The following is a 48,896-nucleotide window of genomic DNA, read 5'->3' on the forward strand; positions in this document are numbered from 1 at the left end:
TGGGGGCCTGGGGGTCCCTACAATGGGACACTTTGTCCGGGCACAAATGCTCTGACCCCACTGGCCCCGCTCTCCGACCAAATAGGTACAGACAGATTGGCAAAAGTACGTTAAAATAGAGGAAAGCGTTACATGAAAAGGATGTGGCAAAAATGAATCAAAAAATATTAGTTGTAGATGATGAACAACCAATTGCAGATATATTAAAGTTTAATTTAGAAAAGGAAGGCTACCAAGTGATTGTCGCCAATGACGGTGACGAGGCAATACGTATGGCGGAAGAGGAAGACCCCGAACTCATCCTCCTCGATATTATGCTGCCAAATAAAGATGGAAATGAAGTACTGCGTGAAGTAAGGAAAACAAAGAGTATGCCGATTATCATGCTGACCGCAAAGGACTCGGAAATCGATAAAGTACTCGGCCTGGAACTTGGTGCGGATGACTATGTGACGAAACCATTCAGTAACCGCGAGCTCATTGCCCGGGTGAAGGCGAACTTGCGTAGACAGCAGTTACCGGAAGAAACCGAGAAACCGACGAAAAACATCGTTATCGGAAGTCTTACCGTTTACCCGGATGCTTACGTTGTTTCCCGTGATGGAGAACAAATCGAACTGACCCACCGGGAGTTCGAATTATTACACTACCTTGCACGTCACATTGGACAAGTTATGACCCGAGAACATTTACTTGAAACCGTATGGGGTTATGACTATTTCGGAGATGTGCGTACGGTTGACGTTACGGTGAGAAGACTGCGTGAGAAAATTGAGGAGAACCCAAGTAACCCGGCCTGGATTGTGACACGGCGCGGAGTTGGTTATTATTTACGTAATCCTGATCAGGAGTAGTTGTGATGCATAAAGTCGGATTTTTTCGTTCGATACAATTAAAATTCATTATTATTTATATTCTCTTGCTGATACTTGCTGTCCAGCTCATCGGAACATTTTTTACCGGGCAGCTTTCCAAAAACCTGGAAGAAAGCTTTAAGGACAATGTCTCCAGCCGAATGGAACTTCTTAGCTATAATCTCGAACGTGTTTACAACCGTGAACAGACGGAAACGGAAGAGGGAATGAGTCCGGAGGCAGAAGTTCAAGATATTGTTAATGAGCTCAGCACCGATGACCTTACGAACGTAATTGTCGTAAACAGCCAAAGTAGAATCATCGGTACGAACAATAATCTCGTGGAAATCAATCAGCGGATTACGAGAGATATCATCCAACAGGTGCTTTTCTTTGATATGACAAAGGAAGATGATTTCATCAATGAAAACGGAGAATATGTTTATGTTCGCGTCGACCCGATTCTTGATAATGAGAACAACGTAGTCGGTGCGATTTACTTGGAATCGTCCTTAGAGGGCGTTTATAAGCAGCTGGATGAAATTAATAAAATCTTTTTACAAGGGGCATTACTTGCGGTTGCAATCTCTGCCATTATTGGGGTGCTTGTTGCCCGCTCGATCACGAAGCCGATTAAGGAAATGCGCAGACAAGCCCAAGCAATGGCGAAAGGTGACTTCACCCAGAAAGTAAATGTATATGGAAAAGACGAAATCGGTCAGCTTTCAGAAGCATTCAATGACTTGAACAGCCGACTGAGACATTCCTATGCAACAATTGAAGAAGAACGCTTTAAGCTCAGTTCAGTGCTATCCAATATGTCAGACGGTGTTATTGCAACCGATCAAGAAGGATCAATCACGTTAATCAATGAAGCTGCGGGAATTCTCCTCGGGAAAAATCCGGACGATTTGATTGGTGATGATTTACTTGATGTTTTACAGCTTGATGAAAAGCTTGTCGATATATCTGAACTCCGGGAGAATAGCTCGATGATTATTGATTTCAGCGATGATCACCAGCCGTTTCTCATCCGAACTAACTTTTCCACAGTAAAAGATGACCAAGATGCAATAAATGGTTTTATTACTGTGTTGAATGATGTAACGGAAGATGAAAAGGTTGAACAAGAGCGCAGGGATTTTGTTTCCAATGTTTCTCATGAATTGCGGACACCGCTTACGACGATGAAAAGTTATCTCGAAGCATTGGCGGACGGAGCTTGGGAAGATAAGGAAATCGCACCGAAATTCCTTGAAGTTACCCAAAATGAAACCGACCGGATGATCCGGATGGTGAATGATCTTCTCCAGCTTTCCAGAATGGATGCAGAGGAATACCAGCTCCACAAGGAAGAAACAGATTTTATCGATTACTTCCACCAGATCATCGACCGTTTTGAAATGAATTTGCCGGAGACGACGACAATCAAACGGGAATTGCCGAATAAGAATTATCAAGTATGGATTGATAAAGATAAGATGACTCAAGTACTTGATAACATTATTTCAAATGCGATTAAGTATTCTCCAGAAGGCGGCAAAATTGTTCTCCGGGTAGAAAATAAACGCCATTACTTGCTCATCTCGGTGCAAGACGAAGGGATGGGAATTCCTTACGACCGATTGGAAAAAATATTCGACCGCTTTTACCGGGCGGACCGGGCGAGAACGAGGAAGCTTGGTGGTACAGGCCTTGGACTTGCCATTACAAAAGAACTCGTCGAAGCTCACCATGGACGAATATGGGCGAAAAGCAGAGAAGGTCATGGGACAACGATTTACTTTACACTCCCACTCATTAAGAGGAAGCGGAGGGACGTCAGATGAAATTCGAAACCGTAAAAACATTCATCCTCATTGTCTTAATTGGAATCAGTATTCTCTTATCTTACACGCTATGGAGTTATCAACCGAACTCCAACCAAACGATTAGCAGTGAGTTTGTAAATAGTGAGATTGATGCAGGGGGATCAAATGACGAAACGAAGCGGAGTCTGATTAAACCTGTAGATATTATTTTCCACACTGACGCAGGTTATTTTGGATTTCAAGATTCGAAATCCCAAGATCAAATGTTTCATCAGATGCAAGATTGGGTTATTTCCAATTATGAGGTTCTTGATAGTGAAGAAGCGACTGAGCGCTCCCCGGAAAAAATAGAACTCATATTTGCCGATGAAATTCCTATGAAAGTGCTCGGCACACTGTTTAATTTTGGGTCAGATGATATTATTTTTCCGAATTGGTCGATGAAGCGGATATACATTAGTTTTATTCATGACAGTAAGTCCTTACAGCTGGAGTTTAGTTCGGATACTTCCGACCAGCGTGCCGTCGCTTTGATTAATGATGCAGAGATCTATGATCAATTATGGCGCAACACGGAGACCTTGGATAAAGAAACATATCAGGAATACCTTGTTATAAATGAACAGACAAACCCGGTATATATTCCAGCCGGCAAGATAAAAATGGATTCCTATTCTATTACACCAACTCAAATTCAACCAGCTTTGTTCGTTAATATCCTATTCACGAATCCTGCTGTTGTACGGGAAACCAACTCACAGACGATTGGAGAAGCTTATTTTACGGATAACCGGCAGATGAGTGTCTATCAGAATGGCAAACGGATGGAATATATTAGTCATATTTCACCGTCAACTGACGAACCGGATCGTGTTATTAGTGAACTGGATTTGCTTGATCGCAGTATCAACAATATTAATAATCATAGCGGTTGGACGTATGCATCTCGCTTGAACCAAGATTATCGCTTGGATGATGTTAATTTGAATAACAATCAAGTAACATACCAAATGTATTATAAAAGTTATCCCGTATTTAATATTCATAAGCTCGCCACCATCCAGCAAAGATGGGGAAATTATCAAAATGGTATGCAGCTGATTGAATATGACCGGCCGCTTTATTTATTCGATAGTGAATTCAAACTGCGAGAAAATGAACTGCCATCGGGAGAAAACATCATTGACCTTTTAGAATCCGATGTGGATGTTACGATGGAGAATATAGAAGATGTTAAAATAGGCTATGAACTGAAATATCAGCAGGATGAACAGGATAGTGAATACTTTGAGATGGTTCCAGCTTGGTACAAAAAGGAAAATAATTCATGGCAAAAAATTATATTTGATGAAGAAAAGCAACCAATGGGAGGGAACTAAGGATGCAGTGGGGAAATATTAAGACATTATTCATCCTTAGCTTCCTCATCCTCAATATATATTTGATCTTTGCCTTTATCGACCGACAGCAAGATGTCGGATATCTCGACAATCAGGAATTACCGATTGAAGACCAGCTCGCTTCAGAACAAATAACCGATGATTCAAAAGCGGTTGATGTAACCGAACTTGCCTATATATCGGTCGTCCAACGGGAATTATCAGATAAGGATCTTGAGGAATTGGATGAATTAGAAGGTCAGACGATAGAAGTTTTTAATAATAATTTAATTATAAGTCAATTGGATAGTCCGGTTAAGCTTTCACCGAATAAGTCCAAAGATGCGCTGGAAGCGGCGGTTCTCCCTCACGTGCTTTACGGGGACGAATATGTTTTTGCCGAGTGGAATGAGGAATTGAATATATTGATGTTTTTCCAAGAGAAGGAAAACCGGCCCATTTACTATAATGAAAATGGCTTGCTACTCGTCTTTCTGAACGATGATAATGAAGTAACCCACTATAGCCAGACGATTCTTGGAAAGGCAGAAGTGCAAGGTGAGCCAGTGCAGTTGAACCAGCCGACGCAGGTGATCGGTCAGCTTTTCAAAGCAAATTATTTACATCGTGGAGATAATGTGTCGGATATAGAAATCGGCTATTATTCTCGGATTACCGCAGAAGGTATTCAAGTATTTGCCCCGACATGGAAAGTGTCAGTGAATGAGGAGCGCGATCATTTTGTCAATGCGATAGAAGGCCTCATTTATGAAAGCAATCAGACGGAATTTTTACTGAACGTCATTGGTGAACATATGATGCGGGTGAATATATTGGATGAGGAAAATGATTTAAGGGAAAATTTCTTACCTATTCTAGAAGAAAGATTAGAGTTAGATAATCGGAGTGAAACAGAATGAGTTTACGCTTTAGTGTACTCGCATCAGGGAGTACAGGGAATGCTTTTTATATTGAATCGAAAAAGGAAAAAATCCTTGTCGATGCGGGTTTGAGTGGGAAGCAGATTGATTTGTTATTTGAAAAAGCTCATCTTGACCCGAGCGAGCTTTCCCGCATTTTAGTAACCCATGAACATAGTGATCATATAAAAGGGCTTGGGGTAATTGCGCGGAAATATAATTTGCCGATCTATGCAAATGAAAAGACGTGGAAGGCGATGGAGCATTCGATCGGAAAGCTTACTGTTGACCAAAAGTTTGTTTTTAACCGGGAAGAAGTTCAAACCTTTGGTGATATGGACATTGAATCTTTCGGTGTCTCCCACGACGCTGCGGAACCACAATTTTACACGTTTCATAGTGGCGGAAAAAAAGTAGCGCTTGTTACGGATTTAGGTTATGTGTCGGAACGGATTAAGAAAATAGTGGAAGATGCAGATGCTTATATTTTTGAAGCGAATCATGACGTGGACATGCTGCGGATGGGAAGATATCCATGGAGTGTAAAACAACGCATCCTAGGCGATTCTGGTCATGTGTCCAATGAAGATTCAGGGCTCGCTCTAGCTGACGTCATTAACAATAATACGAAGCGAATCTATCTTGCTCACTTGAGCTTGGACAATAATATGAAAGACCTTGCCCGCATGTCCGTTTCCCGTATATTGGAAGAACGTGGCATCCATATCGAACTATGTGACACCGATCCAAAAGAACCAACCCAATTATATGATGTAGTGTAATATGAACAGGCTAAGCAGGAATCCCCTGCTTGGCCTGTTTTTTTGGCAGGGACATTGGGGTCAGAGCACTTGTCCCACTGGGACAAATGCTCTGACCCCAATGTCCCAATCTAAAAAGCGTTATGAAGAAGCGATTTTTGGTAATACTACATGTAAGTAAAGAGAGATATAGAGGAGGTTAGGGCATGGGTTATTATAAATCGAGGGAGCGCAGGAAATTATACTGGCTCACTCCCCTGCTTTTAGGTGTCATTATCGGTATTTTAATTGTCTCAGTCGCGCTTCCCGAACTAATGAAAGCAAATCTGATTCCCCAAACAACAACAGACCGAATGACAGAAACAATTCATGACGGGCTAGATGGACAGCCGCAAAATACATCTGTAAGCGTCGACGTCTCCACCCAAATAACGGAGGTCGTGGATCGGGTTACCCCAGCTGTTGTCGGTGTAACAAATATTCAAAAGGAGAATCATTATTGGCTGGAGGAAGGTTCCGTTGAAGCTGGAACTGGTTCAGGAGTTATTTATAAAATAGAAGATGGAAATGCGTATATTGTAACGAATCACCATGTCGTGGAAGGAGCCGATCAGATTGAGATCGTCCTCTATGATGATACCCATCTCGATGCGGAAGTTGTTGGCAGTGATTTATTCAGTGATCTAGCAGTAATTCGAATGCCAAGTGATAACGTTCAGGAGGCAATTGAAATTGGCGTATCCGGCAATGTAAAGGTTGGTGAGCCGGCAATCGCCATTGGCAACCCTCTTGGGCTTATGTTTTCCAGCACGGTTACGCAAGGTGTAATTAGCGGTACAGAGCGAACAATCCCCCAAGACTTTGACATGGACGGGCGCCCTGACTGGCAAGCAGAGGTTATCCAAACAGATGCCGCGATTAACCCGGGAAATAGTGGAGGCGCACTTATCAACATTTACGGCCAGCTCATTGGCATTAATTCGATGAAGATAAATGAAGCAGCTGTAGAAGGACTTGGATTTGCAATTCCGATTGACCATGCCTTGCCAATCATGCAAGAGCTTGAAACAACGGGAGTAGTCGAGCGCCCCTTCCTTGGAGTTGAAGTTTATTCGTTAGATGAAATCCCCCATCAAGAATGGGAAAACACATTATCATTGCCAAGTGATGTAACCGGGGGTGTATATATTTGGAGTGTCCAGCCACTGTCCCCTGCCGATCAAAGCGGACTCGAGCGGCTCGATGTTATCGTTGAACTAAACGGCGAACCAATTACGAATGTCATTGATCTAAGAAAAATCCTCTTCCAAGAAAAAGAAATCGGCGACACCCTAACCATCACCTACTACCGCGGCGGCCAGCTACACGAAACCGAAGCAACCCTCACCGCTCAGTAGTGGGACATGGGGTCAGAGCATTTGTCCCAGAAAAAAGAGGTGCAGTAATCCAAATTACTGCACCTTATCCACTGAACTTTCTGTCAAACACACCCTATTATCCACAGAAAAAGCGAACTTATTAACATTCCGTGGATAAAATTCCACGCAGAATCTATATATAGTAGTAAAAACTTGTTGCGTAACAAAATAAGTAGGAACACTTGTGCATATGTGGATAACTTTGGGGATAATCACATGGTTTCAACAGGAAAAACTGCTTATCCACGATTTATCCACGGGAAAACTTTCCCCAACGTGAATAACATGTAACAACTTTTCACTTACTCACAACCAATAACCTTCTTTCTTGAATCTCCCCCTAACAAAGCATATAATTTCAAGTAGACTTTTAAAAAGGAAAAGGAAGTGCATCACGTTGATACGACGTTTTTTCTCTTATTATAAGCCACATAAACGGCTATTTATTGTCGACTTCTCGGCAGCGATGATTGTGGCTATTCTCGAGCTTGCTTTTCCACTCGCCGTCCAGTGGTTTATCGATGACCTCTTGATGGGTGACGACTGGAATATCATACTAACAGTTGGTGCGTTGCTTTTGGTTGTGTACATCATCAGCACCCTGCTTCAATATGTTGTAACTTACTTCGGCCATAAGCTAGGAGTAAATATCGAAACGGATATGCGGAATGAATTATTCCATCATGTACAGAAGCAGTCTTTCCGCTTTTTCGATAATACGAAGACCGGCCATATGATTAGCCGGATTACGACAGATCTCTTTGATCTCGGGGAACTTGCCCACCATGGTCCAGAGGACTTTTTCATTTCGATTATGACATTTCTCGGTGCTTTCTTTATTATGTTCACGATTAACCCAATGCTCGCACTTATTGTATTAATTACCATTCCAATCCTCATATTCCTCATTTCATACGGGAATATTCGTATGAATCGTTCGTGGAAAAAGATGTATGAGGATATTGCGGATGTAAACGCCCGTGTGGAAGATGCTGTTTCCGGTGTGCGTGTCGTTCAAGCATTCACGAATGAACAGTTTGAAATGAACCGGTTCAATGAAAATAATAAAAAATTCCGCCGTGCTAAACTTGGAGCGTACCGCGTGATGGCGACGGTTCACTCGAACATCTATCTGCTCATGCGGCTTATGACGCTGCTTGTACTCGTATTTGGCGCCTGGCTCACCTTCAATAACCTCTTAACGTACGGGGAACTAGTCAGTTTTATTCTTTTAACGAACGTACTCACAACCCCGATCAATAAAATTACTGCCCTTCTTGAGCTGTATCCGAAAGGCATGGCTGGTTTTAAACGATTCACTGAAATGCTTGATGTTGACCCGGATGTGAAGAACAGACCAGACGCAGTGGAAGTCGATAAACTTCAAGGTAACATTGAATTTAAAAATGTGACATTTGGTTATGAGGAAAATAAGCCAGCTGTACTCGATAATTTAAATTTAAACGTACACGCAGGGGAAACTGTGGCTTTCGTAGGTCCGTCCGGTGCCGGTAAAACGACGATATCTTCCTTGATTCCGCGTTTTTACGATGTGGATGACGGCAGTATTTTTATAGATGGTATTGATATCCGCGATATGACGAAAGAGTCTCTTCGTAAAAATATCGGTGTCGTTCAGCAAGATGTTTTCCTATTTACAGGGACACTAAAGGAAAATATCGCCTATGGTAATCTTGATGCGAGCGATGAGGAAATTTATGAAGCAGCCCGCCGTGCTCATATGGAAGAATTCATTGCAGAACTCCCTAACGGTTATGAAACACAAATCGGTGAGCGTGGACTCAAGCTTTCTGGCGGACAGAAGCAGCGGATCGCGATTGCTCGTATGTTCCTCAAAAATCCGCCTATCCTTATACTCGATGAAGCGACCTCTGCACTCGATACAGAGACCGAGCGGATTATTCAAGAATCTCTGAATGAGTTAGCGGAAAATCGGACAACACTTGTTATCGCCCACCGTCTTGCAACGATTAAAAATGCAGACCGTATCATGGTTGTTACGAAAAATGGAATTGAAGAACAAGGAACCCATGACGAATTAATTGCACAAAATGGCATTTTTGCAAGGCTCCATAACGTCCAAATGAATTAAGAAAAAGCATATCCACCCCTCTTTAAATAGAGATGGATATGCTTTTTCTATTTCTTCCTCATAAATTGTCTCTAAAAAACACAACCTATATAAAAAGGAGCTGATGATATGTGGAAATTACTACTCACTATTCACCTCATGCTTTTCTCAATTGGTATCGTGACAAATCCAGCACCAAGCGAATTTGCTACGGCAGAAGAAGCCCCTTCTTATGCCAAATGGGGCCAAGTTGCCATGAAGAAAACGAAGGAAAAATATCCGGATGCTAAAATCATCGATTACTTGCATATCGGTGCGATTACAAGAAACGGCGAGACGACGGAAAAATTTAAACTTTGGCTTCGCGGGAAAGATCGGGAATTCGGTGTCTATATCGACATCCGCTATACGAAAAAAACAGAGGAAGTCATCGACATCAAATTTCAAGAAACGGACCGATAATTCGTTCGACAACAATCGTCAAAACTCTGGGACGGATCAGACTTTCTATTCCCATTCCGATCGCAGCATGCCGTAGACAACATGATGGACAAAATGATCATATAGCCACTCGGCCTCACGAATTGTTCCTTCTTCCTTAAATCCGAGCCGTTCTGGAATCGCCCGGCTTCTCCGATTCTCGACAGCTGCACGAATCTCCATCCGATTCAAATCAAGCTCATAAAAACCGTAGTGCATCAACCCGCTCACCGCCCGGCTCATAATTCCGCGCCCTACCATATCTGTAGCGAGCCAGTAGCCAATATGACCGACACGGTTTGACCAGTCAACCAAATTAAATCCAATCATCCCGCAAAGCCTTCCCTTATAAATAATTCCACAGTTCAATGCCCTTTTTGCATTGTATGCGTCAAGCGTATGCTGAATAAATTTTAAACTATCTCGCCTTGTCCGTGTCCCGTCGACCCATGGTAACCACTCCCGAAGCTCCGTACGTGATTTTTCCGTCAGATTAAACAATTCAGTCGCATCTGATTCCTGAATATGCCTTAATGTAATTTCTTCATCCAACGCTAATTCAAGCATCTTACTCCCCCTCTTTATGCCGATACCCTTTACCAAGCTATCTGTTTAATTTCAATCATACAAATTTCCTTCTTAAAAAGAAAGACCTAATTTAAAAAAGAACCGTCTAAAAAAGCACATTTTATTTCAATTTCAAGCAACGCTAGTTTATTATAGAAGTAATAAACATTTTTTCACGGTGCCATTGTCCGTAAATCTTTCGTTATGATATAAGGAAAGAAATCAAATCTATTTTAGCGAAAGAAACGGCCACTAACACCCTGATTTACTCCATTAACATTCAGGGGAAAAAGCAAAGACTTCCACTGAATGAGTTTCGTTTTATAATCATGCCTAGGATTAATTAAAGGAAGGAATCTATACTTGTGGATAATATAACGCGATTAGAAATAAACGGAAAAGAAATCATCCTAATCGGAACGGCCCATGTTTCCAAACAGAGTGCCGAACAGGTAAAAGATGTTATTGAACAAGAAAAACCCGACGCCGTCTGTATTGAATTGGACGAACAGCGCTATCAATCGATATCCGATGGGAACAAATGGCAGGATACGGATATTTTTAAAGTCATTAAGCAAAAGAAGGCATCCTTACTGCTTATGAACCTAGCCATTTCCTCTTTCCAAAAACGGATGGCAAAACAGTTTGGCATCAATGCAGGTCAGGAAATGATTCAAGGAATTGAATCAGCTAAAGATGTCGGAGCGGAATTGGTCCTCGCCGACCGGAATATTCAAGTCACCTTTTCACGAATCTGGGGAAATATCGGCTTCAAAGGAAAAGCAACTCTGCTTAGCCAAATCATTTTTAGCATCTTCAGTAATGAAACAATTACCGAAGAAGAACTGGAGAAGATGAAGCAGCAGGATACAATCAATGCGATGCTCCAAGAGATTACCGAGAGCTTCCCGAAACTTAAAAAACCATTGATCGATGAACGCGACCAATACTTGGCACAGAAGATTAAAGAAGCACCAGGTGACAAGGTCGTTGCTGTGCTAGGAGCGGCACATGTCCCTGGAATTACAAAAGAAATACATAAAGATCAAGATCTGAAGGCGTTGACGAAGCGGCCGCCGAAATCAAAGGCCCCAAAAATCATCGGCTGGACAATCCCAATTGTTATTATCGCCCTCGTTGTGTTGACCTTTTTCCAAAACCCAGATGCTGGTATGCAGCAAGTCTGGAGCTGGCTGCTCTGGAATGGGTCGCTTGCAGGTATTGGGACGATTATTGCGCTTGGACATCCACTTGCCGTAATCACGGCCATCGTTGCAGCACCATTTACATCATTAAATCCGTTTCTTGCAGCTGGTTGGTTTGCCGGATTAGTCCAAGCATGGATGAAAAAGCCGATCGTCCGAGATTTTGAAACGTTAGCGGATGACGTGACAAGTGTTAAAGGATTTTGGGATAATAAAGTAACTCGCGTCTTGCTTGTCATCGTATTGGCGAACCTTGGCAGTGCCTTAGGTACATTTGTTGCCGGAGCAGATGTCATTCGCTTATTCATTCAAAATTTATTCTAATAGAGGATGTTCAAAAAGTCCGGTAAAAATGACACTTCGAATTTCTTCGTTGGCTTGCTTTTCGTATGCTCACGTATCAACTGCATACGTTCCGCCACTCAAAGCTGCGCCGCCTCGAACTTCTCGGTCCTTTTTATCCTCCTTTTTGAACACAAGAAAGCACATTCCTTCGGGACCGGGTTTTCTTTTCTTTACCTAGACGTGATTTAAGTATCTTGAAGGAGGAAAAATAAGTGATCATTGCGATCATCGTTCTACTATTCGTTCTGTCGATTTTCTTCTCTGTGAGTGAGACAGCGCTTGCCTCGTTAAATCAGGTAAAATTACAGACCCAGGCAAAAAATGAGGACCGAAAAGCACAGAAGCTCCTGCGAATTATTGAAAATCCGGGTGAATTGTATATCGTGAACGTGATCGGCAATAATATTGTCGATCTTTCCATCATTGCCCTTGTCGTTTACTGGACATTGGATACGAATATGAACACCATTCTTGCTGTTACTTTTGTTATTTTGGCGATTATTATTTTTGCTGAAATCATTCCAAAAACAATAGCACGAGCGATCCCGCAGGAAATTGCATCAGCTGTATCCCCGATTATTCAAGGCATTATCAAAATACTAAAACCGATTATCTGGTTACTTGAGAAAATATCGCAACTTATTGCAAACCGTTTTCATAAAGAAGGAGTAGAGGAAGCCTCTATGTCAAAAGATGAGCTCCGGACACTAGTGGATCTTGCCGGACTGGAAGGGACATTCCGGGCGGATGAATCATACCGGATTAAGGGTGTACTTGACTTCTACAATTTAAATGTCCGTGACGTCATGAAAACCCCCCGCGTGGATATTGTTGCCTTGCCGATCTCATCCACCTATGAAGAAGTGCGCGATTTTGCAATTGATAACCGATTTACCCGTTTTCCCGTATATGATGAAGATATCGATAATATTGTCGGAATCATGCATACGAAATACTTACTCTCTTGGTCTGTGAACCCGAGCCGAAAATTGGAGGAATTTATTGATTCCGAACCACTAATCGTCTATGAATTTCAGCCGATTGAGGAGATTTTCCGAATGATGACGAAAGAGCGCAGACATTTAGCCATCGTGCTGGACGAATATGGCGGAACAGAGGGTATCATCACCCACGAGGATATTATTGAGGGAATGATTGGACTTGAGATTCATGATGAGATGGATGAGGAAAGTGAAGCATTGATTGAAAAGCTCACACCGACGAAAGTAGTCTGTGACGGGAAAGTCACGTTGCACCGCTTAAATACGATATTCCAGACCGAAATCCCAGAGGAAGAAGATGTCCTTGCCGCCTACTTACTAAGTGAGTTCAAAGACTTTCCAAAGGCCGGCGACACACTCGAACGCGACAATCTTACCTTTAAAATCCTCAACGTAGAAGATCGTACCATTCGGAAAGTGCAGATTGTAAAATAGTAATACATACCTGTCAGTTTTCCAAGTTTGTCATGGAGTTGAAAAATAGGCAGGAAAAAAACCGAACAAATCAAGATGTTTGTTCGGTTTATTTTCTATGTAGGCCGATTCTCTAGTCTGTTACATGATTCCTACAACGAAGTTATTTTTCTTATTTTCTCTTTTGATTGAGTGTCGCTAATTGATTAAGCAATTGGTCAAGTTCCTGTGATATATTTATTAGTTTTTCATAAGTGGCATCATTCGTATAGGCCTCGTACATTTTCAATCGCTTATTCTCAATCTGGACCACCAATCTATCTTTCAGGTCCGCGATAAACGCATCACTCCTTTAAAGTGATACTATGTATATTAACCGTTTTTAATAAAAGTAAACAAAATACTTCTTTAACTAAAGGGAAAATAGCTTTACAGCAGGAATCTGGAGGGGAAACAGTATGAGAATCATTCAAATTACCGGATACAAAAATAGCGGTAAAACAAACCTTTCGACCAAAATAATTGAAATGTTCACAGAAATAGGTCTAAAAGTAGGTTCCCTTAAGCACCATGGGCATGGTGGCATCCCCCTTGGATTTAGTAATACCGATAGTGAAAAACATCGCAAGGCCGGAGCGGCTATCGCAGGAGTCGAAGGAGAAGGAGTTTTTCAATTTTCAGCTCCTGATTTATCGTTGGAGCAGCTGATTGATTTCTATGCTTTTATGAAAATAGATGTACTCATCGTGGAAGGATTTAAGGATCAACCATTTCCTAAGCTAGTACTTTTGTCAGAGAAAGAGGACCGGCATCTCCTTGATAGAGTGAAGAATGTAAAAGCAGTTGTGTCTTCTTTTACTTTAGAGGATGCGGCTGCGTATCCTACCTTTAAACGTGATGAAACGGATGCGTTCCTATCTTGGCTGAAACAGGATATGATAGATAATAAGAGCGACTACGCGTGGAAATAGAGAGGAAGAATAAAGATGAAAATAACAATCATTTCTGTCGGTAAATTAAAGGAAAAATACCTCAAGCAAGGCATTCAGGAATATCTAAAACGGCTTTCAAGTTATGCTGACGTTTCCATTGTCGAACTGGCTGATGAGAAAGCACCGGAAACGATGAGTGAAGCGGAGATGGAAACGGTGAAACGTAAGGAAGGCGAACGAATCCTTGGTACAATTAAACCCGATACGTATGTCATCACGCTTGAGATTGAAGGAAAGATGCTGACATCGGAAGGTCTTGCCGCGAAAATGGATGAGCTTGCGACGTATGGTAAGAGTAAGGTTGCTTTTGTGATTGGCGGGTCGCTTGGGATTAGTGATGAAGTACGAAAGCGGAGTGATTTTGCGCTGTCCTTTTCGAAGCTGACGTTTCCTCATCAGTTGATGCGGTTGGTGTTGTTGGAGCAGGTGTATCGGGGGTTTAGGATTGTTAGGGGGGAACCGTACCATAAGTAAATGAGGTTTTTAGTATTAGCCGATGTAATGGATAACTTTTAAGGTTTACTATGTGAAAGGAAGTAGCTTGTAAAATGAAAAATATCAAGTTGAAACAAATCTCTTACCAAGAATTATTGATTGAAGTACAAGAAGTATATGAATTGATGCATAAACTAACGAATTCAGATGTTGAGATTATTTCCTACATTTCAACATCTCTTATTCCTTATTTAAGCTTTGTGTGTGATGGTTTGGATTATTTTCATGCAGGAACAAAAGAAGTTCATTCAAGTTGGTACAACGACATAAAAGGGAATTCTGTACAACAATTAATTAAAGAAAACCGTAGTGCTTTAAAGTTATACTCAGAGTATAAAGGAAATAAAGTTATTCCTAAATTAGAAGACGACACAGCCCTTTTTAATGAATTTTTAATTGGTAATTATAATTTAAGCCAAAAAGCATTTATAAAATTATTTGGTCAACGTGATTTAGGAATATATTACTTTAAAAATATTGATTATGCAAATACTTATCAGTTGTTTAAAAACATTAAAACTCTCTATATTGGTAATAAGGGAATTATCGGTCCTTTGATGAAGGAGTTTGGAATAGTTCTTGCCAATTACATTTCCAAAGCAAGTATTTATCCAGTGAGTAAGACTCCCAATAAGATTTTTTCTCTTACTGATAATTTTACTCACCAAGACGTTTATTTTAAGGACTCTAAACGTTTTGATGCTTTTAATAATACAGAAGATAGATATTGGCGACTATTTTTGTATAATTATTATTGTCAAAATAATTTTATTAGAATCATTTTTCCGGTTATATTAGGAGTCCGTAGAAATTTTTATTATCGAATGAAGTTTTGTACCTATCTATTATCAATAAAAGGTTTATATTTATTGTCAAAGAAAGTACCAAAAATAACGAAAGAATACTCTAATATTAATGAATTAATTAATGCTAGGGAGACTATTGTGCCATTAAAATCTGATTTAAGGAACAACCTTTTCCATTATAATATTGTAAACATTCCATGTGAAGTATTTGATGAAAAAGGAAACTTTTTCAAAAAAATGGTAGAGTATTCAGTAATGAGGTCTTTTGAAGAGTTCGATAATCAGGTAGATCAAGAATTAGATAAATATCAAGAATTAATAAAACAAATTTTATTTTCCTGAAGTTAACCTAAAGTTAATAAAAAAATTTACTAACCTTTATTTACTTAAGGAGTTGAGTATGCATTGTAATATGAAAGAACTAAAACCTCATTTAGACATACTATAGAGAACCTTACCATAAATAGGTAGCGGTTTTCTTTAAAATATAATCCCTTAGGATGGCTGGGGAGTTGTTTGTAATCATATTATGTCTGCAGGAATCGCTAGGACTTCTGAATTCTAGGATATGTGCAATAAAAGAAAGTTGAATATAAATAGAAACTGATACCTAGTAGGGTCAGAAAAACTTTACATTTTCTCTCTCCCTATAAGAGAAACCGATTAAAAGAAGTGAGGGGTCTACCTTTTAATCTATGTATAGTGGCATAGCTATTGTGGACTGTATAATAAAAACTGGTAAAATAGACTTAGTGAACTCCTTTCATGACATGTTTATATTGGGGGCTAGTCATATGGACTTTAAAATGGTAGATAATAAGGGAGAAAACACACTTATAAATATACTAATGGCTGAAATAAAAGCTGGATCTAAAATTGCGATTGCATCTGCGTATTTTAGTTTGTTTGCATACAATGAATTAAAAGAGGAATTGGAGAAGAGCGAGGAATTTCGATTCTTATATACAAAGCCGACATTTTATAAGAAGGAAGCTGATTTAAAAAGACAATACAAGATTAGTCAGAATCGTGATGTAGCTGCAGAGCAGCCTAGGTTCGATGGTAACTCATTTGAAATCCAGCTTCGAAATAAAATGATATCCAATCATATTGCAGCTGAAGCAACAAAGTGGATAAAAGACAAAGCACAATTTAAAACAATTATCGGAGATACCCAATTCCCAAAAGAACTACTCATTGAACAGGCAAATGGGAGGGAAAGTTTATATTTACAATCCGAAATTGAATTCACAGCGGATGGACTTGGTATTACAGAGTCAAATCGTTTCGCGAGTTTTCCTGTTGTATTAAACCATAAGGAATTGATCAAACAATCCATGAAAGAGTTTGAACAAATATGGAATGACGAAGAAAACGTTAGGGATGTAACGAATGAGGTTCTTAATCAGCTTAAACTTATCTATAAAGAAAACTCTCCTGAGTGGTTGTATTTTGTAACACTGTACAACATATTTTCAAATGAATTGGAAAGCCTTGACGGAGAAAAAATCATCAAGGAAGGAACTAATTTTAAAAATACAGTCATATGGAATAAGCTATATCCCTTTCAACGTGACGGGGTTGTCGGTATTATCGATAAAATTGAGAAGCATAATGGTTGTATCCTTGCTGACAGTGTTGGTCTTGGAAAGACATTCTCTGCACTTGCAGTCATAAAGTATTATGAGCTTAGAAATGATCGTGTTCTTGTTCTAAGCCCGAAAAAACTACGTGATAACTGGACCGTGTACACGCAAAACGATAAAAGAAATGTGCTGCTTGATGACCGCTTTAATTATGACGTGTTGAATCATACTGACCTTAGTCGTGATGGTGGATACTCTGGTGAAATCAATCTGGATACAGTCAACTTGTCTAATTATGACCTTGTTGTCATTGATGAATCCCATAATTTCCGTAACAACAATCCTCGAAAAGATCGGTTGACGAGATATCAAAAACTGATGCAAGAGATCATTAAAAAGGGAGTAAAGACAAAGGTACTTCTTCTCTCTGCTACTCCAGTTAATAATAAAATGAGTGATATTAAAAATCAAATCGCTTTTATTACTGAAGATCGAGATAATGCATTAGCAGATGATGGTATTGAATCAATTGAATATACATTAAGAATGGCGCAGACTGTTTTCAATCGTTGGTCAGAATTACCGAATGAAAAACGCACAACAGAGAATTTCCTTGATATGGTTGACCCAGATTACTTCCAACTGCTTGATTTACTTACTATCGCTAGGAGTAGGAAGCACATCGAAAAGTATTATGGCGTAGAGGAAATTGGTGAATTCCCTGAACGTTTAAAACCTGATAATAAAAAGGCAGATATTGATAACCGTAAGGAATTCATGGAAATGGATGAGGTAAATGAGCTAATTGAAGCATTGACATTTGGCATCTATAAACCAATGAATTATATTCTACCCGCAAAAAGAAGGCATTATGAGGAGCTTTACGATACAAAAATTGGACGTGGTTCTGGAGTATTCAGGCAGACTGACCGTGAATCTGCTGTCGCTGCATTAATGAAAGTTAACATATTTAAGCGTTTGGAAAGCTCTATACATTCCTTCAACCAGACACTCGAAAGACTAGTTAGCAGATTAGAAGAAACAATTAATTTACTCAAAAGTAATAGTCAACACACTATGAATTCTTTTGTTGCGGAAGATATAGAAGATATGGATGACGATATGCTAGAAGCAATTACTGTGGGTAGTGACAAGATTAAAATCAAATTATTTGATATCGATCACGTGAAGTGGCTTGATGACTTGGAACATGATTTAAGTGTTCTAACCGAGTTACTCTCGCGTTCGTCTCAAATCGACGCAAAAAGAGATGCAAAATTAGATATGCTAAAAGGGTTGATTCAGAAAAAAATAGAGAATCCAATTAACCTTGATAACAAAAAAATTATCATCTTTTCTGCATTCGCTGATACAGCGATATACTTATATGAACAATTAGCGGACGAACTGCAGCGAATGGGTTTACATACAGCACTTGTAGTAGGTTCAGGAAACAATAAGACAACATTGAAAGGTATAAAAACAAAAGATATTAATGATATTTTGATAAACTTTTCCCCCGTTTCAAAAGAACGCGAGAAGATAACGGACAATATTCACGAAGAAATTGATATATTGATTGCAACAGATTGCATTTCTGAAGGACAAAACTTACAGGATTGTGATTATTTAATCAATTATGATATTCATTGGAACCCGGTCCGAGTAATTCAGCGCTTTGGAAGAATTGATCGAATCGGTTCACGCAATACATATATTAAACTCGTAAACTTTTGGCCAAAAATGGATATTGATGAATATATTAATCTAGAAAATCGAGTAAAAGGTCGAATGAAGATATTGAGCACTTCCGCAACGGGTGAAGAGGATATACTCGACATATCGAGTAAGGAAATGAACGATATAGAATATCGCCGGAATCAGCTAAAACAACTTCAAGATGAGGTCGTTAATCTTGAAGATGTTTCAGGCGCAATATCCATTACCGATTTGACTTATGCGGAATTCAAAAGTGATTTAAGTGCTGTATTGAAAGAACATGGGCGTGACTTGGAAAAGGCTCCAAAGGGAATGTATGCACTGACAACAAATCAAGGGTTTACAGATGCAAAGCCAGGGGTTATTTTCTGCTTCCGTCAAACAGCTGATTTTGATATGACGAATAACAGTCTCGCGCCTTATATTTTATTGTACTTAACAGAAGAAGGAGAAGTCCATCTACATTATACCAATGCGAAAAAGATACTTGACTATTATCGAAAACTATCACTTGGTCTAAAAGAACCGTTCACTAACTTAGTCAAACAATTTAATGAAGAGACTAATGATGGTGAAAATATGCAGCAATATACTAATTTGCTACGGCAATCCATTGATATTGTGAAGGACAAGACTGAAAGTGATGCGTTTGATAGTTTCTTTACTCCCGGTGGAACCTCTGTGCAGGCGGAAATGGACCTAGACTTCGATGAGTTAGAACTAATCTCCTTTTTCATCATAAAGGGGGAGGCATGATGGAAGAAAAAGAAATACTAAAGGCACTTGAACTGCCCAAAGAAACACATGTCCTGCGTACTTTTCCATTTAATAGATTGGCACCTAGGTTCACCGTGAATGATAAGAAGTTTTTTCAGGAAGTAGTGGAAACCCACGGTGTACGTCTTCTGGCAACGATTAACACTAAAACAACGAACATTCCTGTATATGAGGATGACGTAACTGTTTATCAAGAAATACACTTTTTTCAAATTAAGGTGAAAGACTTGAAATGGACAAAGCGGATTTACAAAATACTAGCAGATGCTATGCCTTATCCTCTATTCATACGATTTATCGCAGCTTATAAAACGAAATGGATAGGGGCTATCCATCAAAAGGTTGAAAAGACTGGCTTACTTAAAATGCAAAAGGTATATAGCACAAATCCTGAGATAGATGAAGGAGAATATTTGAAGAGTTGGGCATTTAGCCAGAATGAAAAGTATCATTTAAAGGTATTTTATGAAAACCTGCTACAGCAGATAGTACGCATTGAACTAAAGGAAACATACGGGTATGATGCTGAATTGGGGTTAGCGAAAGGTACAGCTCACCTTGAAGCAATCGAAGCACTAGATAAAGAAATTGAATCATACATCACAAAGGCGAAAAAGGAACCTCAAATGAATAAGCGGATTGAATGGCAAATGGAAGCAAATAAGTTAAAAATGAAAAGAGAAAAAATGATCGAGGGGAAATATAATGAACAATAATCGAATTCCATCAAGCTCACCAGATTTAACCCAAGAAAATATTGAAAAATTAAAAGAGCTATTTCCGGAAGTTGTTACTGAAGGTAGGATCGACTTTGATATGTTAAAAACGGTACTAGGGAAAGAAGTTGATGACCGGAATGAACGATATAGATTTGAATGGCACGGAAAAAGAGAGGCACTTTTAGGAGCGCAACAGCCCTCCAAAGGAACGCTTCGGCCTGATAAAGAGACCAGTAAAAACTTTGATACGACAGAAAACTTGTATATCGAAGGAGACAATCTTGAAGTATTGAAGTTACTACAAAAATCATATAACGGTAAAGTTAAGATGATATTTATTGACCCGCCATATAACACGGGTAATGATTTTGTTTATGAAGATGATTTTAAGGATAATATTCAAAATTACCTCGAGCAAACGGGGCAAGTAGATGAGAATGGAAATAAGTTAAAAACCAATACAGAAACTAATGGAAGAAAACACACCAATTGGCTTAATATGATGTATCCTAGGTTGAAATTAGCGAGAAACCTTCTTAAGTATGATGGAGTTATTTTTATAAGTATTGATGACCATGAAGTTTATAATTTGAAGAAGTTATGTGATGAGATTTTTGGTGAAGTAAATTTCCTAGCCAATATTGTATGGCAACACAGTATTCAACCGAAAGGTTATTTGGGAAAGTTTTCAGTTCATCATAACCATATCTTAGTATATTCAAAATCTCCTGAATTGAAATTGGGAGCTTTAGAAAGAACAGAGGAACATAATAAAGCGTATTCTAATCCTGATAACGATCCAAATGGACCGTGGCGCTTGGGAGACGTTAGAAATGCATTATATAGACCTAATTTAATATATAACATTATAAGTCCATCAGGTAAAGTAATAGAACCTCCTGAAAAGGGCTGGCGTTGGAGCAGAGAAACGATTGAAGAGAAAATTAGAACTGGCGAAATTTCTTTTAATAAAGATGAGACAGGTATAATAAGAAAGATTTACTTGAAAAATTTGGAGGGAAGGGCACCTGAAACTATATGGTTCGGAAAAGACGTAGGTACTACAAGAGAGGGAAATAAAGTTATTAAGGACCTTTTCGATAACACTCTTCCATTTGATACACCTAAGCCGGTTGAATTAATTAAAAGAGCAATACATTTATCAGATGACAGAGAAGGTATCATACTAGACTTTTTTGCTGGTTCATCTACTACAGCTCATGCGGTAATGGATTTAAATGCACAGGATAAAGGAACAAGAAAGTTTATTATGGTTCAGCTCCCAGAGCAAACCGATAAAAACTCCGTAGCATATAATACAGGTTATAAAGACATTTCAGCAATTGGCCAGGAACGTATCCGACGAGCAGGTGAACAAATCATTGAAGAACATCCTGGGGCAGCTGAACATCTCGATATTGGATTTAAGGTACTGAAATTAGATAAGTCGAACATCCGTGAATGGAACGTTGATTTTGATAAATTAGAAGAACAGATGAGATACTATGACAATATGTTTGTACCAGACCGTTCTGAGCTGGATGTTGTTTATGAAATCATGCTTAAGTATGGTCTCGAGTTAACTTATCCTGTAAACACCTTTCAGGTAGACGGGAAAAATATATATGATATTGCATTCGGTAACCTATTCATTTGTTTGGATGACAATATTGATATGACAATTGCTCAAGCAATTATTGACAAGCGAAACGATTATGGTATTGAGACAAGCTCAGTTGTCTTTGCTGATTACGGTTTCCGTGGCAATGACTCGGAAAAGCTGAATTGCTTTAAACTATTAGAAGATGCGGGCTATCAGGACGAACAGCTTATGACTATCTAGGAAAGAGGTGAGTACATTGCAAATTCAATTTAAAGAATTGCAGTATCAAGAAGATGCAATTGAATCAGTTGTGAGAGTATTTGAAGGACACCAGATTCGTCAATCACGCTTTACGATTACAAATAATGACCCTTATGGAAACTTGATTACCGAATATGGTGTTGCAAATAATATCATTTATCAACCAGCTAAGATGCTACAAAATGTCCAGCAAATCCAAATTGATAATGCGATTCCAACGTCTGACAAACTTTCAGACCCCTTTCCACAGTTTAATATTGAAATGGAAACAGGTACGGGGAAGACGTTCGTTTATTTGAAATCTATTCTTAAGTTAAATGAGTTATATGGTTTTAAGAAGTTTGTAATTGTTGTACCCTCTGTAGCTATTCGCGAAGGCGTTATGAAGACATATCAAATTACAAAGGACGTTTTTAGGCCAATGCTGAAAGACAAAGCTTACAATGCATTTGCTTATAACAGTTCAAGATTAGGGGAAGTAAAAGGTTTTGCTGAAAATGACAATATCGAAGTAATGGTTATCAATATACAAGCTTTCTCAAATCGTCAAGAAAGAGGAACAAAGAATATCATTTATCGTGATGATATTGAAGATATGGGTGGTGTAGCTCCAATTGACCTAATTGCAGAAACTAACCCAGTTGTTATTATTGATGAACCACAAAGTGTTGATAATACAAAAAATGCCCAAGCAGCCATTAAAGCTTTAAAACCAGCCACAGTATTTCGATATTCAGCAACACATCGGAATAAGAACTATCCACTGCTTTACAAGCTTGGACCTGTAGAATCCTATCAGCAAAAGCTCGTCAAACAGATTGAAGTTGCAGGTATTCGCAATGATTCATATGGAAACGATGCCCATATTCGTTTGATTAATGTTAAATCTTTAAAGACGGGTATTACGGCGACAGTCGAAATGTATGTGAAGTCTAATAATGATGTCGTTAAAAAAGAAGTGAAATTAAAACAAGGAGACGAACTTTACGTAAAATCGAAGCGGATTGCTGCTTATGAAAAAATAGGGTTTGTACAGAACTTATCTGCCGAACCAGGTAATGAATATGTCGAGTTTTCTGGTGAACCTTCTTTCGTTCGACTGAGTGATATGTATGCAATAGACAAACAAATTAAGCGTGGGCAAATTCGCAAAACGATTGATGAACATTTAGACCGTGAACTACGGCTAAATAAGTTGGGGATTAAAGTTTTAAGTCTTTTCTTTATCGATAATGTTGCAAATTATCGTCAATATGATAAAGACAATAATCCGTTGCCGGGAGAGTATGCTAAAATATTTGAAGAGGAATATACAGATGCATTAAAAAATCCACGTTATAAAGGATTACGAGACTATCATGTGCCAGCAAATGAAGTACATGATGGCTACTTCGCTGCTGATAAGAGTGGCAAGAAGTTCAAGAATACAGGTGGATCTAGTGCTGATGATGAAACAGCATATGAAATCATCATGAAAGACAAAGAAGAACTTCTTACATTTTATGATGAGAAAAAGGGAAAAACGAAACGTGCAAACAAGCTTCGATTTATTTTTTCCCATTCAGCATTAAAAGAAGGCTGGGATAACCCTAACGTTTTCCAAATTTGTACTTTGATCGAATCACAAGATACGATTACAAAGCGGCAGAAAATTGGGCGTGGACTTCGAATCGCTGTTAATCAAAAAGGTGATCGTGTTCCAGGGTTCGATGTGAACACTTTGACAGTGATGGCAAATGAAAGCTACGAGGAATTTGCCCGTGGGTTGCAGAAAGAATACGAAGAAGACGGCATGACTTTCGGTGTTTTTGAAGACGATATATTTAGTACAATTATCATTCGACATGATGAAGATACAGGATTGAAAGAGGTACTTGGTAAAGATCATTCAAAAAGACTTGTTCGTTTTTTCAAAGAAAAGGAGTATCTCAATTCACAAAATAAAGGTACGGAAATATTGGCGCGTGCTATGAAAGAAGGAACGCTAGAGGTACCGGATGATATTGCTGCTATTAGTGATACTATCATTGAACAAATCAGTGACCGGATCCAAACGCAGTTCGACAGCAGTAAAGTTAATATTAAAGACCGTGGAGAACGGGTGACGGTTAAAGTGCAGAAAGAGGCATTGGCAGAACCGTTCTTAGAACTATGGGATAAAATCAAATACCGGACAACCTATTCTTTAAATTTTGATACAGAGAAATTTATTAAGGAAGCAGCTAAGACATTATCGGAAGACTTAGAAGTACGTATTGCGAAGCTACAATATTTCAAAGCAGAACTAGAAAGCAAGGCATCCGGTATTGAGGTGGCAAAAGAAGGCTTCGCCAGTTTTGCGGTATCCGATGCCAGATATAAAGAGGCTCCCGATATTCTATCTTATTTACAAAATGAAACGAACTTAACACGCCAGACAATCATCGAAACGTTAAAAAGAAGTAATACATTACGAGATTTCCAGCGCAACCCGCAAATGTACATGATGGAGACTGCTCGTATCTTAAACGCAGCAAAGAGAGAGATGATGGTGGACGGCATTAAATATGAGCGGATGAAAGAGGAAGTTGTGTACGATCAGAGTCTTTTCCTGAAAGATGAACTGATAAAAAGTTATGAGAGTGACGTGGTCAAATCTGAAGATGCAAGGACGCTATATAACTATACCATTTGCGACTCGGGAGTAGAGAGAGAATTCGCGGAACAATTTGAAAAGGACCAAGACGTTAAATTCTATATCAAACTACCATCATGGTTCAAAGTAGCTACACCTCTTGGTGATTACAATCCAGACTGGGCACTGTTGAAAGAAGAGTTTGGTAAAGAGAAGCTCTACTTTATTGTAGAAACAAAAGGCGACACAACAAAACAGGAATTACGTCCGAACGAAAGAGCTAAAATCCGTTGTGGTGAAAAACATTTTGAAGCACTCGATACAGGTGTTGAATTTAGGAAGGCCTCAGAATATGCGGAGGTTTAGTTAACAAGGGGAGATAGAAAACTTGTCGTTTTCTACTCCTCAACACTTTTTCATTGGGGGTATAACGTAAATTACAGAGTAAGTAACTATCATAGTAGCATTAACGTCAAAGTAAAGGATTTTAAAAATTATTAATATCTTCAATCCTCAGACTGAAATGCTGAATACGTGATCCATAGTTTTAGTGGTGTAAGAGAAATGAGATAACATCTTCCCTACTTAATTCATTATGATTCACCAGTCAACAACTCTATTTCATGCCTTGTTCTATTCATTTCCCTTGGCAGGATATAAATATATTCTAATATTTTATTCGTAAATCTAAACACCCCTTCAACCAAGTACCTATCAAAGATTACAGGGTCTCCATGAGCTGCCATATTTCCGAAATCCTTTATTACCTTTGAAAATATCACCCATTAATGGTGGCAGAATTTCCCTTTGTTGTAATTCATTAAGTTTTTGATGTAGCTTACCTTTTATAGCTCCATTATCTTACATACCATCTCAAGTGTTCTTCTAAGGGCAATTATACGAATTGTATTATCAATATTTTGTACTTTTAAAGCCGATTCATATGCACTTCTAATGACTTGTGGTAAGCTACTTAAATTTAACCTCTCATTTGTAGGGTATAATACTTCTCCATCTTCATATGTATTATAATATTGTGAGTATGATTCCTCAGAGTTCATATGAATGTGGAATAATTAAATCCCCCGCAAACCGGACACTCAAATACCTCAAATGTATCACTTGCCTGAAAAAGTTCATCATGCTTAATAGGTATTGATGTTTCCTTTTCATACTTATGTAACAATTTCATAAGAGTTTTGTTCCCACAATGTGGACAAGTAAGTATAATATCTTTTGACATTTAAATTAACCTACCTATTTTAAATGATCTCGTATATTTGAAAAATATCAGATTCCTTTGTAGTTGCTATTTGACCTAATCTTGTTACATTGTATAATTAATTATAAGTAGGTTCTAGTTTTAATGATATTTTCTGCTTCTTTTACAAAAAGAACAGTCAAATTACACAATTATGAAATATAACATTCCCTATTATACTAAATGCTTGTTTAATAATAATTATTATTTTAAATTTAAGGAATTACATAATATAGCTATATAACAATTGATCTAAAAGTGAATTTGATAAAGGTTTTCCTAATTATATTACTAACAGTAACCCCAAATGAGGAGGTGAGAAAATGGCAAATAGGGCTCCTGTAAAAGCTGAGCTAATAGAGTGGGCATATAATAGATCAATGAGACAAGAGTACTTACATAATAAATTTACTAAATTATCTGATTGGCTTGGAGGAGAACTACAACCAACATTGAGACAATTAGAGGAATTTGCAAAGGCAACGTCTACTCCTTTGGGATACTTTTTTCTTGAACACCCACCAGTTGAGGAATTACCGATACCTCACTATAGGACGATAGAAGATGGTGGAAGAGAACAGCCTAGCCCAGACTTGATAGAAACATTACATATGATGCAACGTAGACAGGATTTCATAAGAGATTACTTTGAAAGATATGTTGGAGATACTTTATCTTTTGTCGGTTCATATAAGGGTACGTCAGTAAGGGAGTTAACAGAAAAAATTAACCAAATTCTTGAAATAGATTCTGAGTGGGCTAAAAGTCAAAAAACTTATCAAGACGCACTAAATTATTTAACAGATCGTTGTGAAAGAAAGCGGATCATGGTTATGATAAATGGAATAGTAGGTTATAACACTCAAAGACCGTTGGATGTTGAAGAGTTTAGAGGATTTGTTTTAGTTGATAATATGGCCCCTCTAATCTTTATAAATGGAAAAGACGCAAAATCTGCTCAAATATTCACACTAATCCATGAGATTGCACATATTGCCATTGGTTCAAGTGCTGTAGTTGAGGCGCATCCTTTAAATAGGGTTAATGAAGACGCAGAAGTACTGTGTAATAATGCAGCTGCAGAGTTTTTATGTCCAATGGATGCTTTTCAAAGTGCATGGCATTCTCATTACGGAGATGGAGAGGTCTATAAAACATTAGCAAATATATTTAAAGTTAGCCCAATAGTGATTGGCAGGAGAGCGTTAGATTTAAATATTATAACTAGAGCAGAGTTTTTTAGGTTCTACCATAGTTACATAGAAGAGATTCAAAGGGATTTAGGCCCTGCAAATCCTAGCGGAGGAAACTTCTATAACAATACACGAATTAGGTTAGGAAGTTTATTTTCTAGAGTTATAAATTACGAAACAAAATCAGGTGCATTACAGTATACAGATGCATACAATCTTACAGGATTAAAAAGGACTACCTTTGAAAGGTATATGAACTTTATGGAAGAAAGGGGTGTATAGCATTGTACGTTCTCGACGCTAACGTATTTATAGGTGCTTACCAAGGATACTACTCATTCGATATCGCACCGAGCTTTTGGAATACTCTATTAAATTTAGCAGATGAATCTAAGGTATGTAGTATAGACAAAATACAACATGAAATTATTAATCCGAATGATGAAGAGCCAGATCAACTACACGAGTGGACTGTGGAAAACTTTAGAGACTTTTTTGAAAGAACAGATGCTCAAGATGTATTACTAAATTATGCTAAGATTCAGCAATGGGCTTTTAGTAATGGTCATTTTAAAGATGCCGCCAAAGAGGAATTTGCTAGAAATGCTGATGCGTGGTTAATAGCATACTCGATGGCAAAAGGGTATACTTTAGTAACACATGAGACTTATAATCCCCATACTAAAAGTAGAATACTAATCCCCGTTGTTTGTAGGGAATTTGGGGTTAATTACGTAAATACTTTTGAGATGTTAAAGAGATTAGAAGTACAATTCTAAATATCTCAGTTACATAGCTTATGTGTTTAATATCCATCTTGGGTTTATTAACGTAACATACAATAATTTTGAAGAGTGGCTAGTATTGCTGGTAAAAGTAGACATCTACCATGGGCATGCGATAGCTAAGAATGATTATTTTTTTGCGGTATAAAGATATGTCTAGCCGGGATTTTATACTTTTAAGTGATTATAAATCTAATTTAGCACCTATCCCTTAACTCTAAAATTTATAACTGTCTTTCAGGAATTGTCCCACTTTTGTTAAGATAAAATTAGAAGGGAGTGGAAAATTGGATAACTTCGCTTACCATAAAGAAAATATTAGTGAATTTGCTGTTATATCCATGATTAATTATCAAAGAGTATATCGTTTATTATTAGATGAATTGGACGGAGGGCAAATAAATGAACAGGCATTGTATGGTTATCATTCAATGGCGTATTCGACTATCATGACTATGAAATCTTATTATCTACAAAATGACATTTTATCCCATAATGAATACGATATTTTTTTTGAAAAAGCAAGTCAGTTTAGTAGAGAATTTACTAGTAGTAGAGAAATAAATCGCAGTATGCAATGGACATTTGGTTATTACAATGAATTAGTTGAATCTTTTAACGAGTTAGCATCTTTGTTGGAACTTAAACCATTTAACGTTCCAAAGTAAATAGAGGCTGGGACATAACTTCTTAGTATGGTTATAAATCCGAACAAATGATAAGAAAGAGCATCAACAACCGCTCCGGGAATATACTACGCTTTCCGCAGGCGGCTGGTGAGCCTCCTCGGGCTGCCGCCCTGCGGGGTCTCACCGATGCCGGCCGACGAACAGGAGGTTCTAGTGCCGGCGTTGGTCACAGGACGTGACCGTACTTAGCCGGCCTCCTGCTGGAGTCTCCGTATATTCCCGGAGCTAGTTAGCAGTTTTGTTCGGATTTAATTCATATTAGAATAGTTATGTCCCAGCCTCTTTATCTATTAATTTCATCTGAATAATTATCAAACTCCCCCAAATCCACATACTTATCCATTATCATCAATGTTTTTTCCTGGAAATTAAACAAGTGAAAAATCCTTCAATGTGTTCGACACCACTATGTTTTGATATATCTATTTTATTAGCTACCTTTAGATCGTTACGGTGAACCGTATCATAAATAGGTAGCGGTTTAGTTTAAAATATAAGCCTTTTATGATTAAAGGGATACGTTTTATTATATAAATTATTCTGGCTCTTCACCAAAATCTATTAACAAATTAGGTTAAATATGGTAATAAGTCCAACACCCGTAACCCTGCTATATTGAAAGTACCAACAACCAAAATAGCGAGGTGTTACCGGTGCAATTTCACTATATCAATAAATTGATTCAACTTCCAGAAGTAAACGTAAAAAATATATTATTTGATGACAAAACAGGTGTTGTGTATCTGTCTGTTGAGTCGATACAGCGTTCAATAGTGCCCGTATTGTGGCAGTCATGATATCCATCGGGATGGTGTATTATATCACCGCCATGTCTGCCATTTACTATTGGGAAACTGGCGAACCATTCTTTGGGTTCCAGCAGTGAATATGGAATGCCAGCAATGTAGGGCTCATTTCCTTTGGCAATATGCATTCGTTCAGCTGAAAAACGGTATACAAAAGCTTTTCAGCATCAGTTGATGAAACAAGGACAAGGCGTGACGGTTACAACAATCCATGTCTGCCTTTCAATGCGTCCCTTATTCCACAGCGGAAAGGTGTTTTAAAAACGGACTTCAAGCAGAACGGAAGCATACACAAATGACTTGCATTCAAGATGCTATCCAGCGTGAACAGCTGGTACTTGGCATCTATGATTTTGCCGTACGAAAAGGGCATACCTACAATACAGGTGTTCATGATTTAAAAGGCGGCAACATGCTGGATATTATTCCTGGGCGGAAACAGGAAGACTTACAAGCGTTTCAACAAACATCTTCCTATGTGCATCTATTAAACCCTGTCGCTGTGTTGATGGACTTAAGTTATACCTATGACAAGTTTGTCAAAGAAACCTTCCCTTAAGCGATTCGGATTGCCGATCGATTCCATGTCAATCGTTATGTGACTGATGCGATGCATGCCGTCCGAAAAGAGGTGCAAAGAAAACTTTCTACACAGGCAAGAAAACAATTGAAGCGCCATCATCAGCTGCTGGAAACACGTTATGATGCTTTGTCCAAAGAAGACCAGACAATGGTTCGTACCCTTTTAAACTATGATAGCCAATTAAAAGCCGTCTATGAATGGAAAGAAGCTTTTATTGACTGGTACGATTTAGCTTAAACGCAGAGCAAGCCAAACAAACCCTAGAACAATGGTATCGACAAAGGCATCGTATCCAGCATAAAGCAGTTGAATTCTGTCTCCGAACGATTAAAAACTGGGAAACTGAAATGATCAACTATCACCCGCTTTACAAACGCTGTTGTGGAAGGACGTCACAATAAGATAAAAGCGATACAGCGCCGGCATTTTTTCACACGTAATCGAGATGTATACGAGAACCGTATTTTAGTTGAATGTAATTGGGCTTACATGCAAGGTGTTATTTAATCGTCAACCATAGATTTTGGTGATGAGCCATTTTTTCAGATTGTATCTTTACGTAATAGTTGAAATTATAAAGGGAAATTGTGGTAAATACAGTATAATGTTAGTATAAAAGTATGATAAACAAACCTATCTATAAGTAGTTGGATGTTATTTTATAATCGGATTGCAAGTTATCGGAGGAATGAAATTGAATGAAGGATTGAATAATATGCTTATGAATGTTTAACTTCTTTTTGATACAGAAGAAATAACCAAAAAGCTAGAACGAATTCGAAAAGAATATAAACGTAATATCGAACCTGACATGGAAATCCAAGCAAGATTTGGACATACGTTTTCAAGAATGAGTCTTACGAGATTTGAAAAGGTGGTTAATAGAAATACAAAAGATGAAGAGAAAGACTTTCGTCAGTATTTGAATAGATTAATGTATGAAAAGGATGTAACGCAAGCCACTATATCAAGACGTAGCTTAATAAAGGGGCCTATTCTTAGTAGGTATACAAATGGGTCGGGGGAGATTCCTACAAAAATGGTCTTTCGTATTGCATTGTACTTGAAATTGAACTTGATTGAAACTGAAACTTTATTAAGAAAAGTTGGTAAAGGAATTATGGAAACTAAGTTGGATGCTGTTGTTATAGAAGCTATTGATCGGAGAATATATGATGTGATAAAAGTTGAAGCAGTCCTACGTAAATATACTAATGGTGAAAAGTCGATATTTCAGAGAAAGAGCAAGAAGAGCTTGGTATAAGAGAGGAAAATTTGGAAATAGATGTGTTTTTCTAAACGTCGTAGGAGGACATCTAAATTAGTGGAATTCAACTATGTGGATTAATCAGCAAAACGATGGAAGCCGAGGTGCAATTTATGAGTCAAAAGGAAAAAAAGTACTGGAATGTTTAATATTTACTATATTAATTTTGCTAAAGTTTACGAAATAGCAATGATGATCAATAACGTTATTGTATCATCTATACAAAGGGAAAATAGTTTCCTGCGGGAAAATTCGAATTCAATAAATACCTCCATTTCAACAGCATTAAAAAATTTGGCTAACATTAAGGCTGTTGTGGGTGCTCAGGCAAGTGAACGGGAAGTAAGTGATGGTAAACAAGAAAAGAGAGTTTACGATACATATAGATCAGTTAAAACAAATAAGGTCTGAGAAAGAGAAATAGGGAATAGTGTGTTAGCTGGTAGACAAACCTATTTAATTAAGATATAGGATCTAATGAATTGTAACTATAACTCATTACATCCTGTTTTTTCGTGACGGGATATTTTATATTAAATTAGTAAAACAGGAATATTCAAATACATTAATAAACAAAGGTGCGTTATAATCGAGCATATTTTGAGATTCATATGTTTTGTTGGTCAAAAAAGGAGTTAGTGAAAGAGTGGTTGCATCTAGCAATCAGTCGTTTTATGATGTAGTTACAGTCTAAAGTTAGAACGATGGGGGATAAAAATGCGTAAAAAGTATAAGATAGGAATATTCATTTTGGTGATTGTTGTTATAATTTCAGCATTGTTTTGGAATGGACAAAGTGAGCCGTACAGTACGAAGACAGTTGTTGATTCTGTATGGGATAAATATGAGGTTCAGAGTTCTGAAATCGGTAAATATCAGGATCCCAGCGATGGAGCCCCTGTAATTGCCATAGATGTTTATGATAAAACTGATATATCGAACGTGGAAAAATATTTACAAGATAACCTGTCTAAGGATGATTTAGCAAAATATGAAATAGATGTATTTTCTAATAAAGGGATAACCTATTAAATAAATTTTAAACAATTGTGTGAATAATTTTACTTATGATTGGGTGAGTTAATACAATATACAGGAACGCCATTTTACTAATGAGAAGTGATATTAAAAATAACGTACGTATTAAACTAGAAATAATAAAAGTGGGAGGGTTAAGTGTGAAATATATAATACAATACTCATTAGCATCGATACTATTGTTTTTTTCAACATTTGCTGCTTGGTATGAAGGAAGTGCGATAAGGGAGAACCCGTGGGAATGGAAATACACTGCATTTTTCTCGAAAAAATTCAATGGATGGATTGCAAATAGTTCAGATATATCACAATTAGACCATTTTATATACGCTGCTAAATTTAATCCTATATATCCTATATTGATGATATTAAGCCTATCTTATATTTTGATTTTAAGTGGGTACTTACTATTAAAAAATGACACAAATAAAATGAGCATTTTCCTCCTTTCTTTTGGTGTGATTCACGTTTTGCTCGGAATAATGGTCTCTGACTCACCGACAATAGGGGGGAAATATTTTACTTTTACCTTTCTTACTATTGGTATAATTAGTTTAGTTCTATCCTTTTTAAAAGTGATGAAAAGAAATGGGAAATATGGAAATCTAAATCTGTTGCACTAAAGGGTGCGTTAATCCAGTAGGGTTAACGTTCTTTTTGTTGAATATAATGTTGTAATGGGCAGAATAGCTCAAAAAACGACGATAACAAACCTAATGATTTTTTCAGTTAAGGGGGTGGGGATTCAATGAAAAACAATGATAATATTTATGAAATTGTTGAGCATGTTGTCAATTGGCTCTTATTCGGATTTATTAGTTTTATTGCATTTTTCTCTGTGGTAAATATCAGCCCAGGCCCCCAACCCTACGGTCTCATATTTGGTTATATTATTACAATGCTGCTCATCTGGGGGGTTAATTACTGGTACCAATCCTACAAGAAAAGAAAATGGATTGTGCTAATAGCTGGAACCATCCTTTACGTTGTCATTGCTTTGTTTCTCTTGGGCGTAGTCATGCCAGTTCTGGCTAAAATAATCTATTCAAATGAAAATACTGGCCAAGTTGAAGATACGATTGGTGAAGATTATGATGGAGGAGTTCCAATTGCCCTATTGTATATTGATGATTCCCATGTTCGGCTTACTGAGGCAAATATCAGTTGGAATACAGCTAGTATGGGTGTACAACGGACAATAGAAGATATTGAAGAATATGCATCATCATTAAATACAATAGATTTCCCTTCAGGTAGAAAGGTATTATTGGATCTCACTGAGAACGTAGAGAATGGTGGTGGAGGAGATATTTGGGCTGATTCAAAGATAACAGTTTCCTTGTTAAAAGATAACGAACGAATCGAGCTTGAATTGGATGAATCAAGAGAATTTCGTTTTCCACAAAACACAGGGAATTATGTTTTAGTAGTTGAATATGTCAATTCGGCTGGAAAAGCTCAATATGTAGGCAATGTCATTATTCATTAATCTGATTTAGTGAACACTTAATTCCCTTTATTGTGCTAATGGGTGCGATAGTTGAACAAGGTTATCTAACCAGGTCGGCTTCGTATAGTTCGTAGATATCAAATTCCCATGCGCCCGAGTGATTTACCTTTAATCAAGATTGAAAGAAGTGCCTCAATATAATAAATAACACAAATAGTAAAAGCCCCTTAGCAGTAAGCGTCAAATAAAGCCCACCTAAAAAATAGATGGACTTTATTTGACGCTTACATATGGTGATGGTCTTACAAAGAAAACTATAGAAACTCAGCCGGGATATATTCAGTATATGAAGGAGCTGGCAATCAGAAACCTAAGAAGTTACAAGCAAGGATGAAGATACAAAGTAGATATTTATAAACTCATAAATACTATAATGCAAGAAAGGCCTTTGACAAAAAGCGGATATACCATCTTGCAAGTCTAATGATGTTAACGTTCATCCTTGCATGTGCAAGTGCTGTTTTAAACTTTAATCCAATGTTCGAAAGTACTTTAATGGGTGTCTTATTATTGCTGGAAGTTTTCTTTTAATTAGCTGCTATAACCCTATAACGCTTTCTTTACAAAAGGTGTAAAACTAACCTAAACTTATTTTTTCATTGAGTGGTGATTCCGTTATCTTACTAATGGATGATGGGGAGATAAGTAAAAAAACATTCCATACAGATTTTGTCCAACCTGTATGGAAGCTGTTTTTCTATATTAAATCATGACCGACAGTTGTTAAAGTACGCCGTCTAGTTTCCGATTAATGCCTTCAGTTCATTTAAATTATGGTAGCCCATTTCGCGTTTTCCACTTTCCAATTCTTTTATCATTTTAAGCAGCTTGCGATTTAGGGGCAATTCTAGCTTAAATTGCTTCCCCTTTTCAATTACTGGCTCCAATTGCTCGGATACCTCTGTTTTTCTTTTGTGAACGGCCAGATCTCTCCAAATACCACTTTTCTTTTTCTTATACGTTTGGAGCCGTTTTACTAATTCATCAAATTGAGCGTGAATCACATACCAATTTCTTTCCTTATTAGGGCTATAAACAATCGCAGGGTCCCAATCATCAAATGCTTCTGCCTGGATATTAAGTTGCTCCGCTACTTGTAAAACCTCCGTGCCAATTTCCACAAATAACTCTCGGTTCTGATGATCCGCAATTAAATGTTCCATCGTTTCATCTACTGTGGCTGTAGCTGTAAGAATCGCACCGTACGCTAACTTGCTCCATAAGTAGCCAAAAATATTTGAGGTAACCTGGACATTTCCCCACGCTTTTAACCTATTTTGAATTTCTAATATGCGAACAGTGCTTGCTCCATCTAATTCTCCGATGTATAAGCTTCCCACTCCACCGTATTGAATGAGTCCAGGCTCTATATAATCAGCAAATAAGTTAACAAACGAGCCAATCGTTCGTTTGTTTCCAATAATGCTTGCAATGATCTGTTCATTTAGCCCATTCTGCATGGAGATGACAACTGTATTTTCTCCGACTAAGTGTTTGATTTGGTTCATAACGTTTTCCGTATGCTGTGACTTCACAGCTAAGATAACAACATCCTGCTTATCCGCCATTTTTGTTAACTGATCGAATGTAATTGCATCCATACGAACAACGATTGGCTCCTGAGCAGTTTCAATTGTAAGTCCCTTTTTATTAATTGCATCTATATGCTCCTGATTGATATCGACCACTGTTACATTGTTCCCCTGATAGGCTAAATAGCCTGCAATCACTCCACCTATTGCTCCCGCTCCTATTATCGTGAATCTCATATTAGTACCCCTGATCATATACACCAGGCAATTGTATCTTTTCGCCTAGCTGGATTGCAGCATCCTTTGCCCAGTGCGGATTTTTTAACATAGCCTTGCCAATACAAATTAAGTCTGCACGCTCCTCTTGTAAAACCATTTCTGCAACCTGGGGAGATTCTAAACTCCCTACAGACATTGTAGGTACTTGTAATTTTTCTTTTATTTGATTTGCATATTCAACCTGATAACCAGGATAAACAGCTGGTCTATTTGGAGAGTTCCCTCCAGTCGATACATCAAATAGATCGACACCAAGCTTTTTAAACTCAGAACAGTAACGGAGCATATCTGCAAATGTATAGCCTGCTGGTTGATTGTACTCAATCGCTGAGACTCTCATGATCAGTGGCATGCTTGCTGGCATGACAGCTTTCACAGCTTGAATAACTTCATTGCAAAATTTCGTAGGGTCCCCGTATTCATCTGTTCTTTTATTTGAGCTTTTCGACATAAATTGATGCAATAAATAACCGTGTGCTCCATGAAGCTCGATGGTATCGAAGCCAGCCCTGACAGCTCTTTTAGCTGCATTTGCAAAGCGCTCGACGATTTCTTTTATTTCATCCTTCTCTAAAGCACGTGGGACAGGAGATTCATCTGAAAATGGAATAGCTGAGGGGGCGACAATGTCTCCATTTTTAATCGTTGATTTCCTTCCTGCATGAGCAATTTGGATACCAATCTTCGCATCGTATTTATGCACCTCTTGGATAATTTCCTTAAATGCCGCTTCCTGGGCATCGTTGTATAGGCCAAGGCAATGTTCTGTGATTCTGCCTCTCGCTTCTACATTCGTCATTTCAGTAAGGATTAAGCCTGTACCGCCAATAGCACGTGAAGCAAGATGGATTAAATGCCAATTTTCCGGTATTCCTTCTCTATTTACAGCTTGATACTGACACATTGGTGATAAAACAATCCGATTCTTTAAAGATAAATCTTTTAAAGTGAAAGAGTTGAATAGCATTTTTTTATTCCACCTCAAATCCAATCTGTTTTTCATACATTTTTATATCTTCAATTAGCTCTTTTAACAAAAAGTTAAATTTATTCGATTTCCTTAATAGCGTTGTTTTGATGACTTGAAGCTCTTCATCTGTGTGACTATCCTGAAGCTTTTGAGCATCAGCTAATAAAGGCACTGGATTTTGGGATAGAGCTGGGTCATGCTTGAATTGATCTTCATTCACGTAATTCAGCCTTACTAGTGTTTTGGAGATCCTCATAAGCATTCGATTGATTTGCTTTTCTTGTTCGAGCTCGTAATCTCCATTTTCATACTTTTTAAGTCCAATAATCACTTTTTTAGCTTCTGAAACTCGTTCAATCGCCTTTTGCAGACCAGGGTGAGAAGGATAGCAGCCTAAATATTTTTTGACTGTCTGTTCAATGTCTTCAATTGCTTTTTGCTGGTTTAATGGTAAAATTCTGCTATTACAGCTGTTTAGGATGATGGTCAAATAGATTTGACAGTCCCGCTCTAAGTTTTCAGGATCAATTTTGTCTAGTGTATCTTCTGTCGTGTGCCACCACCAGCCAAAGCCGCCTCCGTCTCCATCTCCAAATAGCTTAGAGAATGCTTTCATAGCAGGTGTATCACTTTTAACTTGCTCTGAGAGACCCATCAGTAAAGAGGGCACGCCCATTCCCCAAAATGACTGGTCACCTGACCTTCCGTACCGGCTCGATTTGTATGTTTCGCCTGTTACGGACTTAATTGCATCCCCGGCAATATCCTTCGTTTCTGCCATAGCATTTCCTTCCGATAACACAACGGCATTTTTTCCGCCAACAGAGTCAATGTTGACATGCATGACACAGTTCTCATACAAGTCTTCCCAGTTCTCGTCTGCATAGATGGTAGATCCTGCATAACGACCATGGGAGTGGCCGGACCAGAATGCGAGCCGTAATGAGCGATATAATGGTTCTTTATTTTCTCCGATAACTCTGGCAACCTCTAACATTGTTGCATTCGCAGTTCCGTTATCCATCACGCCATAATGCCATGAATCAATATGACCTGAAAATAGAACATACGAGTCAGGATCCTCTGTCCCCTTATAATCTGCAATTAATGTAGGAATATCAGTCCATTTTGTTTCTACTTTTGTTTCCAATTCACATGTAGTATATTTATCACTTATTTCCTTGATAATTGTTTGTCCATCCTGATAATTCACAGAAACGACTGGAATGGATGGATATTCATCAGCATTTGATAAATCAGGGTTTCCCCAATTAGTTGATACAATCATTTCATGCGTATACTCAGCATTGATAAAGATGGCTGCTTTCACATGAAAGCGTTCCGCAATATTTACAGCACCAGGTATTGCAAGCCCGTCAATCAAAACGATTTTATTTGCTGTGTCTTGTTTGCTGAAGTCCTCGAATGTACCTTCTCCGACATATACGACTTCTCCTGTTATCGTTTCTGAAGTTGATACAGCCATTGAATGGGTGATGCTGTCAAATGATTGACCATTGACCCTCAAGCTTGATTCAATTGGCAGACTAATATAAGCCTTTCTCGTATACAATTTCGTGTCAAAGCCGAATGATTTTAATTGCTTTTCAGCATATTCGAATGCGCGATACTCTTCTTCAGAGCCAGATAATCTAATCTCCTTTGCAATATTCTCGGTGAATGTCATTAATGTGTCTTTGTCTACTTCGGATCGTAGCTGATCTGTTCTAGCTGTATCCATTGCTTCTCACACCTTTCTACTTTCCGTATGTTTCTAATAGCATTGCTAATAAAGCTGTGCGCTTAGGCATTTCCTCTAAAACAACATATTCATGATTTGCATGTGCACCGTCGCCAACCGCCCCCAGTCCATCTAATGTTGGAGCAAAAGGAGCTGTTAAATTACCGTCACTGCCGCCACCTGTCTCTTTTTCAGTCAGTTCGAATCCAAGATGTTTTTCGGCCAAATCTTTTGCAGTGTGGAACATGTCCTCAACTTCCTTTGTACGCTCTAACGGCAATCGATTAATACCGCCCTCAATCACTACCTTAGCCCCTTTAGTCTTCGCCTTTACTCCTTTAATCAAAGGGATAACCCGGTCAAATTCTTCTTTTGTTTTTACTCTTAAATCGAGTTCGCCAAAAGCTTCTTCTGCGACGACATTTGACGTAGTGCCTCCGCTGACAGTTCCGACATTTAAGGTCGTTCCTTTTTCATAATCATTGAGTGATTGGAAGTACTTTATGACATCCGCTAATTCTTCAATGGCACTAACTCCTTTTTCAGGGTCAATGCCTGAATGTGCTGGCACACCTGTCACTTTTATTGTGAATATGCCAACCCCTTTACGGGAAGTTTTTAGGCTGCCTTCCGTTGACATAGCAGGCTCTAATACAAAAACAGCTTCACTTTTTTTCGCTTCATTTTCAATGAGCTGCTGGGAGGATGGATTTCCTATTTCTTCATCACCATCAAAGATACAGACAATTTTCTTATTTAATTTGGTGCCCAGCTCCTTTAATGCATGGAGTGCATATAAGCCTTGAATAAGGCCTGCTTTCATATCAAATATCCCAGGGCCCCTTGCAATACCGTCCTTGATTGAAAATGGAATTTTTTCTAATGTTCCTTTTTCCCAAACGGTATCAAAGTGAGCTAAGATTAATAATTGTTTATCCCCTGTGCCAATTTCACCTACTACATGATTTGCATAGTGCTCGTTCTGGATAATTCTTGTTTTTCCACCTGTCAGCTTTTCAAACTGATTGGAAATCCAATCAGTCAGCTGATCGAGCAGTTCTTTTTCATGAGAAGGAGATTCGTGTTCAACAATCTCCTTTAAAGAACTGTACATTTGATCTTTTCTTTGCTGAATAAATTCATAATATCTTTCCAATGTATTCTGCCTACCTTCTTATTGATTAATTAAAGCTTTTAAATACTCTTCCTGCTGAATAGCCGCCATCGACTAATATATTTTGCCCTGTCATATAAGAGGCCTTATCACTGCTGACAAAAGAAACGACTTCCGCTATTTCTGAAATTTTAGCTGTTCGATTTAAAGGTGAATATGAAATTTTTTCTTTATGTTCAATTTGTGCTTTTTCATTATCGAGTGTTTTTAATAGGGTCTCTGTTTCTACAAGACCTGGTCCTACAGCATTCACTCTTATACCAAATGGAGCAAGCTCTAACGCAAGGACTTGTGTCATCATTTTCACAGCGGCTTTGGAAGAACAGTAATGTGTGACGCCTGGTCTTGCTACTTCACTTGCAGCTGAAGTGATATTTACAATGTTCGCTTGAAATCCCTTGTTTTTTGCCAGCTTTGCAAAGCCAATGGAAAGAAAAAACAGTGCTTTTACATTTAAGTTAAAAACGCTATCCCATTCTCCCTCTGAGATATCAAATGCTGGAGTGGCCGGAAATATACCGGCACAATTTATCAGCACGTCAAGATGGGAAAATTCCTTTTCTGCAAATGAAATAATATCTTCACGAAAAGAATTATCTGTCAGGTCGCCTGCTAGGTAGGCAACCTTCCTTCCACTTGAATCTCCTTTTGTTATTTCTTCTTTACTGCTTTTCAGCTGTTCCTCATTAATATCTACAAGCAGTAATTGATACCCTTCTTGAAAGAAATGCTCAGCGATTCCTTTTCCAATTCCTGAGGCACTTCCTGTTATGATTACTGTTTTATTCATTATGAACACCTCAACTATTTATAATTGCTTCCTTGATTAAGCCTTTTGTCTTAATTCAGGGAAAAAGATTTCTAAGTTTTCTTTCGGTGTAGGTTTTGAAATTAGACTGACAATGATAAAGGTGATTGTTGATATAAGTACACCCGGAATGACCTCATTGATATCATATGGATTGTCTAGGACAAAGAGCCATATTAAAACAGTGATCACTCCACTAACCATTGAAGCTAAAGCTCCGGCTGCTGTTCCGCGCTTCCAGTTTAAACCTAAAAGAACAAGAGCGAAGAAGAAGCTGGCAACCAATGAAGCCTGGGCAAGTACCATAAATTGTACTAAATCAAAAGGATTGAGTGAGAAATACAATGGTATTACAGCTAGAACAACTACGGCAATTCGATTCAGCACCATTTTTTGTTTATCCGTAGCTTTCGGTTTTAATACCCCAAAAATATCATGAGATATCCCAGAGGAAGACACGATTAACACTCCGGAAACGGTACTCATAATTGAAGCTAAGATAGCCACTAATAATAATGCGCCTACAACAGGCGGCAGCACATTTACAGCCATGACAGAGGATGCACTGTCAGGTGAGCCTAGTACAGGATATAATGACCTCATAACCAGTCCGCCCATTGCTACAGAAACTGCTACAACAGCTTGGAAGATAAAGGAGAAACCAATAGCCAGGCGAACAGTTTTAGGGCTGCGCAGAGAATAAAGTCTTGCCAATTCATATGGAGCTATTGCCATTGAAAATCCAAAGGCAGCTGCAAAGCCGAGTATGTCTTTAAAACCATAATGCCAACCAAGAATATTCGGATCAAGATCCGTTAAAAAGCTGCCAACAAAACCGATTCCCCCTGCTTGGCTGAGCGCAATTGGGATTGCAATTAAAAAGCTGCCTCCCATTATAAGTGCTTGTACGAAATCACTGTATGCAGTAGCTCTCATTCCGCCTTTAAGCGTATAAATGAGTGTAATGCCAATCGTGATAACCGCTCCCCAGAACATAGGGATTCCGAAAATTGTATTCATAATAATTCCGCCAGCAACATATTGTGCAATGAGATAAACGGTATAAGCTATAATGATTAAAACAGCTGCCAGCATTTTTCCAGCTTTACTGTTATATCGTTTCTCAACTAAATCAGGAACCGTAACGCCACCTTTAAATTGTTGAATCTTTGGTGCTATCCAGATTGCTGAAACCACCCAGCCAAGCCATAATCCCGGCCAGAACCATATATAGCTCGCTCCCGTTAAATAGTGAATACCCATTGTACCGACAAAAGTTCCCGCACTCATTTGTGTTGCGGCTAAAGCGGCTCCACCAATTACGGAACCAATTGATCGTCCCGCAACGAGATGATCTTCACTCGTTTTGTTGCCTTTTCCTGCCCATAGGCCAATCCCTAAGATCATGATAAAATAGCCAATTACGATATAATAAAATTCTGAGCTAACTTCTAACATTCCTATCTCACCTCTCTATTCTTCCTTCGAATCTTCTTTCGAGTTTTTTATAATCGCCCAAGTAAAGTAGCCGCTTATAAAAATGATTGCATAAATAACTAGTCCCCAGAATGGAACACCCATTTATACCTCTCCTTTCTGTTTCTTTACTTCTCCTCTAATCCAAGCAAATACGATTAATAAAAATACGACTAATGAACCCCAACCGATGATGTTAAATGAATTAAAATGCTTTTTTTCTTCATAGAACACATATTTCACATGTGACGGTATATTCATCATGTAGCTCGTATCACTGTTTTCTTTTTTCCCTTTTATAACTGGAAAAGAATTTAATTGTAAAATCATGTCTTCTGGTGCCTCAAAATGAATGGCTACAATATTTTCCTCTGCGATACTTCCGAATTCAGGAACAAACAAAGGAACTGTAAACTCATCTTCTTCTAATTGCACCGTAAATGAGATTTGATAATTGAATGTGTCACCTTCGCCTTCAGAAGTCTCTAGGAAGAATTTATTTAATGCATTCTTTTCCTCCACGCTGTAAGTTAACTCACGATCTGCAGATGTGATTTCCAGATTATCTACTTGGACATCATTTATATTTGTGAGTGTGTGCATCATTTCTCCATTTTCAAGTGAAGCAAAGTTCCCGATTGTAATATCCTGAAGAACCTCATAATATTTGTCATCGTCCGTTTTAATATCAATTGCTGCTTTTTCTAAAAAGGGTGGTTCCTTCTCTTCAGCAAATACAGCTGAATTTACAAATAAAAGCAATATTGAAATAATTAACGTTATAGAAAACGTCTTTTTTTCCATTTATTCATACCTCCTAGTTAAGCACTCCACATTATTCTAAAAAATAGCCATTTTTTGAGTATACTTCATTGATTCTACGAAGCCTGTCCTTTACGACTTCCTTATTTTCAAGTTCCATACCAGTTGCGATAAGATTGAGCAAGCTATGGACAGATGATATGGAAATAAGATTAATAGAGCTGACATTAATGTCTGTAGTCAGGCATATATCAGCTATTCTAGCTACTGGTGATAATAATCTGTCGGAGATCACAATAATTTTTGCACCTTTTTCCTTTGCTATGTTTGCCAATTTTAAAGTTTCTGACATATAACTCGGAAAAGATAATAGAAAATAAACGATTTTGTCATTTTCTTTGGAGAGAACATCTCCTGGTGTATTTAAACTAACGATAGACGACAGCAGTGTTACGTTTTCCCTAATCATACTTAATTTTGAATAAAACCAATGGGCTGCAGAAAACGAAGCGGAGTATCCAGCAATCTTAATTTCATCTGCCTCCATCAGCGTGGTAATGACCTCTTGTACCTTGCCCATATCTAAGTTCTTTCGCAGTTCTTCCAAGATAAAAATGTCTCTATCCAAGGTTAAACTAATCAAATTTCTCTCTTCATCCGTAGCATCATTAGTCTGTCTAGAAGACGCATCTTCATTTAAAAGCTGATCCTTGAGACTTTTTTGCATGCTTGAAAAACTTTCGAAACCTAGAGCATAAGAGAGCCGGATTACAGTTGCTTTACTTATGTCTATTTCCTTCGCAATCTCTGCTACAGTCGATACACTAAATTCAAGTGTGTGTTCTAGTAAATAATCAGCCACCTTTCTATGCCCTTTTGATAACTCACTATAATGCTTAAGAATCAAATCTTGAATTTTAATTTGTCTGCCTCCTCTTTTAGAATTAAATAATTCATAATGAATGAAAAATGAATAATATTATTCCTTAGTATAGGTAGTATAAATTATTCGAACATTTTAATCAATCCCTTTTTTTATTTATTTCTAATTAATCAATTTACATTTATAGACAAACAATCAAGATTTCATATACAGCTTTTTTCACTGGGGGATATTTACCCTTCAACTCAAGTGAAATGAACCGCACCTGCATTCATAGCATAAATTAAAGAAATGAGGTGACCATATGGCAGGTTTTATTAGTACTAACAAAAACGATATTCTTCACGAGCTGATACATTTACGAAATGAGATTGACCACTTTTATTAGAGCTTTCAAAAAGCAAACATATTGATATGACAGATGCAAGTAAGCAAAACTTATGTGCCTTTTTAGCCATACAAAAATTTGCAAAGTCAACGCTTCATGCACAGCTAGCAGAAGAAGGGTTTTCATCAGTGAAAATGATGAGTCCCCATGTTTTATATTCATTGAATAAAATTATCAGTCATTTGTATCTAGGTATGCAGAAGAATGAAGATTATATTGACCGGGAAAACGCAGTATACGTAAAAAACCACGAAATCAAGCTTTATTAGGAAAATCAGAAGTGGAATCAGCTTCCATTATGGTCACTTTAGATAAAGATATGCTAGAGATCCCAGCACTTTTTAAAGAGTTACTGAAGTCAGGAATGACCATCGCCCGAATAAATTTAGCTCGTGATTATTCTGTATGGAAAAGTCTAGTTGAATGTATTCGCACGGCAGAAAAAGAGTTGGGGCTAGAAAAACAAAATATGAAATGCAAAATCTACATGGATCTGCCTGGACCCAAAATTCGTGTTAGTGATTTTAAAAAAACGATACCTCCCTTAAATATAAATACGGAAAAAAGTGCTCCAATCGGTTATTTAATGAGTCGCAAGAGTGAAGATAGTCTGATTTCAAATAACTTTAAAATAAAAATAAACATAGAAGAATTCACCGATGTTACTACAGGACAAATTATTCCTATTATAGACTCTAAGGGAAGAAAACGATATTTTACAGTTCTAGAAAGGATAAGCGTAACCTGCCTGAAAGTTGAATTAAATAAATCGGCAATCTTAAATGAGGACACTGTCCTAGAACTGGGTCATAACTATAAATGCAAAATAACAAATGCAAAATAACAAGTCTATTAAAAAAGCAAGTAACCATAAAGGTGAAAAAAGGTGATATTTTATGAATTTATAAAAGTGATCATTATCTGGGAGAAGCAAAAAATAATGGAGAACCAGCTTCTATTGGTATTACCATACCCGAAGCATTAAAAAACGTTAGACTTAATGACAAGATCTTTTTTGATGATGGAAATATTTGTGCAGTTGTAGTAGAAGTTAATCATATTTACTTGGATGTAAGGATTACACATACAAGGGAAAGAAACTATTAAACCTCATCAAGGAGTTAATTTTCCTGATTCACTGGTTCATTTAAATGTTCCAGCTATCAGGAAACGGATATTAAAATTTTATTAGAAGTCATTCCTTATGATTTCTTTTATTCATCATCCAAATGATATTCAAGTATTCAAGTATTGAAGAGATATCTGGGTCAATATACAGAAAGGGGGATTGGGCTTATAGCCAAAATAGAAACAAAGCATGTTCTTTTATCCTTATCTAAGATTATGCTAGAAGGTAATGAAAATGCCTCCTATTGCAATTACCCACATCTTCACCTGTGGTCAAAATAGTCTTTCGTATAGCTATTTATGTAATGAATGTAACTGCTAAACTAAAGCAGCTTAGCAGTTACAATATACTGAGTTTACTTTTTTGAAATGGTGGTGAATTTACTTCAGCTCGCCTTTGCGCGCCCCCAGCTATCACCATAGAAGGGTAACATATTTATTTTAGATTTAATTGTTTTTAAAAGATTAATTTACTGCTTATTAACGATAAACTAAGCCACCATCTGTAAGGATTGTTTGGCCTGTAATATAATCCGAGTCATCCGATGCAAGGAATGAAACTAGATTCGCTACGTCTTCAGGGGTTTGATATCGTTGTAAAGCAATGCCAGCAGTAAAGTTTGCAAATGGTTCTCCTGGTTGAAGTGTACCATTACTGTGGCGAACCATTTCTGCATCAATGCGATCCCACATTTTTGTTTTTGCAATACCAGGGCAGTATGCATTCACTGTAATTTGATGTTTTGCTAACTCTTTCGCAGCAACATGAGTGAATGATCGAACAGCATGTTTTGTTGCGGAATAAGTTCCTAACATTTCATAGGATTCATGTCCTGCGATACTGCAAGCATTAATTACTTTTCCCTTTGTACCTTGAGCAATAAATTGTTTAGCGGCTGCTTGTGTACCAAACACAGTACCATTAACATTAATATTAAATAAACGATTTAACTCTTTTTCTTCAATTTCTAAAAATGGAGTTACAGCGTCAATACCTGCATTATTTACAAAGACATCGATATGTCCAAAAGCTTCAACCGCTTCTTTCACAAGATTTATTTGATCTTCTTGTTTTGAAACGTCACCAACGACTCCGATAATCTCTGCACCGTTACCTTTTAACTCTTCCAGCGTAGAGTTTAGTAAGCTTTCATTAATATCATGAATAACTACTTGAAAACCATCTTTAATTAACCGTTCTGCAATTCCTCGGCCTAAGCCACCAGCAGAACCCGTAACTACTGCCACTTTACCCATTGAATTCACTCCTATACTAATTCATGCATTCTTGCAAAGATATTTTTATTTTTAATACATTTTTAGGATAATACTCTTTACCATTTTTTGCAAAAATAAAGTATTAATTTTCGTTAATATCCAATGACTTTTTGGCTTCCCTTTTTACTTTTTCCTAATCACCTTTTAAATATACTCTTAATAAATCACTAAACACTTCGATATTTTCTCAGTATACTTTTCCCGTTATACCCAAATCTCTTCTTGCATTCAACGAGAGATCAACTCGCCAGATTTAATAAAGGCTACGGTTTAAGAACTACTTTAATACAATTATCTTTTTTGGCATTAAACATATCGTAAGCATCACTCGCCTTCTCTAATGGAAGGGTGTGTGTGATAATATCGGTTGGATCAAATGTTTCATTTACAATTTGCTGATATAGTGACTGCATATAGGCACGCGCAGGAGCTTGCCCCATTTTTAAAGTAACATTGCGTGAAAAAAACGCTCCTAATGGAAACATATTGTACAAGCCGCCATATACACCCGTTATCTGTACGGTACCGGTCTTTTTAACTGCTTTTGTTGAAATTTGAATTGGTCCGAGTGTGCCACCTTGTAGCTTTAACTTCTGTTCAATAAATTCTAAAGGGGATTTTTTTCCATCCATTCCAGCGCAGTCAATGACAACATCGGCACCACCTTTGGTTATTTCTTTTAATGTTTCTCCCATATCCGTGTCCTTTGTAAAATCAAATACTTCTATTTTGTTTACTTTTTTCGCATGGTTTAACCGGTAATCAATATAGTCAACGGCTATCACTCTTTCCGCCCCTTTTTGCCATGCAAATTTTTGAGTCATTAAACCAATTGGGCCACAACCAAGGACAATGACCGTGTCTCCTTTTTTTACTCCAGCATTTTCAACACTCCAATAAGCAGTAGGGAGGACATCAGACAAAAAGAGAAGTTTTTCATCCTCTAATTCGCAATCCTTTGGAATAACAAAGGGGGTATAATTACCAAAAGGTACACGAAGATATTCTGCTTGACCACCTGGATAGTTTCCGAACTTCTCTGAATAACCGAAATATCCACCAGAATCATAGTGAGGATTGGAGTGATCACATTGGCTTTCTAACTGGTTCATGCAATATTGACATTGTCCACATGCAACGGTGAAAGGAATAACGACACGATCTCCTTTTTTTATTTTAGTCACATTTGGACCCGCTTCTTCTACGATTCCCATTGGTTCATGCCCAATAATATAGTCTTTAGGCATCGGGAAATTTCCTTGGTATAAATGTAAATCGGATCCGCAAATAGCTGTAGAAGTTATTTTTACAATGATATCATCTGGCTCTTTAATGACCGGGTCAGCTACCTTTGTCATACCTACTTTATATTTACCTTGAATTGTAACTGCTCTCATAGATGTTGTTCCTCCTATTTTTGTATTACCAATAGAATTACTATTATTATTGAAATTTATGCACTTAAGAAAATGTGGAATCGAACTTAAGCGATTGTGGAGCCCCCCTTTCCACTACTGTTATACAAACATTTAAAGTGCTTATTCAAAGAGGATAAAAAGGACCGAGAAGTTCGAGGCGGCGAGAGCTCCCGGCACCGGAATGTACGTTCATAGGTACATGAGGAGCGGAAAAGCGAGCATTCGTGCGAAATTCGACGTGTCATTTTTACCGGACTTTTTGAACATCCTCTTAAAATATATTTTTCATATTAAAAAGCAATCACTTTTTTAAGTCATTGCCTTAAATGGGTTTCGATTCAATTTTTTATCGATTCATCCTCCAAGAGAAGGCTTTTCCAATATGAAATCAATATCTTCTATTTCCATATACCTGGATTCTTCATCACTATTTGAGACTTTTTGAAAGTCTGGAAAGGATGTATAGGATTTATTTTTCCAAATCCAGATCCCCTCTTTTCCCTCTTCGTCATGAAAAACATTTTGCTTCCATGTATTATTATGAATTGTATCAAAGTAATTAGCGATAAAAATTCGTGTAGGACCTGCCGTGAATATGTTTCTTTCTATTCGAATGTTTTTACTGTTATGCTGCATCAATAACTGTCCGCCGTCCAGTCCTTTTGTATCATTACGATAAAGAACATTTTCTGCAATCACAGAATTTTTAGTGCCACCTCTCTCCTCATCATAACCACCAACTGAAATCCCTGTAAAATGATTATTATATATTTCATTGTGAAGTATGCTAATATCTTCAGCATATCGATTAGCGTGCTCTGATGTTGCCTCTATTCCAATATCATTGGCATATACCTTGTTTTCCTCGACAATAATATTTTTTGCTTCATTGTAAAATGAAATGCAACAGCTAAATAAATAGAAAGCCATCGTGAAACCACGTATAGTTAAAGTTGACCAAAACCATAAACATACGGAGGTAAATCACGATGACTCACTCTCATTCTAACACGAAAAAACGAAGCTATACACATTTAACTGAAATTGAAAGAGGACAAATAGCTGCATACAGGGAGCAAGGTTTGTCTTTAAGAGAAATTGGAGAGAA

41 protein-coding genes and 1 pseudogene are annotated in these 48,896 nt (G+C 37.8%); 29 read left to right on the top strand and 13 right to left on the bottom strand.

Translation table 11 applies throughout. The annotated features are described in order from the left end of the window. Nucleotides 1–152 precede the first annotated feature (152 nt). The 8 genes from yycF to GN217_RS04005 all read left to right on the top strand — a co-directional run bounded on the left by yycF (nt 153) and on the right by GN217_RS04005 (nt 9,697). Nucleotides 153–854: a response regulator YycF gene (gene yycF / locus GN217_RS03970; protein WP_156855364.1), complete on the top strand. Its 702-nt coding sequence runs from the start codon at nt 153–155 to the stop codon at nt 852–854. 5 nt (nt 855–859) lie between these two features. Further along, nucleotides 860–2,683 carry a cell wall metabolism sensor histidine kinase WalK gene (gene walK / locus GN217_RS03975; protein WP_156855365.1) on the top strand — a complete coding sequence of 608 codons (1,824 nt, stop codon included), beginning with the start codon at nt 860–862 and terminating at the stop codon, nt 2,681–2,683. Further along, nucleotides 2,680–4,044, top strand: a complete 1,365-nt coding sequence (locus GN217_RS03980) for a YycH family regulatory protein (protein ID WP_156855366.1) — start codon at nt 2,680–2,682, stop codon at nt 4,042–4,044. The genes walK and GN217_RS03980 overlap by 4 nt, the downstream gene beginning before the upstream one ends. Before the next feature lie 2 nt (nt 4,045–4,046). Beyond that, nucleotides 4,047–4,964: a two-component system regulatory protein YycI gene (locus GN217_RS03985; protein WP_156855367.1), complete on the top strand. Its 918-nt coding sequence runs from the start codon at nt 4,047–4,049 to the stop codon at nt 4,962–4,964. Further along, nucleotides 4,961–5,746 (top strand): MBL fold metallo-hydrolase, encoded by a 786-nt coding sequence (locus GN217_RS03990; protein WP_156855368.1) that lies wholly within the window; start codon nt 4,961–4,963, stop codon nt 5,744–5,746. Before GN217_RS03985 ends, GN217_RS03990 begins: the two co-directional genes overlap by 4 nt. 185 nt (nt 5,747–5,931) lie before the next feature. Further along, nucleotides 5,932–7,122 carry a S1C family serine protease gene (locus GN217_RS03995; RefSeq protein ID WP_156855369.1) on the top strand — a complete coding sequence of 397 codons (1,191 nt, stop codon included), beginning with the start codon at nt 5,932–5,934 and terminating at the stop codon, nt 7,120–7,122. A 418-nt stretch (nt 7,123–7,540) separates the two neighbouring features. Then, nucleotides 7,541–9,256 (top strand): ABC transporter ATP-binding protein, encoded by a 1,716-nt coding sequence (locus GN217_RS04000; protein ID WP_156855370.1) that lies wholly within the window; start codon nt 7,541–7,543, stop codon nt 9,254–9,256. A 108-nt stretch (nt 9,257–9,364) separates the two neighbouring features. After that, nucleotides 9,365–9,697: a DUF3889 domain-containing protein gene (locus tag GN217_RS04005; RefSeq protein WP_156855371.1), complete on the top strand. Its 333-nt coding sequence runs from the start codon at nt 9,365–9,367 to the stop codon at nt 9,695–9,697. A gap of 45 nt (nt 9,698–9,742) precedes the next feature. On the opposite strand, the gene GN217_RS04010 is transcribed toward GN217_RS04005, so the two are convergent. Continuing rightward, entirely contained in the window at nt 9,743–10,282 is a 540-nt protein-coding gene (locus tag GN217_RS04010; RefSeq protein ID WP_156855372.1) for a GNAT family N-acetyltransferase, read from the bottom strand. Between the two features lie 359 nt (nt 10,283–10,641). On the opposite strand from GN217_RS04010, the gene GN217_RS04015 reads away from it, so the two are divergent. Both GN217_RS04015 and GN217_RS04020 read left to right on the top strand, forming a co-directional pair. Beyond that, nucleotides 10,642–11,811: a TraB/GumN family protein gene (locus GN217_RS04015; RefSeq protein WP_156855373.1), complete on the top strand. Its 1,170-nt coding sequence runs from the start codon at nt 10,642–10,644 to the stop codon at nt 11,809–11,811. Between the two features lie 233 nt (nt 11,812–12,044). Continuing rightward, on the top strand, nt 12,045–13,268 hold the full coding sequence (locus tag GN217_RS04020; protein WP_156855374.1) for a hemolysin family protein: 1,224 nt from the start codon (nt 12,045–12,047) through the stop codon (nt 13,266–13,268). 151 nt (nt 13,269–13,419) lie between these two features. Here the strand turns inward: GN217_RS04020 and GN217_RS04025 are convergent, their stop codons facing one another. Continuing rightward, nucleotides 13,420–13,560, bottom strand: a complete 141-nt coding sequence (locus GN217_RS04025; RefSeq protein ID WP_232334324.1) for an aspartyl-phosphate phosphatase Spo0E family protein — start codon at nt 13,558–13,560, stop codon at nt 13,420–13,422. Between the two features lie 145 nt (nt 13,561–13,705). Here GN217_RS04025 and mobB point away from each other — a divergent pair, with 145 nt between their 5' ends. The 16 genes and pseudogenes from mobB (at nt 13,706) to GN217_RS18895 (ending at nt 33,930) form a co-directional block, all read left to right on the top strand. Beyond that, nucleotides 13,706–14,218 (top strand): molybdopterin-guanine dinucleotide biosynthesis protein B, encoded by a 513-nt coding sequence (gene mobB / locus GN217_RS04030; protein ID WP_156855376.1) that lies wholly within the window; start codon nt 13,706–13,708, stop codon nt 14,216–14,218. A 15-nt stretch (nt 14,219–14,233) separates the two neighbouring features. Further along, nucleotides 14,234–14,713, top strand: coding sequence for a 23S rRNA (pseudouridine(1915)-N(3))-methyltransferase RlmH (gene rlmH, locus GN217_RS04035; protein WP_156855377.1), 480 nt, complete (start codon nt 14,234–14,236; stop codon nt 14,711–14,713). Between the two features lie 74 nt (nt 14,714–14,787). Continuing rightward, a complete protein-coding gene (locus GN217_RS04040; protein WP_156855378.1) occupies nt 14,788–15,882 on the top strand; it encodes a hypothetical protein in 1,095 nt (364 codons plus the stop codon). 452 nt (nt 15,883–16,334) lie between these two features. Continuing rightward, nucleotides 16,335–19,601: a helicase-related protein gene (locus GN217_RS04045; protein ID WP_156855379.1), complete on the top strand. Its 3,267-nt coding sequence runs from the start codon at nt 16,335–16,337 to the stop codon at nt 19,599–19,601. Then, entirely contained in the window at nt 19,601–20,338 is a 738-nt protein-coding gene (locus GN217_RS04050) for a DUF4391 domain-containing protein (RefSeq protein ID WP_198042584.1), read from the top strand. Before GN217_RS04045 ends, GN217_RS04050 begins: the two co-directional genes overlap by 1 nt. Next, on the top strand, nt 20,328–22,184 hold the full coding sequence (locus tag GN217_RS04055) for a site-specific DNA-methyltransferase (protein WP_156855381.1): 1,857 nt from the start codon (nt 20,328–20,330) through the stop codon (nt 22,182–22,184). The genes GN217_RS04050 and GN217_RS04055 overlap by 11 nt, the downstream gene beginning before the upstream one ends. Before the next feature lie 16 nt (nt 22,185–22,200). Further along, nucleotides 22,201–25,185 (top strand): restriction endonuclease, encoded by a 2,985-nt coding sequence (locus tag GN217_RS04060; protein WP_156855382.1) that lies wholly within the window; start codon nt 22,201–22,203, stop codon nt 25,183–25,185. A 1,218-nt stretch (nt 25,186–26,403) separates the two neighbouring features. Next, entirely contained in the window at nt 26,404–27,555 is a 1,152-nt protein-coding gene (locus GN217_RS04065) for an ImmA/IrrE family metallo-endopeptidase (protein WP_156855383.1), read from the top strand. A 2-nt stretch (nt 27,556–27,557) separates the two neighbouring features. Continuing rightward, on the top strand, nt 27,558–28,052 hold the full coding sequence (locus GN217_RS04070) for a DUF4411 family protein (protein WP_156855384.1): 495 nt from the start codon (nt 27,558–27,560) through the stop codon (nt 28,050–28,052). A gap of 293 nt (nt 28,053–28,345) precedes the next feature. After that, nucleotides 28,346–28,726, top strand: coding sequence for a hypothetical protein (locus tag GN217_RS04075; RefSeq protein WP_232334325.1), 381 nt, complete (start codon nt 28,346–28,348; stop codon nt 28,724–28,726). Nucleotides 28,727–29,848: 1,122 nt separating this feature from the next. Next, nucleotides 29,849–30,373: pseudogene (locus GN217_RS18890) on the top strand (ISL3 family transposase). Between the two features lie 574 nt (nt 30,374–30,947). Continuing rightward, nucleotides 30,948–31,400: a hypothetical protein gene (locus GN217_RS04095; RefSeq protein ID WP_232334326.1), complete on the top strand. Its 453-nt coding sequence runs from the start codon at nt 30,948–30,950 to the stop codon at nt 31,398–31,400. A gap of 144 nt (nt 31,401–31,544) precedes the next feature. Further along, nucleotides 31,545–31,814, top strand: a complete 270-nt coding sequence (locus GN217_RS04100) for a hypothetical protein (protein ID WP_156855387.1) — start codon at nt 31,545–31,547, stop codon at nt 31,812–31,814. 306 nt (nt 31,815–32,120) lie between these two features. Further along, the gene (locus tag GN217_RS04105; protein ID WP_156855388.1) at nt 32,121–32,435 is read left to right on the top strand and encodes a YolC/YozM family protein; all 315 of its coding nucleotides are present in this window, start codon (nt 32,121–32,123) and stop codon (nt 32,433–32,435) included. Between the two features lie 80 nt (nt 32,436–32,515). Further along, nucleotides 32,516–33,064, top strand: a complete 549-nt coding sequence (locus GN217_RS04110; protein ID WP_156855389.1) for a YjdJ family protein — start codon at nt 32,516–32,518, stop codon at nt 33,062–33,064. 125 nt (nt 33,065–33,189) lie between these two features. Next, complete coding sequence (locus tag GN217_RS18895) at nt 33,190–33,930, top strand: hypothetical protein (protein WP_232334327.1); 741 nt, start codon at nt 33,190–33,192, stop codon at nt 33,928–33,930. A 758-nt stretch (nt 33,931–34,688) separates the two neighbouring features. On the opposite strand, the gene GN217_RS04120 is transcribed toward GN217_RS18895, so the two are convergent. The 8 genes from GN217_RS04120 to GN217_RS04155 all read right to left on the bottom strand — a co-directional run bounded on the left by GN217_RS04120 (nt 34,689) and on the right by GN217_RS04155 (nt 43,600). Continuing rightward, nucleotides 34,689–35,720, bottom strand: a complete 1,032-nt coding sequence (locus GN217_RS04120) for a ketopantoate reductase family protein (protein ID WP_198042587.1) — start codon at nt 35,718–35,720, stop codon at nt 34,689–34,691. 1 nt (nt 35,721) lies between these two features. Next, the gene (locus tag GN217_RS04125) at nt 35,722–36,729 is read right to left on the bottom strand and encodes an NADH:flavin oxidoreductase/NADH oxidase (protein ID WP_156855391.1); all 1,008 of its coding nucleotides are present in this window, start codon (nt 36,727–36,729) and stop codon (nt 35,722–35,724) included. A 4-nt stretch (nt 36,730–36,733) separates the two neighbouring features. Continuing rightward, nucleotides 36,734–38,473, bottom strand: coding sequence for a M28 family metallopeptidase (locus tag GN217_RS04130; RefSeq protein ID WP_156855392.1), 1,740 nt, complete (start codon nt 38,471–38,473; stop codon nt 36,734–36,736). Nucleotides 38,474–38,489: 16 nt separating this feature from the next. Continuing rightward, nucleotides 38,490–39,629 carry a M20 family metallopeptidase gene (locus GN217_RS04135; protein ID WP_232334328.1) on the bottom strand — a complete coding sequence of 380 codons (1,140 nt, stop codon included), beginning with the start codon at nt 39,627–39,629 and terminating at the stop codon, nt 38,490–38,492. Between the two features lie 25 nt (nt 39,630–39,654). Continuing rightward, the gene (locus GN217_RS04140; protein WP_156855393.1) at nt 39,655–40,437 is read right to left on the bottom strand and encodes an SDR family NAD(P)-dependent oxidoreductase; all 783 of its coding nucleotides are present in this window, start codon (nt 40,435–40,437) and stop codon (nt 39,655–39,657) included. A gap of 36 nt (nt 40,438–40,473) precedes the next feature. Then, nucleotides 40,474–41,913: a sodium/proline symporter gene (locus tag GN217_RS04145; RefSeq protein WP_156855394.1), complete on the bottom strand. Its 1,440-nt coding sequence runs from the start codon at nt 41,911–41,913 to the stop codon at nt 40,474–40,476. A 123-nt stretch (nt 41,914–42,036) separates the two neighbouring features. After that, nucleotides 42,037–42,735 carry a hypothetical protein gene (locus tag GN217_RS04150; protein ID WP_156855395.1) on the bottom strand — a complete coding sequence of 233 codons (699 nt, stop codon included), beginning with the start codon at nt 42,733–42,735 and terminating at the stop codon, nt 42,037–42,039. A gap of 31 nt (nt 42,736–42,766) precedes the next feature. Continuing rightward, on the bottom strand, nt 42,767–43,600 hold the full coding sequence (locus GN217_RS04155) for a MurR/RpiR family transcriptional regulator (protein ID WP_156855396.1): 834 nt from the start codon (nt 43,598–43,600) through the stop codon (nt 42,767–42,769). A 390-nt stretch (nt 43,601–43,990) separates the two neighbouring features. Between GN217_RS04155 and GN217_RS04160 the strand changes: the two genes are divergently transcribed. Together GN217_RS04160 and GN217_RS04165 are read left to right on the top strand one after the other, a co-directional pair. Then, a complete protein-coding gene (locus GN217_RS04160; RefSeq protein ID WP_156855397.1) occupies nt 43,991–44,233 on the top strand; it encodes a hypothetical protein in 243 nt (80 codons plus the stop codon). Nucleotides 44,234–44,244: 11 nt separating this feature from the next. Further along, on the top strand, nt 44,245–44,808 hold the full coding sequence (locus GN217_RS04165; RefSeq protein ID WP_156855398.1) for a pyruvate kinase: 564 nt from the start codon (nt 44,245–44,247) through the stop codon (nt 44,806–44,808). 764 nt (nt 44,809–45,572) lie between these two features. On the opposite strand, the gene GN217_RS04170 is transcribed toward GN217_RS04165, so the two are convergent. From GN217_RS04170 to GN217_RS04180, 3 genes are all read right to left on the bottom strand, one after another. Next, nucleotides 45,573–46,349 carry an acetoin reductase gene (locus GN217_RS04170; protein WP_156855399.1) on the bottom strand — a complete coding sequence of 259 codons (777 nt, stop codon included), beginning with the start codon at nt 46,347–46,349 and terminating at the stop codon, nt 45,573–45,575. Between the two features lie 284 nt (nt 46,350–46,633). After that, complete coding sequence (locus tag GN217_RS04175; protein WP_156855400.1) at nt 46,634–47,767, bottom strand: zinc-dependent alcohol dehydrogenase; 1,134 nt, start codon at nt 47,765–47,767, stop codon at nt 46,634–46,636. Nucleotides 47,768–48,142: 375 nt separating this feature from the next. Next, entirely contained in the window at nt 48,143–48,718 is a 576-nt protein-coding gene (locus tag GN217_RS04180; protein WP_156855401.1) for a right-handed parallel beta-helix repeat-containing protein, read from the bottom strand. 59 nt (nt 48,719–48,777) lie between these two features. Between GN217_RS04180 and GN217_RS19380 the strand changes: the two genes are divergently transcribed. Continuing rightward, the coding region (locus GN217_RS19380; protein ID WP_156855402.1) for a helix-turn-helix domain-containing protein at nt 48,778–48,896 on the top strand (119 nt) is incomplete at its 3' end.

This window comes from Oceanobacillus sp. AG (assembly GCF_009746545.1).
Lineage (GTDB): Bacteria > Bacillota > Bacilli > Bacillales > Amphibacillaceae > Oceanobacillus > Oceanobacillus indicireducens.

Bases quoted from the DNA above. Each gene is read 5' to 3' on its own strand.
- yycF (WP_156855364.1), top strand. From the start codon at position 153: ATGAATCAAAAAATATTAGTTGTAGATGATGAACAACCAATTGCAGAT.
- walK (WP_156855365.1), top strand. From the start codon at position 860: ATGCATAAAGTCGGATTTTTTCGTTCGATACAATTAAAATTCATTATT.
- GN217_RS03980 (WP_156855366.1), top strand. From the start codon at position 2,680: ATGAAATTCGAAACCGTAAAAACATTCATCCTCATTGTCTTAATTGGA.
- GN217_RS03985 (WP_156855367.1), top strand. From the start codon at position 4,047: ATGCAGTGGGGAAATATTAAGACATTATTCATCCTTAGCTTCCTCATC.
- GN217_RS03990 (WP_156855368.1), top strand. From the start codon at position 4,961: ATGAGTTTACGCTTTAGTGTACTCGCATCAGGGAGTACAGGGAATGCT.
- GN217_RS03995 (WP_156855369.1), top strand. From the start codon at position 5,932: ATGGGTTATTATAAATCGAGGGAGCGCAGGAAATTATACTGGCTCACT.
- GN217_RS04005 (WP_156855371.1), top strand. From the start codon at position 9,365: ATGTGGAAATTACTACTCACTATTCACCTCATGCTTTTCTCAATTGGT.
- GN217_RS04010 (WP_156855372.1), bottom strand. From the start codon at position 10,282: ATGCTTGAATTAGCGTTGGATGAAGAAATTACATTAAGGCATATTCAG.
- mobB (WP_156855376.1), top strand. From the start codon at position 13,706: ATGAGAATCATTCAAATTACCGGATACAAAAATAGCGGTAAAACAAAC.
- rlmH (WP_156855377.1), top strand. From the start codon at position 14,234: ATGAAAATAACAATCATTTCTGTCGGTAAATTAAAGGAAAAATACCTC.
- GN217_RS04040 (WP_156855378.1), top strand. From the start codon at position 14,788: ATGAAAAATATCAAGTTGAAACAAATCTCTTACCAAGAATTATTGATT.
- GN217_RS04045 (WP_156855379.1), top strand. From the start codon at position 16,335: ATGGACTTTAAAATGGTAGATAATAAGGGAGAAAACACACTTATAAAT.
- GN217_RS04050 (WP_198042584.1), top strand. From the start codon at position 19,601: ATGGAAGAAAAAGAAATACTAAAGGCACTTGAACTGCCCAAAGAAACA.
- GN217_RS04055 (WP_156855381.1), top strand. From the start codon at position 20,328: ATGAACAATAATCGAATTCCATCAAGCTCACCAGATTTAACCCAAGAA.
- GN217_RS04065 (WP_156855383.1), top strand. From the start codon at position 26,404: ATGGCAAATAGGGCTCCTGTAAAAGCTGAGCTAATAGAGTGGGCATAT.
- GN217_RS04095 (WP_232334326.1), top strand. From the start codon at position 30,948: ATGGAAATCCAAGCAAGATTTGGACATACGTTTTCAAGAATGAGTCTT.
- GN217_RS04100 (WP_156855387.1), top strand. From the start codon at position 31,545: ATGTTTAATATTTACTATATTAATTTTGCTAAAGTTTACGAAATAGCA.
- GN217_RS04105 (WP_156855388.1), top strand. From the start codon at position 32,121: ATGCGTAAAAAGTATAAGATAGGAATATTCATTTTGGTGATTGTTGTT.
- GN217_RS04110 (WP_156855389.1), top strand. From the start codon at position 32,516: ATGAGAAGTGATATTAAAAATAACGTACGTATTAAACTAGAAATAATA.
- GN217_RS18895 (WP_232334327.1), top strand. From the start codon at position 33,190: ATGAAAAACAATGATAATATTTATGAAATTGTTGAGCATGTTGTCAAT.
- GN217_RS04120 (WP_198042587.1), bottom strand. From the start codon at position 35,720: ATGAGATTCACGATAATAGGAGCGGGAGCAATAGGTGGAGTGATTGCA.
- GN217_RS04125 (WP_156855391.1), bottom strand. From the start codon at position 36,729: ATGCTATTCAACTCTTTCACTTTAAAAGATTTATCTTTAAAGAATCGG.
- GN217_RS04130 (WP_156855392.1), bottom strand. From the start codon at position 38,473: ATGGATACAGCTAGAACAGATCAGCTACGATCCGAAGTAGACAAAGAC.
- GN217_RS04140 (WP_156855393.1), bottom strand. From the start codon at position 40,437: ATGAATAAAACAGTAATCATAACAGGAAGTGCCTCAGGAATTGGAAAA.
- GN217_RS04145 (WP_156855394.1), bottom strand. From the start codon at position 41,913: ATGTTAGAAGTTAGCTCAGAATTTTATTATATCGTAATTGGCTATTTT.
- GN217_RS04150 (WP_156855395.1), bottom strand. From the start codon at position 42,735: ATGGAAAAAAAGACGTTTTCTATAACGTTAATTATTTCAATATTGCTT.
- GN217_RS04160 (WP_156855397.1), top strand. From the start codon at position 43,991: ATGACAGATGCAAGTAAGCAAAACTTATGTGCCTTTTTAGCCATACAA.
- GN217_RS04170 (WP_156855399.1), bottom strand. From the start codon at position 46,349: ATGGGTAAAGTGGCAGTAGTTACGGGTTCTGCTGGTGGCTTAGGCCGA.
- GN217_RS04175 (WP_156855400.1), bottom strand. From the start codon at position 47,767: ATGAGAGCAGTTACAATTCAAGGTAAATATAAAGTAGGTATGACAAAG.
- GN217_RS04180 (WP_156855401.1), bottom strand. From the start codon at position 48,718: ATGGCTTTCTATTTATTTAGCTGTTGCATTTCATTTTACAATGAAGCA.